The 57,426-nt window shown below is 68.0% G+C and carries 54 protein-coding genes and 1 pseudogene (2 of these 55 running past the window's edge); 14 read left to right on the plus strand and 41 right to left on the minus strand.

The features are described from left to right. From ABCS02_RS19155 to ABCS02_RS19240, 18 genes and pseudogenes are all read right to left on the minus strand, one after another. On the minus strand, window positions 1-75 hold the 5' portion of the coding sequence (locus tag ABCS02_RS19155; RefSeq protein ID WP_345837258.1) for an ATP-dependent DNA ligase. The gene continues 228 nt to the left of window position 1, outside the view; 75 of the gene's 303 nt are visible here — the first part of the coding sequence; the start codon lies at window positions 73-75; its stop codon lies off the left edge, out of view. Between the two features lie 85 nt (window positions 76-160). Then, window positions 161-1,015, minus strand: a complete 855-nt coding sequence (locus ABCS02_RS19160) for a serine/threonine-protein kinase (RefSeq protein WP_345837259.1) — start codon at window positions 1,013-1,015, stop codon at window positions 161-163. Between the two features lie 78 nt (window positions 1,016-1,093). After that, a complete protein-coding gene (locus tag ABCS02_RS19165) occupies window positions 1,094-2,383 on the minus strand; it encodes a sensor domain-containing diguanylate cyclase (protein ID WP_345837260.1) in 1,290 nt (429 codons plus the stop codon). A gap of 130 nt (window positions 2,384-2,513) precedes the next feature. Further along, window positions 2,514-3,305 (minus strand): EAL domain-containing protein, encoded by a 792-nt coding sequence (locus tag ABCS02_RS19170; protein ID WP_345837261.1) that lies wholly within the window; start codon window positions 3,303-3,305, stop codon window positions 2,514-2,516. A gap of 123 nt (window positions 3,306-3,428) precedes the next feature. Further along, window positions 3,429-3,701, minus strand: coding sequence for a hypothetical protein (locus ABCS02_RS19175; protein WP_345837262.1), 273 nt, complete (start codon window positions 3,699-3,701; stop codon window positions 3,429-3,431). 112 nt (window positions 3,702-3,813) lie between these two features. Next, window positions 3,814-3,957 carry a hypothetical protein gene (locus tag ABCS02_RS19180; RefSeq protein ID WP_345837263.1) on the minus strand — a complete coding sequence of 48 codons (144 nt, stop codon included), beginning with the start codon at window positions 3,955-3,957 and terminating at the stop codon, window positions 3,814-3,816. A 148-nt stretch (window positions 3,958-4,105) separates the two neighbouring features. Beyond that, window positions 4,106-5,044 carry a cysteine synthase A gene (gene cysK / locus ABCS02_RS19185; protein ID WP_345837264.1) on the minus strand — a complete coding sequence of 313 codons (939 nt, stop codon included), beginning with the start codon at window positions 5,042-5,044 and terminating at the stop codon, window positions 4,106-4,108. Window positions 5,045-5,082: 38 nt separating this feature from the next. Next, window positions 5,083-6,021, minus strand: a complete 939-nt coding sequence (locus ABCS02_RS19190) for an NAD(P)/FAD-dependent oxidoreductase (RefSeq protein WP_345837265.1) — start codon at window positions 6,019-6,021, stop codon at window positions 5,083-5,085. Next, on the minus strand, window positions 6,014-6,343 hold the full coding sequence (fdxA, locus tag ABCS02_RS19195; protein WP_345837266.1) for a ferredoxin: 330 nt from the start codon (window positions 6,341-6,343) through the stop codon (window positions 6,014-6,016). Before fdxA ends, ABCS02_RS19190 begins: the two co-directional genes overlap by 8 nt. Further along, a complete protein-coding gene (locus tag ABCS02_RS19200; protein WP_345837267.1) occupies window positions 6,340-7,722 on the minus strand; it encodes an FAD-dependent oxidoreductase in 1,383 nt (460 codons plus the stop codon). Before ABCS02_RS19200 ends, fdxA begins: the two co-directional genes overlap by 4 nt. Then, window positions 7,719-8,474: pseudogene (cobA, locus tag ABCS02_RS19205) on the minus strand (uroporphyrinogen-III C-methyltransferase); the annotation flags it as partial. The gene ABCS02_RS19200 and the pseudogene cobA, both read right to left, overlap by 4 nt. Before the next feature lie 14 nt (window positions 8,475-8,488). After that, entirely contained in the window at window positions 8,489-9,412 is a 924-nt protein-coding gene (locus ABCS02_RS19210; protein WP_345837268.1) for an ABC transporter permease, read from the minus strand. Continuing rightward, entirely contained in the window at window positions 9,402-10,124 is a 723-nt protein-coding gene (locus ABCS02_RS19215) for an ABC transporter ATP-binding protein (protein ID WP_345837342.1), read from the minus strand. The genes ABCS02_RS19210 and ABCS02_RS19215 overlap by 11 nt, the downstream gene beginning before the upstream one ends. 34 nt (window positions 10,125-10,158) lie before the next feature. Beyond that, entirely contained in the window at window positions 10,159-11,208 is a 1,050-nt protein-coding gene (locus ABCS02_RS19220; RefSeq protein ID WP_345837269.1) for an ABC transporter substrate-binding protein, read from the minus strand. A gap of 11 nt (window positions 11,209-11,219) precedes the next feature. Further along, window positions 11,220-12,557, minus strand: coding sequence for a GTP-binding protein (locus tag ABCS02_RS19225; RefSeq protein WP_345837270.1), 1,338 nt, complete (start codon window positions 12,555-12,557; stop codon window positions 11,220-11,222). Next, window positions 12,557-13,477: a sulfate adenylyltransferase subunit CysD gene (gene cysD / locus ABCS02_RS19230; RefSeq protein ID WP_345837271.1), complete on the minus strand. Its 921-nt coding sequence runs from the start codon at window positions 13,475-13,477 to the stop codon at window positions 12,557-12,559. The genes ABCS02_RS19225 and cysD overlap by 1 nt, the downstream gene beginning before the upstream one ends. Further along, on the minus strand, window positions 13,474-14,199 hold the full coding sequence (locus tag ABCS02_RS19235) for a phosphoadenylyl-sulfate reductase (RefSeq protein ID WP_345837343.1): 726 nt from the start codon (window positions 14,197-14,199) through the stop codon (window positions 13,474-13,476). Before ABCS02_RS19235 ends, cysD begins: the two co-directional genes overlap by 4 nt. Window positions 14,200-14,210: 11 nt before the next feature. Further along, window positions 14,211-15,926 (minus strand): nitrite/sulfite reductase, encoded by a 1,716-nt coding sequence (locus ABCS02_RS19240; protein ID WP_345837272.1) that lies wholly within the window; start codon window positions 15,924-15,926, stop codon window positions 14,211-14,213. Window positions 15,927-16,110: 184 nt separating this feature from the next. Between ABCS02_RS19240 and ABCS02_RS19245 the strand changes: the two genes are divergently transcribed. Beyond that, window positions 16,111-16,875, plus strand: a complete 765-nt coding sequence (locus ABCS02_RS19245) for a CbiX/SirB N-terminal domain-containing protein (protein WP_345837273.1) — start codon at window positions 16,111-16,113, stop codon at window positions 16,873-16,875. On the opposite strand, the gene ABCS02_RS19250 is transcribed toward ABCS02_RS19245, so the two are convergent. Then, window positions 16,782-17,033 (minus strand): hypothetical protein, encoded by a 252-nt coding sequence (locus ABCS02_RS19250; protein WP_345837274.1) that lies wholly within the window; start codon window positions 17,031-17,033, stop codon window positions 16,782-16,784. The genes ABCS02_RS19245 and ABCS02_RS19250 overlap by 94 nt on opposite strands. Window positions 17,034-17,200: 167 nt before the next feature. Between ABCS02_RS19250 and ABCS02_RS19255 the strand changes: the two genes are divergently transcribed. From ABCS02_RS19255 to ABCS02_RS19290, 8 genes are all read left to right on the plus strand, one after another. Continuing rightward, on the plus strand, window positions 17,201-17,839 hold the full coding sequence (locus ABCS02_RS19255) for a hypothetical protein (protein ID WP_345837275.1): 639 nt from the start codon (window positions 17,201-17,203) through the stop codon (window positions 17,837-17,839). A 399-nt stretch (window positions 17,840-18,238) separates the two neighbouring features. After that, complete coding sequence (locus ABCS02_RS19260) at window positions 18,239-18,628, plus strand: hypothetical protein (protein WP_345837276.1); 390 nt, start codon at window positions 18,239-18,241, stop codon at window positions 18,626-18,628. Window positions 18,629-19,155: 527 nt separating this feature from the next. Further along, entirely contained in the window at window positions 19,156-20,448 is a 1,293-nt protein-coding gene (locus ABCS02_RS19265; protein WP_345837277.1) for a ferredoxin reductase family protein, read from the plus strand. After that, window positions 20,445-20,948, plus strand: coding sequence for an FMN-binding protein (locus ABCS02_RS19270; RefSeq protein WP_345837278.1), 504 nt, complete (start codon window positions 20,445-20,447; stop codon window positions 20,946-20,948). The genes ABCS02_RS19265 and ABCS02_RS19270 overlap by 4 nt, the downstream gene beginning before the upstream one ends. Window positions 20,949-20,964: 16 nt before the next feature. Further along, a complete protein-coding gene (locus ABCS02_RS19275; RefSeq protein WP_345837279.1) occupies window positions 20,965-21,537 on the plus strand; it encodes a hypothetical protein in 573 nt (190 codons plus the stop codon). 443 nt (window positions 21,538-21,980) lie between these two features. Further along, window positions 21,981-23,234 carry a flavin-dependent oxidoreductase gene (locus tag ABCS02_RS19280; protein WP_345837280.1) on the plus strand — a complete coding sequence of 418 codons (1,254 nt, stop codon included), beginning with the start codon at window positions 21,981-21,983 and terminating at the stop codon, window positions 23,232-23,234. Beyond that, entirely contained in the window at window positions 23,231-23,701 is a 471-nt protein-coding gene (locus tag ABCS02_RS19285) for a MarR family transcriptional regulator (protein ID WP_345837281.1), read from the plus strand. Before ABCS02_RS19280 ends, ABCS02_RS19285 begins: the two co-directional genes overlap by 4 nt. Beyond that, entirely contained in the window at window positions 23,701-24,156 is a 456-nt protein-coding gene (locus tag ABCS02_RS19290; RefSeq protein ID WP_345837344.1) for a DUF3237 domain-containing protein, read from the plus strand. Before ABCS02_RS19285 ends, ABCS02_RS19290 begins: the two co-directional genes overlap by 1 nt. A 99-nt stretch (window positions 24,157-24,255) precedes the next feature. Here ABCS02_RS19290 and ABCS02_RS19295 read toward each other — a convergent pair whose 3' ends face one another. The 10 genes from ABCS02_RS19295 to ABCS02_RS19340 all read right to left on the minus strand — a co-directional run bounded on the left by ABCS02_RS19295 (window position 24,256) and on the right by ABCS02_RS19340 (window position 39,907). After that, window positions 24,256-25,554 carry a ferredoxin reductase family protein gene (locus tag ABCS02_RS19295; protein ID WP_345837282.1) on the minus strand — a complete coding sequence of 433 codons (1,299 nt, stop codon included), beginning with the start codon at window positions 25,552-25,554 and terminating at the stop codon, window positions 24,256-24,258. 884 nt (window positions 25,555-26,438) lie between these two features. Next, on the minus strand, window positions 26,439-27,701 hold the full coding sequence (locus tag ABCS02_RS19300) for a family 1 glycosylhydrolase (RefSeq protein WP_345837283.1): 1,263 nt from the start codon (window positions 27,699-27,701) through the stop codon (window positions 26,439-26,441). 99 nt (window positions 27,702-27,800) lie between these two features. Beyond that, the gene (locus ABCS02_RS19305; RefSeq protein WP_345837345.1) at window positions 27,801-29,240 is read right to left on the minus strand and encodes a rhamnulokinase family protein; all 1,440 of its coding nucleotides are present in this window, start codon (window positions 29,238-29,240) and stop codon (window positions 27,801-27,803) included. A 22-nt stretch (window positions 29,241-29,262) separates the two neighbouring features. Next, window positions 29,263-31,302, minus strand: a complete 2,040-nt coding sequence (locus ABCS02_RS19310) for a bifunctional aldolase/short-chain dehydrogenase (RefSeq protein ID WP_345837284.1) — start codon at window positions 31,300-31,302, stop codon at window positions 29,263-29,265. 414 nt (window positions 31,303-31,716) lie between these two features. Then, the gene (rhaI, locus tag ABCS02_RS19315) at window positions 31,717-32,880 is read right to left on the minus strand and encodes an L-rhamnose isomerase (protein ID WP_345837285.1); all 1,164 of its coding nucleotides are present in this window, start codon (window positions 32,878-32,880) and stop codon (window positions 31,717-31,719) included. 50 nt (window positions 32,881-32,930) lie between these two features. Further along, on the minus strand, window positions 32,931-33,971 hold the full coding sequence (locus ABCS02_RS19320; protein ID WP_345837286.1) for a family 43 glycosylhydrolase: 1,041 nt from the start codon (window positions 33,969-33,971) through the stop codon (window positions 32,931-32,933). Between the two features lie 61 nt (window positions 33,972-34,032). Continuing rightward, a complete protein-coding gene (locus ABCS02_RS19325) occupies window positions 34,033-36,696 on the minus strand; it encodes a family 78 glycoside hydrolase catalytic domain (protein WP_345837287.1) in 2,664 nt (887 codons plus the stop codon). Window positions 36,697-36,701: 5 nt separating this feature from the next. Then, window positions 36,702-37,607, minus strand: a complete 906-nt coding sequence (locus tag ABCS02_RS19330; protein ID WP_345837288.1) for a carbohydrate ABC transporter permease — start codon at window positions 37,605-37,607, stop codon at window positions 36,702-36,704. A gap of 5 nt (window positions 37,608-37,612) precedes the next feature. Beyond that, window positions 37,613-38,497, minus strand: a complete 885-nt coding sequence (locus ABCS02_RS19335) for a sugar ABC transporter permease (RefSeq protein ID WP_345837289.1) — start codon at window positions 38,495-38,497, stop codon at window positions 37,613-37,615. 93 nt (window positions 38,498-38,590) lie between these two features. Next, window positions 38,591-39,907 (minus strand): extracellular solute-binding protein, encoded by a 1,317-nt coding sequence (locus ABCS02_RS19340; RefSeq protein WP_345837290.1) that lies wholly within the window; start codon window positions 39,905-39,907, stop codon window positions 38,591-38,593. Window positions 39,908-40,302: 395 nt separating this feature from the next. Here ABCS02_RS19340 and ABCS02_RS19345 point away from each other — a divergent pair, with 395 nt between their 5' ends. Together ABCS02_RS19345 and ABCS02_RS19350 are read left to right on the plus strand one after the other, a co-directional pair. Next, window positions 40,303-41,283 (plus strand): LacI family DNA-binding transcriptional regulator, encoded by a 981-nt coding sequence (locus ABCS02_RS19345; protein WP_345837291.1) that lies wholly within the window; start codon window positions 40,303-40,305, stop codon window positions 41,281-41,283. Window positions 41,284-41,686: 403 nt separating this feature from the next. Further along, on the plus strand, window positions 41,687-43,090 hold the full coding sequence (locus ABCS02_RS19350; protein ID WP_345837292.1) for a ParB N-terminal domain-containing protein: 1,404 nt from the start codon (window positions 41,687-41,689) through the stop codon (window positions 43,088-43,090). Between the two features lie 49 nt (window positions 43,091-43,139). On the opposite strand, the gene ABCS02_RS19355 is transcribed toward ABCS02_RS19350, so the two are convergent. Together ABCS02_RS19355 and ABCS02_RS19360 are read right to left on the minus strand one after the other, a co-directional pair. Beyond that, window positions 43,140-43,442: a hypothetical protein gene (locus ABCS02_RS19355; RefSeq protein WP_345837293.1), complete on the minus strand. Its 303-nt coding sequence runs from the start codon at window positions 43,440-43,442 to the stop codon at window positions 43,140-43,142. A 303-nt stretch (window positions 43,443-43,745) separates the two neighbouring features. Then, entirely contained in the window at window positions 43,746-44,096 is a 351-nt protein-coding gene (locus tag ABCS02_RS19360; protein ID WP_345837294.1) for an RICIN domain-containing protein, read from the minus strand. Window positions 44,097-44,359: 263 nt separating this feature from the next. Between ABCS02_RS19360 and ABCS02_RS19365 the strand changes: the two genes are divergently transcribed. After that, window positions 44,360-44,995, plus strand: a complete 636-nt coding sequence (locus tag ABCS02_RS19365) for a substrate-binding domain-containing protein (RefSeq protein WP_345837295.1) — start codon at window positions 44,360-44,362, stop codon at window positions 44,993-44,995. A gap of 45 nt (window positions 44,996-45,040) precedes the next feature. Here the strand turns inward: ABCS02_RS19365 and ABCS02_RS19370 are convergent, their stop codons facing one another. The 6 genes from ABCS02_RS19370 to ABCS02_RS19395 are packed head-to-tail and all read right to left on the minus strand — an operon-like array spanning window position 45,041 to window position 52,403. Next, window positions 45,041-47,710 (minus strand): family 78 glycoside hydrolase catalytic domain, encoded by a 2,670-nt coding sequence (locus ABCS02_RS19370; RefSeq protein WP_345837296.1) that lies wholly within the window; start codon window positions 47,708-47,710, stop codon window positions 45,041-45,043. 26 nt (window positions 47,711-47,736) lie between these two features. Next, window positions 47,737-49,041: a family 1 glycosylhydrolase gene (locus ABCS02_RS19375; protein WP_345837297.1), complete on the minus strand. Its 1,305-nt coding sequence runs from the start codon at window positions 49,039-49,041 to the stop codon at window positions 47,737-47,739. Then, window positions 49,038-49,889, minus strand: coding sequence for a fumarylacetoacetate hydrolase family protein (locus ABCS02_RS19380; protein WP_345837298.1), 852 nt, complete (start codon window positions 49,887-49,889; stop codon window positions 49,038-49,040). Before ABCS02_RS19380 ends, ABCS02_RS19375 begins: the two co-directional genes overlap by 4 nt. Next, window positions 49,886-50,755 carry a fumarylacetoacetate hydrolase family protein gene (locus tag ABCS02_RS19385; protein ID WP_345837299.1) on the minus strand — a complete coding sequence of 290 codons (870 nt, stop codon included), beginning with the start codon at window positions 50,753-50,755 and terminating at the stop codon, window positions 49,886-49,888. Before ABCS02_RS19385 ends, ABCS02_RS19380 begins: the two co-directional genes overlap by 4 nt. Window positions 50,756-50,793: 38 nt before the next feature. Beyond that, complete coding sequence (locus ABCS02_RS19390) at window positions 50,794-51,576, minus strand: SDR family oxidoreductase (RefSeq protein WP_345837300.1); 783 nt, start codon at window positions 51,574-51,576, stop codon at window positions 50,794-50,796. Between the two features lie 26 nt (window positions 51,577-51,602). Then, on the minus strand, window positions 51,603-52,403 hold the full coding sequence (locus ABCS02_RS19395; RefSeq protein ID WP_345837301.1) for an SDR family NAD(P)-dependent oxidoreductase: 801 nt from the start codon (window positions 52,401-52,403) through the stop codon (window positions 51,603-51,605). A 75-nt stretch (window positions 52,404-52,478) separates the two neighbouring features. On the opposite strand from ABCS02_RS19395, the gene ABCS02_RS19400 reads away from it, so the two are divergent. Further along, window positions 52,479-53,027 carry a carboxymuconolactone decarboxylase family protein gene (locus tag ABCS02_RS19400; RefSeq protein ID WP_345837346.1) on the plus strand — a complete coding sequence of 183 codons (549 nt, stop codon included), beginning with the start codon at window positions 52,479-52,481 and terminating at the stop codon, window positions 53,025-53,027. Between the two features lie 51 nt (window positions 53,028-53,078). Then, the gene (locus tag ABCS02_RS19405; protein WP_345837302.1) at window positions 53,079-53,855 is read left to right on the plus strand and encodes an IclR family transcriptional regulator; all 777 of its coding nucleotides are present in this window, start codon (window positions 53,079-53,081) and stop codon (window positions 53,853-53,855) included. A gap of 26 nt (window positions 53,856-53,881) precedes the next feature. Here the strand turns inward: ABCS02_RS19405 and ABCS02_RS19410 are convergent, their stop codons facing one another. The 4 genes from ABCS02_RS19410 to ABCS02_RS19425 all read right to left on the minus strand — a co-directional run. Then, the gene (locus ABCS02_RS19410; RefSeq protein ID WP_345837303.1) at window positions 53,882-54,670 is read right to left on the minus strand and encodes an alpha/beta hydrolase; all 789 of its coding nucleotides are present in this window, start codon (window positions 54,668-54,670) and stop codon (window positions 53,882-53,884) included. Between the two features lie 3 nt (window positions 54,671-54,673). Continuing rightward, the gene (locus ABCS02_RS19415) at window positions 54,674-55,231 is read right to left on the minus strand and encodes a quercetin 2,3-dioxygenase (RefSeq protein ID WP_345837304.1); all 558 of its coding nucleotides are present in this window, start codon (window positions 55,229-55,231) and stop codon (window positions 54,674-54,676) included. Between the two features lie 131 nt (window positions 55,232-55,362). Then, window positions 55,363-56,262: a LysR family transcriptional regulator gene (locus ABCS02_RS19420; RefSeq protein WP_345837305.1), complete on the minus strand. Its 900-nt coding sequence runs from the start codon at window positions 56,260-56,262 to the stop codon at window positions 55,363-55,365. Window positions 56,263-56,403: 141 nt separating this feature from the next. After that, window positions 56,404-57,426, minus strand: the 3' portion of a protein-coding gene (locus ABCS02_RS19425; RefSeq protein WP_345837306.1) for a glycoside hydrolase family 2 TIM barrel-domain containing protein. It continues 1,413 nt past the right edge of the window; the window shows 1,023 of its 2,436 coding nt (coding positions 1,414-2,436); the start codon falls outside the window, past its right edge; the stop codon is at window positions 56,404-56,406.

Here is a 57,426-nt window from a genome sequence, read left to right on the forward strand (position 1 = left end):
GACGAGCTGGAGGTGGGCCAGCAGGCGGTCGTCGATGTCGATCTTCGCGCCGGTGCCGTAAATCAGAGTGCCCAACCGGTGGTCTCCTTCCGAGGGCGTGCGCCGGCGCGGGTCACGCCGGCCTGTCGATCATATGCTGCCCGGTCTGCCGATCCCGGGCTCACGCGGGCTCGTGTTCCCGCTGTGCCCGGAGGGCTCCCCGCGCGGCCTCCGCGACGTCCGCCGCGGTCGGGCGGTCGGCGGCGTGGGCCTGCGTCATCCAGGCGATGAGCTCCCGCCACGACTCGGGGACCGTGTCGGGCAGCTCGGGGTCGCGGTCCAGCCGGGCGAGCGCCGACTCGACCGCCGAGCCGGGGAAGGCGATGGATCCGGTGAAGCATTCGAGCAGGACGAGCCCGAGCGAGTAGATGTCGGAGGCCGGCGTCAGGTTCTGGCTGCGGACCTGCTCGGGACTGAGGTAGGCCGCGGTGCCGAAGGTCGCCTCGGCGGCCTCCTGAGGGCCGGTCGCGTGGATGGCGATGCCGAAGTCCGTCAGCCGCGCCCGCGGACGCGAGAACCGGGTGCCGTAGTCGACGATCATAATGTTCGCCGGGGTCACGTCGCGATGGATGACGCCGCGCGCGTGGACGTATTCGAGCGTCTCGGCCACCTCGAACGCGACCTCCCCGATCTGGCGCGTCGACAGGGTGCCCGCGTTCAGCAGCCCGCGGAGCGTGTCGCCCTCGACCAGCTCGATGACCAGGAACGGACGCGGGTCCTTCGGCGAGGAGTCGTCGACTCCGGCGTCGAGGATCGACACCACGCCGTGATGGTGGAGGCGGGCGAGCACACCCACCTCGGCCCGGAACCGTGCGAGGTCGCCCGGGCCTCCCGACGAGAACAGCTTGACGGCGACATCGCGGCCGAGGTTCTCGTCGCGCGCGCGGAAGACCATCGCCGAACCGCCGCGTGCGAGCAGCCGCTGCGGCCGGTACCGTCCGAGCAGGAGGGGGACCGGGGTGTCGGGTGCACTCACGTCCACATTCTCCGGCATTCCGGAATTCCCCGCGCCCCGGTAGACCCGGGCGTCCATCCCTGGTATTGCGTGCGTCCGCTAGCGCCCGGCCCCGTAGACGACGGCCTGGTCGCCGCCACCGCGCTTCGCCGCGTACATCGCCTGGTCCGCGAGCCGGATGAGGTGGTCGATCGACTGGCCCGCGACATCGTCCGTGATGGCGATGCCCACGCTGGCCGTGATGTTCAGCTCGCGAGGGATGCCGGCGAAGTCCTCCGCGATGGCGGCCCTGGCCCGGTCGGCGAGTTCGAGCGCGTCGGTCGTGTCGGCGACCTGCAGCGCGGCGATGAACTCGTCTCCGCCGTAGCGCGCGATCATGTCCTCCTGGCGGAAGACCCGGCTCAGCCGGTCCGCGACCTCCTTGAGCACGCGGTCGCCCGAGGCATGCCCCAGGGTGTCGTTGATGGCCTTGAAGCCGTCGAGGTCGACGAAGAGCACCGCGACCTGGTCCGCGTGGGCGCGCTCGGTGTGGTGCAGGTTCTCGTCGAACAGCCGCCGGTTCGGCAGGCCCGTGACCTCGTCCAGCATCGCCGCCCGGCGCAGTCGCGCCTCCAGGCGCAGTCGTACGAGGACCTGCCCGGCCAGCTGGGCCAGCGCCTCGGCCAGCGGCACGGCCTGGTCGTCGAAGGCGCGGGGCTGGTCGAAGTAGCAGGCGAACGCGCCGTAGAGGACGTCGTCCTCGATGATCGGCACACCGATGATCGCGGAGACGCCCGACCGTTCGAAGACGCCGCTCAACCCGAGGCCCGGTGCCACGACGTCGGCTTCGGCGGGCGATTGGATCGTCACCACGCTCCCGAGCTGCACGCTCTCATCCCTGGCGTCCTCCGGCCACTCCGCCTCCAGCAGGTTCTCCCCCGCCACGAGCGCGTAGTTGCCCGGTTCGCCGGTGTGCACGCTGCACGCCGTCGCGTTGAACGCCCGGCGGGCGGTCTCCGACAGCAGCTCGCCGAGCTCCTCCTCGGTCCGCGTCTTCGCGAACGCGACGGACGCCGCCAGCAGCAGCTGGAGCCGGTCGCTCTCGCGTCGTCCGAGCGCCACCGTGCGCTCGCCGACCGCGGCCAGCTCCGGGTCGAAGGCGACGATCGTGTGGCCGCCGGAGATGCGCACGGCGCGGATCACCACCGAGCTCCGCGTCTCCTGATACCCGTGGGCCGTCGACGCCAGGCGGATGCCGCCGGGGTTGCCGGTGGCCAGCGCCGCGGACAGCTCGTCGCCGTCGACGCCGAGCACCGTGGCGAGGGGCATGCCGACCAGGTTGTCGTGCTGGCGGCTGGCCCAGACCTCCAGCGCCTGGTTGGCGTCGACGATGGTGTGGGATCGGTCCACAAGGGCTCGAGGGAAGGGCTGCATGCGCGCGACCTCGTCGCGCACATCGGGCCTCAAATGCGTGACCGGTCGAAGTGCATGTGTTGAGAGTGACTGGTCGCGAGGCAAACGTCAAGTTGCCACACGTCAATCATTTGAGCGGGAGGCCTCCGGCGCCGACCAGGAGGCTGTCCACATCCGCTTTCGTCGTCGGCCGCGACAGCAGGTACCCCTGGCCGCGATCGCAGTGGAGCGCGCGGACCCGGGCGAGCTGCGCCTCCGTCTCGATGCCCTCCGCGACCAGGCGCATCCCCTGCGATTTGCCGAACTCGACGGCACGCGCCAGGTCCTCGCTGTGCGGGCCCTGGGTCTCCTGCACGAGGGACTGGTCCACTTTGAGCTCGATCGCCTGCAGCGCGATGACCTGCTCGCGCGACGCGTAGGCCGCGCCGAAATCATCGACGGAGATGTTCACGCCGAGTTCACTCAGCCGGTGGACGGTGTCGATCGCCTCCGGGACCTGGGTCACCGGAGTGGTCTCGGTCACCTCCAGCGTCAGCAGCCGGGGGCGGAGGGAGAACTCGTCGAGCAGTCCGGCGATCGTGTCGACGATCGCGGACGTCCGCAGCTGGAGGATCGAGACGTTGACGGCGACCTCGATCGGGTGGCCCTGGTCCTGCCAGTCGCGGGCGGCGTGGCAGCCGAGCCGCAGCATGACATCCCCGACCCCGCCGACGAGCCCCAGGCGCTCGGCCATCGGGATGAACTCGCCCGGAGCGATCAGACCGAACTGCGGGTGGATCCACCGGGCCAGCGCCTCCGCGCCGACGACCTCGCCGGTCTCCAGCGAGAACTGCGGCTGGAACAGGGCGATGATCTCGCCGCGGCTCGCGGCGTCCGGGAGGTCGCGCTCCAGCCGGGCGCGGCGGTCGTCAGCAGGCACGTCTCACCTCCCAGCTCCTGTTGTTCGCTTCAGTGTGTCGTATCGACGGCAAAACCCGGGACCATTGCTCGATCGCGGACAACGCCCTATAATCCGCGCCGGTCTCGCGCTGTGCCACCGGCTTCAGCGCTCGTCGCCTGCCACGGACCAGTGGCTGCACACCGCCGTCTGCGCGTCGGAGCGCGCCGCGAACACCCCCAGGTCGTGACCGTCGAAGCCGGTAGCGACGTACCCGTCGAGGTTGCGGTCCACCATCCCCACGTACTCGGTCGGCGTCCCGGCGACCCAGAGCCACCGGGCCGGCGTGCTCCACGACACGGTCTCGGTCGCTGTGCCCGGCGCGAGCGCGTCCCCGGCCATCCGATCGGCTTCGGGGCGGTCCATGGCGATCGTCATCACTGACTCCTTCTGTCGAGAGCGCGGCCGGAAGTGCCGTCCGCTGTGCTCGAAACTAAGTCAGATCGGAGCCGAGGCTCGGGGGATTGACGAGGGCGCGGGCGCGGTATAGCTACGCCGGGTACGGGCGCTTCTCGTCGCAGAACGCGCACACCAGGTGCCCGTTCGTGTACTCCCAGACGTGGGCGTGAGGGGCTGCGAAGTACGCGCAGCGGTCCGTGACGGTGGCTGTGTCGATGGTCTCTGTGGCAGGCATTTCGGGGTCGGCTTTCTGCGGCGGGGGTCGGCGCGTTGAGCGTCTTCGTTGGTGTTACATCGGAATCAGTATCCGGGCGGGCGCCTGACACCCGAAATACCTAGTACTGGTGCCGCCTGATGGGGGCACACGCGCCGGCCGCCACCCCTCAGTCGCCGAGCCCCTCCCACAGCGCGGTCGAGATGTACCGCTCGCCGGTGTCGGCGACGATCGCCACGACGGTCTTGCCCGCGTTCTCCGGCCGCTTGGCGACCTCCAAGGCGGCCCAGACGATCGCACCGGAGGAGATGCCCGCGAGGATGCCCTCCTCGGACGCCAGCCGCTTGGCGACGTCGAGGGAGTCCTCGAACGACACGTCGATGACCTCGTCGTAGACGGAGGTGTCCAGGATCTCCGGGACGAAGTTCGCCCCCATGCCCTGGATCTTGTGCGGGCCCGGCTTGCCGCCGTTGAGGATCGGGGAGTCGATCGGCTCGACCGCGATCACCTGCACGCCCGGGTTGCGCTCCTTCAGCACCTGCCCGACACCGGTGATGGTGCCGCCGGTGCCGATCCCGGAGACGAAGATGTCCACACCGCCGTCGGTGTCCGCCCAGATCTCCTCGGCCGTGGTGGCCCGGTGGACGGCCGGGTTGGCCTCGTTGGCGAACTGCTGCGCCCAGATCGCGTTGTCACTCTCGGCGACGATCTGCTTCGCCGCCTCGACCGCTCCGCGCATCCCATCCGGGCCGGGGGTGAGGACGATCTCGGCGCCGAACGCGCGCAGCAGCACCCGCCGCTCCTTCGACATCGTCTCCGGCATGGTCAGGATCACCTTGTACCCGCGGGCCGCGCCGACCATCGCCAGGGCGATGCCGGTGTTGCCGCTGGTGCCCTCCACGATCGTCCCACCCGGGCGCAGCGCCCCGGACTTCTCGGCCGCGTCGATGATCGCGACACCGATGCGGTCCTTCACGCTCCCCGCCGGGTTGAAGAACTCCAGCTTCGCCAGCACGGTCGCGCCGGCGTCGGCGGCGAGCCGGTTCAGCGTGACCAGCGGGGTGCGGCCGACAGCGGCGGTGATGTTGTCGTAGACGTTGGTGGGCATGGCTCTCTCTCGTGTTCGTGACGGGTGGAGGTGCGGGGTCAGGTGAGGATCCGGCTGAGCGCGGAGGCGGCCTGGACCTGGAGGTCGGCGACGATGGCGGCCGCGGTGCGCGCGCCGGTGCCGGCGGCGATGATCATTTGCTGCGGACCGGGAGCGGCGACGTCGCCGGCGGCGTACAGCCCCGGGACCGAGGTCCGGCCCTCGTCGTCCGTGAGGAGGAAGCCGTCGGCCGACTGCTCGGGGCGGAGGCCGTCGATGAAGCCGGTCGCGATCGTCCAGGTGGGCCGGATGAACCCCCCGTCGATCGGGATCGACCGGCCGTCCTCCAGCAGCACGGAGCGGACGGTTCCGCGCTCCCCGTCGAGGTCCGCGATCGTGGTCCGCTCGACCCGGAAGCCGAGTGCGTCGAGGGCGGTCTCCTCCTCGGCGGTGACGGCCGCGGACCCGTTCGTGAAGACGGTGAGGTCGGTCGTCCAGCGCGCCAGGTGCACCGCGCGGCGGGCGAGGTCCGGCGTCTCACCGATGAGGGCAAGCCGCTGGCCGCGCAGGTCCCAGGCGTCGCACGCGACGCAGCTGAACACGCTCATCCCGTAGAACGAGCGGATGCTCGGGAGCGCGGGGAGGGTTTCGGTCAGCCCGGTCGTGAGGAGGACCGTCCTGGCCGAGACCGAGTGGCTCTCGTCCGGCGTCCGGCCGGCGATCTCGACCACGAACCCGTCGCCGTCCGCGCGCACCGAGGCGACCGACCGCCGCTCCAGGTGCTCGACGTTCTCGTACGCCGCGAGTTCGGCCTTGGCGAGGGCGCGCAGCTCGGTCGGGCGGATGCCGTCGCGGGTGAGGAACCCGTGCGAGCGCAGCGTCGCGGCGTTCCGGGGCCGGCTGGCGTCCACCAGCACGACGTCGACCAGCGCCCGCGCGAGGTTGAGGGTGGCGGACAGCCCGGCCGGGCCGCCGCCGATGACGACGACCTCAGGCATGCACCGCCTCCTGCGGCGGCAGCGCGGCGATCAGCGGGTGGTCGAACGGCTGCGGGCCGACCTTGGAGGCGCCGCCCGGATTCCCGAGCTCGGTGAAGAACTCCACGTTCGCCGCGTGGTAGTCGGCCCACTCCTCCGGGAGGTCGTCCTCGTAGTAGATCGCCTCGACCGGGCAGACCGGCTCGCACGCGCCGCAGTCGACGCACTCCTCGACGTTGATGTAGAGCGAGCGCTCGCCCTCGTAGATGCAGTCGACGGGACACTCGTCGATGCAGGCGCGGTCCTTCACATCCACGCACGGCAGCGCGATCACGTAGGTCATCGGACGATCACCTCGCGGTTGGAGATCGCGACCTGCTCCTCGCGCGGCACGACCTTGACCCGCTCGCGGACCACGTCGCCGGCGAAGCCGTCGCCCAGCGCGCGCTCGTGCGCGTCGAGGGCGAGCCAGCCCTCCCACGTCGTGTAGCGGACGCCGCGCGACTCCAGGAAGGACAGCACGGTGTCCTCCCCCGGGCGCTCGGCGTCGGCCAAGGCGGGGTGGTCCTCCAGCAGCTTCTCGATGGTCTCGCCGGCGTCGCCCTTGGTGTGGCCGATCAGGCCGACCGGGCCGCGCTTGATCCAGCCGGTCGCGTAGAGGCCGCGCACCGGCTCGCCGCCGTCGAGGACGCGGCCGCCGTCGTTGGGGATGACCCCGGCGGCCTCGTCGAACGGGAGGTCGCGCACGGGGGTCCCGCGGTAGCCGATCGCCCGGTAGACGGCCTGCACGTCGTAGTCGGCGAACGCTCCGGTGCCGCGGATGCCGCCCTCGCCGTCCGGCTCGGTGCGCTCGAAGCGGATGCCGGTCACGGCCTCCTCGCCGAGCAGCTCGACCGGCCGGTGCCAGAAGTGCAGGTGCAGGCGGCGCGGGGCGCTGCCCGGCTCGCGGTCGCGCCACGACTGCAGGATGCGCGCCATGACCTTGGCCTGGTTGCCCGCAGCGCGGCGCTCCCCCGTCACGGCGTCCGCGCGGTCGAAGTCCTCGTCGTACAGGACGATGTCGACGCCGGGCACCTCGCCGAGCTCGCGCAGCTCGATCGGGGTGAACTTGATGTCCTCCGGGCCGCGGCGGCCGAAGACGTGCACGTCGGTGATCGGCGAGGCGGCCAGCCCCGCGTGCACGTTGTCCGGGATGTCGGTGGTCAGCAGGTCGGCCGGGTGCTTGGCCAGCACGCGCGCCACGTCCAGGGCGACGTTGCCGTTGCCCAGCACCGCGACCTCGGTGGCCTCCAGCGGCCAGTGCCGCGGCACGTCGGGGTGGCCGTCGTACCAGGAGACGAAGTCCGCGGCGCCGAAGCTGCCCGGGAGGTCGAGGCCGGGGAGGCCGACCACGGCGTCGCGCTGCGCGCCGGTCGCGAAGATCACCGCGTGATAGAGGGACTGGAGCTCGTCCACGGTGATGTCGGCGCCGACCTCCACGTTGCCGATCAGCCGCACGGACCCGTCGGCGAGCATGTCGTGCAGCGACGTGACGATCCCCTTGATGCGAGGGTGGTCGGGGGCGACGCCGTAGCGGATGAGGCCGTACGGCGCGGGCAGGGACTCGAACAGGTCGATCCGGGCGTCGATGCCGGCCTCGGCGGCGCGGGTGCGCAGGATGTTGCCGGCGTAGATGCCGGCGGGTCCGGCGCCGACGACGGCCACGCGGAACGGTCGGGTCATTGATGGGCCTCTCTGTACGGTGCAGTGCTGTGGGCTGCGGGGATGGGGAGGAGGTCGGGGTCGGCCAGCCGGACCACGTCGCCGACGATGATCACGGCCGGCGACTGCACGCCGCGCACGGCGGCCTCCGCGGCGATGGTGCCGAGGGTGCCGACCGTCACACGCTGGCCGTCGCCGTAGCCGTCCTCCACGATGGCGACCGGGCAGTCCGCGCCGCGGCGGCCGGCGGCGAGGGTCGCGGCGGTGCTCGCGAGCCCGGAGACGCCCATGAGCAGGATGACGGTGTGCTCCGGCCCGCCCGGCACCTGGTCGATGTCGGTGTGCGCCGACAGCACGGTGAACCCGGCGGCGACCCCGCGGTGAGTGACCGGGATGCCGGCGATGGACGGCACGGCGATGGCGCTGGTCACGCCGGGGACGACCTCCACCGGGACACCGGCGGCGCGGCAGAACTCGGCCTCCTCGCCGCCGCGTCCGAAGACGAACGGGTCGCCGCCCTTCAGCCGCACGACGCGCTTGCCCGCGCGGGCGTGCTCGACCAGGAGCTCGTTGATCTGCGACTGGGGCACCGGGTGGTGGTGCGGGCGCTTGCCGACGTCGATGACCTCCACGCCGGGCGCGAGGTCGTCCAGCAGGGCGCGCGGGCCGAGCCGGTCGGCGATCACGACATCGGCTGCGGTCAGCAGCTGACGCCCGCGGACGGTGATGAGGTCCGGATGGCCGGGGCCGCCCCCGACCAGGGCGACGGAGCCGCGGCGTTGTTCGTTCATCGGGTCGCTCCCGTCAGTCCGCGGCGGCGCAGCAGCGTGCGCTCGACCGGTGCGAAGAAGGCCAGCTCGATCACGATGCCGACGACGAGGATCGTCAGGGTGGTGGCGAGCACACTGGGCAGGTCAGCGAGCACGCGGCTCTGCTCCAGCATCGAGCCCAGGCCGAAGCCGAGCGAGCCCGCGATGATCTCGGCCGCCATCAGCGACCGCCACGCGAACGCCCAGCCCTGGCGGAGCCCCGCGACGTAGCCGGGCAGCGCGGCCGGGAAGAGGATGCGGGTCTGCAGCTGCCGCCGGTTCGCGCCGAGGACGACGCCGACCCGGCGCAGCTGCGGCGGCACCTGGTCGATCCCGGCGAGGAGCCCGTTGACGATCGAGGGGACGGCGCCGAGCAGCACGACGAAGTACACGGCAGCGTCGGTCAGCCCGAACCAGAGGATCGCCGCGGGCACCCACGCCACCGAGGGCAGCACCTGGAGGCCGGAGAGGATCGGCCCGACCGCCCGGCGCAGCCAGCGCACCTCGGCCAGCAGCAGCCCGAGCGGCGTCGCGATCAGGATCGCGAGCAGGAAGCCGAAACCGCCGCGGCCGAGGCTGGTCGCGATCGCCGTTGCGAGGTGGCCGGAGGCCGCGGCGCTGCCGAGCGCGCCGAGCACGTCCGCCGGGCCCGGGTAGAGGTCCGGGCGCGGGTGGGCGATGACGATGTAGAGCTGCCAGGCGAGGACGGCGGCGAGCACGAAGACGATGGGCGGGACGACGGACCGCGCGAGGCGGCGCGCGCGGCTCGGCCCGGCATCCCGGACGGTCTGCAGCGAGTCCAGGCCGGACTCCAGTGCGCGGAGCTCGGAGGTCCCGGCCTCCACGCGGGCGGGCGAAGGCGCGGACGCGATCGTCGGGGTTGCGGTGGCTTCAGGCGGCATTGCGGATCAGCTCCTCTCGCAGCCGGCGGGTGATCTGGTCGTCCAGCCGGGCGGTCTCCACCGGGTCGGCCCCGGCCCGGACGTCGGCCGGCACCTCCCATTCGACGGCGACCCGGCCGGGACGCGAGCTGAGCAGTACGATCCGCTTGCCGAGGCGCAGCGCCTCCCGGACGTTGTGGGTGACGAAGACGATGGTGCGGCCGGTCTGCCGCCAGATCCGCTCCAGCTCGACGTGCAGGAGGTCGCGGGTGATCGCGTCGACCGCCGCGAACGGCTCGTCCATCAGGAGCACGTGGCGGTCCTGCGCGAGCGCGCGGGCGAGGGCGACGCGCTGCCGCATCCCCCCGGAGAGCTCGTGCGGCCGGCGGTCGGCGGCGTGCGAGAGCGAGACGAGCTCCAGGAGCTCGTCGACGCGGGCCCGGCGCTCGTCGCGCGGCGCTCCGCCGAGGTCCAGGGCGAGCTCGACGTTGCGGCGGGCGGTCAGCCAGGGCAGCAGCGCGGCATCCTGGAACATCATCGCGACCGCGCCGCTGGGCACCGCGACCTCGCCGGTGGTCGGCTGTTCGAGTCCCGCGATCAGGTTCAGGATGGTGGACTTGCCGCACCCGGACGCCCCGAGCAGACAGACGAACTCGCCGTCGCCCACCCGGAGGTCCACGTCGTCGAGCACGACGGGTGCGTGTGCGCCGAAGCGCTTGCTCACTCCCGTCAGCGTGACGGCGGTGCGGTCGAGGTCGCTCACGGTGTCACCCCAGGCTCCCGGCGGAGGCCTTGGGCTGCCCGGCGGCCGTGCGGACGGCGTTCAGGGCGGTCAGGTCGAACAGCCCCTTCAGCGAGCCCTTGGTGCCGAGGCCGACCGCGGTGGCGTGCTGGACGAGGGTCGGGAACGCTGCAGCATCCGGGTCGGTGTCGAAGGCGACGTGGTCGAGCGCCCGCGCGAGCACGCCGGTCGCCAGGGTCTTGCCGGTGTCGGCCTTCAGCTGCGCGTTGATGTCGCTCGCGGCCTTCGCCGGGTTCTTCAGGGCGGCGACCGCGTCGGCGTTGCCCTTCACGAGCGCCTTCACCGTCTGCGGGTGCGCCTTCAGGAACGACGCGGAGACGGCGAGGACGGTGGTCGGGAACTTTCCGCCCGGCCACAGGGACGCCTCGTCCACGAGCACCTTCGCGTTGCCGTCGAGCACGAACCGGGACACCCACGGCTCCGGCACCCAGGCGCCGTCGATCTTGCCCGCCTGGAACGCCGTCAACGCCTGCGCGTTGTCGGTCGGGGCGATCGTGAGGTCTCCCCCTCCGGTGGTGGACGTGTGCAGGCCCTGCTTGCTGAGCCAGTAGCGGAGTGCGACGTCCTGCGTGTTGCCGAGCTGCGGGGTGGCGATGGTCTTGCCCTTCAACTGCTCGGGCGAGGTGATGTCGCTCTTCACGACGAGGGCAGCGCCGCCGACGGCGACGCCGGAGACGATCTTCAGCGACTGGCCTGCGCTCTTCAGGTAGGAGTTGATCGCGGGGCTCGGGCCGATGTAGGCGGCGTCGATCGCGCCGGCGCTGAGCGCCTCGACCTCGGCGGGACCGGCGTTGAACTGGGTGGTCTTCAGCGCGGTCTTGCCGAGCGCCTTCTGCAGCAGCCCGTCGTGGATGCCGACCAGCGCGGGCGCGTGGGTCACGTTGTCGAAGTAGCCGACGCGGATGGCCGCGGCCGGGGTGGGTTCGGCGCTGACGGCGGAGGCCGCGCAGCCGGTGAGTGCGGCGGTGGCCGCGGCGAGCGCGAGGACGGCGACGGTGCGGAGCGGGGTGCGCATGCGGGGTCCTTTCAGGAGACGATGCCGGCGGCGAGGGTCGCGCCGGATTGCGGGTCGATGAGGAGGAAGGCTCCGGTCTGCCGGTTGACCGCGTACGGTTCGACCGGCAGCGCCTCGGCGAGCTGGAGGGTGACGTGACCGATGTCGTTGACCTCCAGCGCCCCCGCGGGGACGACCTGGAGCGTTGTGAGGTCCCGGCGGCCCTCGATCGCGGTGAGCCGCGCCTGGACGGTCGCGGTTCCCCACTTGAGCAGCACCCGGGCGCCGGGGAGGCCGCGGGAGGCGTCCAGCCAGAACACCTCGGCGGTCAGCGTCGAGCGCGGGTCGGGCAGCGTGCCGGCCGCGCCGATCAGCGCGCCGCGGGCGAGGTCGAGGTCGTCCGCGAGACTCACGGCGACGGACTGCGGCGCGACCGCGGACTCCACGCTGCGCCCGGCGACGTCGATGCGGGTCACGACCGTGGTCGTGCCCGCGGGGTGGACGCTGACCCGGTCGCCGACCGCGATGCCGCCCGAGGCGATGCGCCCGGCGGCCGAGCGGTAGTCCCGGTACGCGGTCGCGTCGAGCCCGGGAGCGAGCGCTCCCTGCGGGCGGAGCACGAGCTGCACCGGGAGGCGAAGGTCCTCGGTGGGCGTCTCGAGCTGGTCGGCGCTCGGCAGCGCCTCCAGCAGTTCGAGCAGCGCCGGCCCGTCGTACCAGGGCGTGCGGGCCGACCGATCGGCGACGTTGTCCCCGTCGACGGCGCACACCGGCACGATGTGGAGGTCGCGGATGCCGAGCTCCTCGGTCACCGCGACCAGTTCCTCCGTCACCTGGCGCACCCGCTCGGCGTCGAACCCGATCAGGTCGATCTTGTTGATCGCCACGATCACGTGCGGCACCCGCAGCAGGCTGATGACCGCGAGGTGGCGGCGGGTCTGCTCCGGCACGCCGTTGCGAGCGTCGACCAGCAGCACGACCGCGTCGGCGGTGGTGGCGCCGGTGACCATGTTGCGCGTGTACTGCACGTGCCCCGGGCAGTCGGCGAGGATGAACGAGCGCGCGTCCGTCGCGAAGTAGCGGTAGGCGACGTCGATGGTGATGCCCTGCTCGCGCTCGGCGCGGAGTCCGTCGGTCAGCAGCGCGAGGTCGAGGCCGCCGGCCTCGCCGCCGAAGCCGCGCTCCCGGGAGGTGCGCTCGACCGCGGCGAGGTGGTCGGCAAGGATCGCCTTGGAGTCGTGCAGCAGCCGACCGACCAGGGTCGACTTGCCGTCGTCCACCGAGCCGGCGGTCGCGAAGCGGAACAGCGTCCCGCGGGTCGGCGCGGAGGCCGCGGCCGCCGGTCGGGTCGTGTCGTCGAGGAGCGTCATCAGAAGTATCCCTGTCGTTTCCGGTCTTCCATCGCGGCCTCGGAGATGCGGTCGTCCGCCCGGGTCGCGCCGCGCTCGCTGAGCGTGGAGGCCGCGACCTCCCGCACCACCGCGGTCACGTCGCGCGCGTCGGACTCGACCGCGCCCGTGCAGCTCATGTCGCCGACCGTGCGGTAGCGCACCAGCCGGCGCTCGACGGTCTCGCCGCGGTCGGCGGGCGAGACCGGGCCGACCGCCCGCCACATCCCGTCGCGGGCGAACACGTCGCGCTCATGTGCGTAATAGAGAGGAGGCAGCTCGATGCCCTCGCGCTCGATGTAGCGCCAGACGTCGAGCTCGGTCCAGTTGCTGATCGGGAACGCGCGCACGTGCTGACCGGGCGTGTGCCGGCCGTTGTACAGACTCCACAGCTCGGGCCGCTGGTTGCGCGGGTCCCACTGGCCGAAGCCGTCGCGCAGCGAGAGGATGCGCTCCTTCGCCCGGGCTTTGTCCTCGTCGCGGCGCGCGCCGCCGAAGACCGCGTCGTGCCGTCCCGCCTCGATCGCGTCCAGCAGCGGCACGGTCTGCAGCGGGTTGCGCGTGCCGTCCGCGCGCTCGGTGAGCCGGCCGTCGTCGATGTAGTCCTGCACCCGGGCCACGGCCAGCGGGATGCCGAACCGCTCGGCGGTCGCGTCGCGGAAGTCGAGGACCTCCGGGAAGTTGTGCCCGGTGTCCACGTGCAGCAGCGAGAACGGGATGCGCGCCGGCCAGAACGCCTTCGCCGCCAGGTGGAGGACGACCACGGAGTCCTTGCCGCCCGAGAACAGCAGCACGGGCCGCTCGAACTCGGCGACGACCTCCCGGATGATGTGGATGGACTCGCTCTCCAGCTGGTCGATGAGGTCGAGCGCCGGCGCGGCCGTCAGAGTCGTGTCGGTCATTCGTGCAACCCGCATTCCGTCTTGGCGAGCCCGGCCCACCGGCCCGAGCGCGGGTCCTCCCCCTCCGCCACCGGCTTGGTGCACGGCTCGCAGCCGATCGAGGGATACCCGTTGGACAGCAGCAGGTTCAGCGGCACCGCGTTCGCCGTGGCGTAGTCGAGCAGCTCGTCGAACGTCCACGCCGCCAGCGGGTTGACCTTCACCAGCCCGTTCTTCTCGTCCCAGCTGATGAACGGCGTCGCGGTGCGCGTGGGAGCCTCCTCGCGGCGGACCCCGGTGAACCAGAGCTCGTAGCCGGTCAGCGACCGCTGTAGCGGCTCGACCTTGCGGCGGGCGCAGCACAGGTTGGGGTCGCGGGCGAACAGCTCCGCGCCGAACTCGGCGTCCTGCTCGGCGACGGTCTGCTTCGGCTTCACATCCACCACCCGCACGTCCAGCGCCCTGGCGACCTCGTCGCGGGTCACGTAGGTCTCCACGAAGTGGTAGCCGGTGTCGAGGAACAGCACGTCCACTCCCGGCAGCGCGGCCGCGACGACGTGCGGGAGGACGGCGTCGGCCATCGAGCAGGCGACGGCCGTGCGCTCCACGGCGAAGTTGTCGGCCACCCAGCGGACGATCTGCTCCGCGGTCGCGTCCTCCAGCTCCCGCGCGCCGCGCTCGGCCAGCGCGCGAAGTTCGTCCACCGGCCGCAGCTCGGCGGGTCGCACGGGCAGGCTGCCCAGGTTGGTCGCGCTCACTGAAGGGCCTCCTCGTCGGCTCGGTGCGCCCATTCGGCGAACGTCTCGGTGTCGGTGCGGTCGGCCAGGAACCGGGTCACGACGCGCTCGACGTAGTCCGCGATCCCGTCGGCGGTCACCTTCAGGCCGCGCACGGTGCGGCCGAGCCCGGCCTCGTCGCGGTCGCGGGAGGCGAGGCCACCGCCGAGGTGCACCTGGAAGCCGGGCACCTGGCCGCCGTTCCCGTCCGGGAGCAGCTGACCCTTCAAGCCGATGTCGGCGGTCTGGATGCGCGCGCACGAGTTCGGACAGCCGTTGACGTGGAGGCTCAGCGGCGCCGGGAGGTCGAGCCCCGCCAGCCGCTCCTCCAGCTGCTGCACGGCGGCGGTCGCGGTGACCTTGGTCTCCACGATCGCGAGCTTGCAGAACTCGATGCCGGTGCAGGCGATCGTCCCGCGGCGGAAGACGCTCGGCTTGGCGCTCAGCCCGATGTCGTCCAGTTCGGCGACGACCTGCTCGACGTCCGCCTCGGGGATGTCGAGGGCGAGGATCTTCTGGTGCGGGGTCGTCCGCAGGCGGGTCGAGCCGTGCCGCTCCAGGAGGTCGGCGAGGGCGCCGAGCGTCGTGCCGGAGACCCGGCCCACGAACGGGGTGACGCCGATGAAGTAGCGGCCGTCCTTCTGCTTGTGGACGCCCACGTGGTCGCCGGTCGTCGTGGGCGCGGCCGGGGCCGGGCCGTCCGCGAGCGGCTCGTCCAGGTACTCGTCCTCCAGCACCTGGCGGAACTTCTCCACACCCCAGTCGGCGAGCAGGAACTTCAGCCGGGCCTTGTTGCGGAGGCGGCGGTAGCCGTAGTCGCGGAAGATCTGCACGACCCCGTGCCACACCTCCGGCACCCGCTCGGCCGGCACGAACGCGCCCAGCCGCTCGGCCAGCCGCGGCGTCGTCGAAAGCCCGCCGCCGACCCACAGGTCGAAGCCGACGCCGAGTTCGGGATGCTCGACCACGACGAACGACACGTCGTTGATCTCGTGGACGACATCCTGGCTCGGGTGCCCGCTGATCGCGGTCTTGAACTTGCGCGGGAGGTTGGCGAGCTCCGGGTCGCCGAGGAACCGGTCGGCGATCTCCTGGATCAGCGGCGTCGGGTCGATCAGCTCGTCCGCGGCGATCCCCGCGACCGGCGAGCCGAGGAACACGCGCGGCACGTCGCCGCAGGCCTCCGTCGTGGACAGGCCCACGGCCTCCAGCCGCCGCCAGATCTCCGGCACGTCCTCCACGCGGATCCAGTGCAGCTGGATGTTCTGCCGGTCGGTCAGGTCGGCGGTGTCGCGGCCGAACTCGGTCGAGATGCCCGCGATCGTCCGCAGCTGCTCGGTGGTCAGCTGACCGCCGTCGATGCGGACCCGCAGCATGAAGAACTCGTCCTCCAGCTCGTGCGGCTCCAGCGTCGCGGTCTTGCCGCCGTCGATGCCGGGCTTGCGCTGCGTGTAGAGGCCCCACCAGCGGAACCGCCCGTGCAGGTCGGTCGGGTCGATGGAGGCGAACCCGCCGTCGGCGTAGACGCGCTCGATGCGCTCCCGGACGGCGAGACCGCCGTCCTCCTGCTTCCACGCCTCGTTCGCGTTCAGCGGCGCCTTCCCGTCGACCGCCCACTGGCCGTTCGGCCGGGCGTCGGTGCGGCGTGGCCGGGCGGCCGCCGTCCGTGCGGTGTGCTGTTCCGAGATCGTCACAGGAATTCCCTCCTCCGCTGCGGGGCGGATCGAGTAGGGAACCTAGGCCGGATGCGGAGCGCGACGGAAGGGCGACGGTAATAAACAGACGCAATCCACAAAGGCTGTACGGCTGCTCAGGCATCCTGGACCGACCGGCTGCACGCGGTCGACCGACCCCATCCCGACCCTCATCGAGAGCCCCATGATCGCCATCCTCACCGTCTCGCACGGCACCTCCGACCCGCTGGGCCAGCAGGCCATCGGGGCCTACGCCGAGGCGATCCACGCCGCCGTGGATGCGGACGTGGCGGCCCACGCCTTCGTGGACGTCCAGCAGCCCGATGTGCCGACCGCACTCGCGGCGCTCCCGCCGGAGGCGACGATCGTCATCGTGCCGCTGCTGCTCTCCCGCGGCTACCACCTCGGCCACGACCTCCCCCTCGCGGCGGCGCCGCTCGGCAAGCGCGCGATCGTCGCGGACGCGCTCGGCCCCGACCACCGCATCGCGCAGGTGCTCCGCCGCCGCCTCACCGAGGCCGGCGCCGACCCGGACGATCGGCTCATCCTCGCGGCCGCCGGCTCCAGCGATCATGCCGGCGTCGAGGACGCGCTCCAGACCGGGCTCCTCCTGGAGGCCGTGACCCGGCGCCCCGTCACCGTCGGCTTCCTCAGCGCCGCCGCCCCCCGGCTCCACGAGGCCATCGCCCGGCACCGCTCGAACGACGGCGCCCGCGTCGCCGTGGCGAGCTACCTGCTCGCCCCCGGCTTCTTCCACGACCGCACCCGCACCTGCGCGGCCGACATCGTCACCGCCCCGCTGCTGACCCCCGACGCGCCTCCCGCCCCCGAACTGGTCGCCGTCGCGCGCGACCGCTACTCGACCGCGCTGTCCGCGTCCGCCGGCTCGGCGTCGGCCGCGACCCGCGGACCGCGCACGAAGGCCACCGACGACGCCACCACCCCGTAGGCCGCCCCGATCAGGAGCAGGTAAGCCGTCACCGTGACGCCCGCGTTGGCCTGCGGCTGGGGCAGCACCAGGCTGACGACGGCCACGACGCCGAGCAGCACGCTCACGACCCCGAGGAAGACGAGCGCACGCCTGCGCTCCCTCACGCTCTCGGACATCCGGACCTCGTCTCCTGCCGCCGGCCGTCCGGGAGTGGACGAGCCGATCCGGGGAAGGATAGGCGCGACCGGGAGGGCACGGCCAGCGACCGTTACGGAGTGTGAACCGCGCGACGCGGGAACCCACCCCTTCCGGAGCCGACTGCCGGTGGCGTTGAATGTCGCCTGTGTTCGATTGGGTTCTCATCGCCGACCTCGGCACCGCTGTGGGGACCACCGCGCTGGCGGTCGCGACCTTCTCCTCGACGCGCTCCGCCAACCGGTCCGCCCGCGTCGCCGAACGGGCGCTCCTGGAGGGCATCCGCCCCATCCTGCTCCCCTCCAACTGGTCCGACCCACCCCAGAAGGTGCGGTTCGCCGACGGCAGATGGCTGACGGCGCAGGGCGGCCGGGCGGCCCTGGAGATCACCGCTGAGGCCGTCTACCTGGTGATGTCCGTGCGCAACGCCGGGGCCGGCGTCGCGATCCTGCACGGCTGGCGCCTCACAGCGGACGCCCGGGCGCCCCTTCCTCCCGTCGACGGGTTCCACCGGCTCACCCGCGACATCTACGTGCCGACGAACGACCCGGGTTTCTGCCAGGTGGCCATCCGCGAACCCGGCTCGACGGACTTCGAGGTTGCCCGCTCCGGGGCTTCAGGCGAGGGCTTCTGCGTCGACGTGCTCTACGGGGATGCCGAGGGCTCGCAGCGCGTGGTGTCCCGCTTCTTCATCTCGCACGGGCCGCCGGGGCATGGTGAGCGCGACGAGGAATGGATCATCGTCGTCTCCCGCCACTGGAACCTCGACCTTCCCGACCCCCGCTAGGCGGAGCGGTCGGCCGATCGCCCTCGCCGCGATGTGAGCCTTCACCTCCTCGGAGAGCCCCGCCAGGTCCGAGTGCTGGAAGGAGTGCACACCCCGTCGCCCAATGGGGTCGGTCGTGAGGCGTAGCTAAGCTCGGCGGCAACGAGAGATAGGGAGGCCGTCGCTAACCCGTCGAGGATGCCTTCCCGACGAGCGGGCCGGTCAAGGACGGGGAGGGTACCTGATATTTCCGGGGGTACCGATTAGCTGCCGTGAACAGTGGATCAGATGCATCGACGCTGCGATCTCGACTCCCTCCCGAGGCCGGACTGAGTTGCTGGCTTCTCGCGGGCGAGGCGCTAGGTTCACATCATGCCAAGTCCTCGTCAACCGACTACCCCGCGAACCCGTCTCAAGCTCGTGGTGGTCGCCGTCGCCGTTGTGATTGGTCTCGCCTGCGTCCCTGCGCTGGCAAATGCGCTGTTCAACACCCCGCCGCGGGGCGTCGTACCCGGCAAGAACGCATCGCTGTCCGCGGTAGCCCACACGTACATGGAGGCCGCGAAAAGCCAGGACTGCGGCATGACGCGCGCGCTCACGTCGGCGAACACCTGGGCGTGGTGCGACGACCCGCGATTACTTTCCTACCAGGGGGGTGGCCCGACCCCCAGCGACGACAAATGCATCGCATATATGGTCACGATCACGGCCAGCAGTGACGGTTCGATGCACGCAGGAACCGAGCCGTGGTCGTTGTGCTTCCGCCAGACGGATTCTGGCTGGCGGCTGTGGGACCAGGGTCAGGGTTAGCAGCCCTAAAGCTTCAGCTCGCCACCCCCGGATGCGGGTCATTTGGCCCCGGAATAAGTGGTGATCAAGTGGTGACTGACGCACGAGAACCCGGACCGAAATGGCCCGGGTTCCCAGCGTTTCAACGATTTTGTAGCGAGGGCGGGACTCGAACCCGCGACACCACGATTATGAGCCGTGTGCTCTAGTTGGCACAGCCAAAGGGCTGGTAGCGCAGTCAAATTCCGCGGAATTCCAGGAGATTCCGCGCAATCGTCATCACGGTCATCACCTGCTTTGCGAACCAGTTGTGGGCAAAATGTGGGCAAAGACGATTGATCCGTTGTCAGCACGGCAGCGGTTCCGAGCGTCGCGAACATGGCATAGACAAGTCATAGGTGGCGTGCAGAACTCCTTCAGCCCACGTAAGAATGCACCAAGATTCCACAAAGATCGTGGAACACATGCAGCAAACCATGACCGTGCCACTACCCGCGGTGAAGCCGGGTCCTCGACCTCACCTCGCACGTCGCCCCGGATCCGCAACAGTGCGCCTCGCGATCGCGGGAAGCATCATCGCCGTGCTGATGATGTGGTGGTTCGCCGTCCCTACTGCATTCGCGTCGACCCCAGCCAACGCGTTCACCTCCCTCGGCGAGCTGAGCGGCATGGTCGGGGGTCTCCTGGTCTGCGCGCAGCTGCTGCTGATCGCCCGCGTGCCGTGGTTCGAGAATGCGGTCGGGCTCGACAAGCTGGTGTCCTGGCACCGGTCGCTGGGCACATCCGTGATCTTCCTGATCGTCGCCCACGTCGTGCTGCTGGTCATCGGGGGCGAGCTGGTCGACAAGAACCCGCCGTGGACGGAGTTCCTGTCCGAGCTGCAGAACTACCCCGACATGATCACGGCGCTGATCGGCACGATCGTCTTCCTCGCCGTCGGGCTGTCCAGCGCCAAGCTGATCCGGGCGAAGCTGTCCTACGAGGTCTGGTACTGGCTTCACGTGACCACCTACGTGGCGATCTTCCTCACGTTCTTCCACCAGCTCAGCGGCGGAGCCCACTTCGTCTCCGACCCGCTCAACCGCATCCTCTGGATCACGCTCTACCTCGGCACCGCTGCCGCCGTGCTGACCTGGCGGTTCATCCTGCCGACCGCGGCAGCGTGGCGGGGCCGGATGCGGGTCGCCGCGGTGATCCGCGAGAGCGACGGGGTCCACAGCGTCTGGATGAGCGGACGACACATCGACCAGCTCGGCGTCCGTGCAGGCAACTTCCTGCTCTTCCGCTTCCTGGCGCGCGGCCACCTGGGCACCGCCCACCCGTACTCGGTTTCGGCCGTACCGAAGGACGGTCATCTGCGCATCACCGTCGGCGCACTCGGCGAGCACTCCCGCCGCCTCGCGCGACTAAAGCGCGGAACCCTCGTGTTCGCCGAGGGACCGTTCGGGCACTTCACCGCCGACAAAGCCAGCCGCAGCAAAATCCTTCTCGTCGCCGGCGGCGCCGGCATCGGCCCGATCCGCGCACTCGCGGAGGAGCTTGTCGCCCGCGGCGCCCGACCCGTCGTCCTCTGCCGGGTCAGCTCGGCCGACCAGCTCGCACTGTTGGACGAGCTGAAGGCGATGCGGACCGTGACTGTGATCCCGCTGGTTGGACGCCGGGCGGATCTCGGCTACGACCCCCTCTCCCCCGCCGCCCTCAGCCGGACCATCCCGGACCTCCACGACTGGGAGGCGTTCATCTGCGACCCGGAAGGGATGGCCGAGCAGGTCGAATCCTCGCTCTGCGAACTGCGCACCCCCAAGCGATTCATCCACCGAGAAGAACTGAGCATGTCATGAGCACCAAATCCTGGCGCGGAACCGTCCTCTTCACCGTGATCCTCGTGGTCATGGGCGCGACTGTCGGCCTCAAACTCTACGGAGTCGGCGAGACGGCCACAGCGGCGACCTCCATCCACGCGACCACCGCGACCGGATCATCCACGTCGACCAGCACGCCGAGCGCGACCGCGACTCCCACGCCGACGAGCTCTGCGACGGCATCGGCATCCGCCTCCGCTGCGTCCACGACCAAGACCGTCGCCGGTACCCCCGTCGACACCCGCTACGGCGTCGTCCAGGTGAAGGTCACCTTCCAGGGCACCACGATCACCGCCGTGGACACCATCCAGTCGCCGAACAGCAACGGCCGCGACATCGAGATCAACCAGCAGGCGTTGCCGATCCTCCAGCAGGAAGCCCTCGCCTCCCAGTCGGCGAAGATCGACTCCGTTTCCGGTGCCAGCTACACCTCCGCCGGATATATCCAGTCGTTGCAGTCCGCCATCGACCAGCGCTGAGCGAAGGAGAACACCCATGCGGAAGTTCCTGATCGGACTCGTCGTCTCCGGACTCGTGGCGTTGGGCGGCTGGTACTCGCTCGGTCTCATCAAGACCGTGCCGACCGCGGCCGCATCGACTGCAACCGCCGTCACCTGTCCGGCCGCTGCCCCCGTCACGGTGGGAACCATCGTCGTCCCCGCCGGACCGGTCGCCGGCTTCTGCCAGGCCGAACTCGTCAACGCCGCCCACATCATGAACGCCGCCCGCGACCTCGGTCTCGGCACCCACACCCAAGCTGTCGGCGTCATGACAGCCATCGGCGAATCCGGACTCCAGAACCTCGACCACGGCGACGCCGCCGGCACCGACAGCCGCGGCCTCTTCCAGCAGCGCGACAACGGAGCCTGGGGAACCCTCGCCGACCGCATGGACCCCTACACCGCAGCCACGAACTTCTTCGACAAGCTCACCACCATCGACGGCTGGCAGACGATGACGCCCACCGACCTCGCCCACGCCGTCCAGGTCAACGCCGACGCGAACTACTACGCGCAGTATTGGGGCCAGGCACAGACGGTCGTGCGCGCCTTGCACAACACAGGGTGAGCTCTGACGTGGAGTCGGCCGCGGGGCATCCGCGGAGCGCCTGGATTCGAACTCCATCTGGGGCCCGTTACCACCTCAATGCTGGCGAACATCCCCGGAAAATCAACGATCTGCGCACTTGCCCGAGCCACTACGACCGCACCCGACCTCAGCGAGGTGCGCGCAAAATCTGCCACGGCTGGCCGCGACTGGAGTTTCGGACGCCTCGTATGCGTTCCTAACACTCGCGCTCGCAACACCGTGATGAGCAACCTCGACGAAGCTGCGGACTACGACCCCATCGCCAAGGCCTCCGCCGTCGATCTGCTGACCCGGCTCGCACAAAGGAGGCGGCGCTCACCGCTAATGGTTGGTCGATTCGGACCATAAACTTCGCCCGCGCTCTTGACAGTGTTTAATTTTGTCTTCGTACAATGTGGACAAATCACTGACGAGGAGGTCGGATGAAGATCGTCATCGTGGGCGCCGGTATCGGCGGCCTCGCCACAGCCCTTAGCCTGAAACGAGCGGGGTTCGAAGACATCAAAGTGTACGAGCGCGCGCCGGAGCTCCGTCCGCTTGGGGTCGGCATCAACCTCCTCCCGCACGCTGTACGCGAGCTCACGGAGCTGGGGCTTCGTGACCGCTTGAGCGCACTCGGCACCGCACCCCAAGCGCTGCAGTACTACAACCGTTTCGGTCAGCTCATCTGGTCAGAACCTCGCGGGACGGCTGCCGGTTATCGCTGGCCGCAGTTCTCCGTCCACCGCGGGCGACTGCAGATGATGCTCGCGGAAGCGGTAATCGAGTCGTGCGGATCTGACGTCCTCCGGCTGGGCCATCATCTGGACGCTGTGAAGTTCGGAGACGGACGCGCCCAGGCCGTGTTCGACTGTGACGGCGAGACGGTCACCGAAGACGCCGACGTGCTGATCGGCGCCGACGGCATCCACTCGGCCGTGCGCCGCACTTTCCATCCGAACGAAGGCGCGCCGATCTGGAACGGCCTGACACTGTGGCGCGGCACGGCGAGGGTTCCTGCATTCTTGAACGGACGCACCATGATCATGGCCGGCGACGACCAGCTCAAGTTCGTGGCATATCCTCTCAGCGAAATCGGCGACGACGGAGCCATGACGGTCAACTTCATCGCCGAGCAGCGGACAGACGGTTCTCGGAAAGAGACAGTCGACTGGAACCGTGCGGTCGCTATCCCGCCGCTGGCAGATCTGTTTCGCGAGTGGAACTTCAGTTGGCTCGATGTGCCGAGTGTCATCGCCTCCGCCGACGAGATCCTCGAGTACCCGATGGTGGACCGCGACCCGCTCGATCACTGGACTCACGGGCGGATCACCCTCCTCGGCGATGCCGCCCACGCCATGTACCCCAACGGGTCTAACGGGGCGTCACAGGCCATACTTGATGCTCGGACACTCGCCTACCACGTCGCTACCGCCGAGTCGCCCGACGACGCACTCGCCCGCTTTGAGGCAGATCGTCGCCCACCGACGACCGCCCTTGTCGCGGCGAACCGACGGCAGGGGCCGGAACAGGTGATGGCCATCGCCCGGGAACGAGCCCCGCATGGATTCGATAAGGTGCACGACGTGATCCCGGAAACCGAGCTTCGCGCGATCGCCTCCGAATACAAGAAGGCCGCAGGATTCGACCCGGAGATCCTGAACACACGGGACTCGCTCACCCCGGCGGCGCGATGACCGAGTCCGAGGGCCGCCGACTGGCTGCGGTCATCTCGCCGCTGCGACGCATCCTCCTCCGCAGGTCACGTGCCACAGAACACCTCCCGGATCTTCCGGACTCGCACATTGAGGTACTGCGCGCCCTTCCCCGGGGGACCGTGCTGACGGCCTCGGACCTCGCTCGTCGCATCGACCTCCGGCCGTCGACCCTGAGCAACCTCCTCGTCGCCATGGAGTCGGCCGGCCTGGTCGCCCGACGCCAGGACGAGACGGATCGCCGCCGCGTCCTGATCCTCGCCACTCCATGGGCCCTCACCCTGTTCGAACGCTACGACACGGCGAGCGCAGCGCTCATCGAGACCGCGACGCACACCCTCACAGAACAGCATCAGCGAGCTCTGTCCGCGGCGATTCCTGCGCTGGAGAAGCTCGAAGTCGCCCTACGTGATCAGAAACCACCATCGATCGACAGAAACCCCGAGTGATGCACCCTCTGCCTATCCCTGAGCTAATCCCAGCCCTCCGCGTGATCGTCGAACTCGGAGAGCTCGAGGACCACGGCCGAACCGTCACCGGGCACAGGCGCGTCGTGCCCATAACCGGCGGGAGTGTCGAAGGCGACTTCACCGGCCGCATCCTCACTGGTGGCGCGGACTGGCAGATCGTTCGGGACGACGGAACGATCGAGATCGACTCGCGGTATTCGGCGGTCAGCTCCGACGGCGACCTGCTGCACATCAGAGCAGCTGGCATCCGAACCGGCGAGCCTGGCGTACTCGCAGCACTGGGACGTGGCGAGGAACTCGACCCCTCGTCGTACTACTTCCGCACCAACATCCAACTCGAGTCATCCGATCCGGAATTGGCGAATCGGCTGTACATCGGCGCCTGCGCCCGCCATCGAAGCCGCGTGGTCTATACGGCCTACCGCGTCACCTGACGCATTGGACACCAGTCGCGAGAGTGTCGCCAGGATGTCCGATCATTCGACTCTGTGCGCGGCTCCGGTGCGTGGCCAATTATGTATGCGCGCGCTGGCTCAGAAGGCGAAGTCCTCTTGGTGGATGCGGTTGCGCGGTACTCCGGCTGCGTCGAGGGCAGTCCTGACGGCCGCGGAGAATCGTTGCGAAGCACAGATGTATACGTCGCGGTTGCTGAGCCCGGGAACGGCGACGGAGAGTCGCTCGGCGGTGATGCGGGTCGACGGGTCACTGGAGCGACCGACCACGTAGAGCAGGTGCGCCCCGCGTTCGGCTGCGATGTGCTCAAGCTCGTCCTTGAAGAGGATTTCCGCAGGTGTCGATGCACGGTAGAGCAGCGTGAGCTGTCTGCCCTCGACGGGTAGGGTTTCAAACAGCGCTCGCATCGGCGTTATCCCGACACCGCCGGCGATCAGCAGGACGCCCCGGCCGGCGCGCCGGCGGTCGGTCATCGCGCCGTAAGGACCCTGTGCGAACACGCGCGTGCCCGGCTTGAGACGGCGCAGCGCAGTCGTGGTGTCGCCGGCTGCCTTAACCGTGAGCCGGAGGTAGGTGTCCGTCGGCGGCGCCGAGAGCGAGAACGGGTTGGCGCTGCGCCAGGTGCTCCGGGTGAGGAATCGCCACCGGAAGAACTGTCCCGATTCGGCGCGGAGCTCGTCGAGATGACGGCCGCGGATCACGATGCTCACGACATCGGGGCCCTCGGCGATGACTGCATCGACGTGCATTCGATGGCGCAGTGTCCGCAGCAGCGGGTCGAGCACGCGGTATCGAAGGAGCAACCCGAATGCGGCGGCGTACAGGAGGCTCCAGGCCACCTGAACGACTGGCAAGCCGGCGAGATCGGGACCGCCGAGTTCATGGGCGAAGCTCAGCCCCACCGCGACGTACGTCATCAGGTGAGCGAGATGCCAGGTCTCGTAGGAGAACCGCCGACGCGCCGCCCTGGCCGAGAGAATCCCAACTGCGACGAACAGCGCCGTGGCGACAGTCGCCGCCACCAAACCGGGAAACTGCAGCACCTGCCACGTCGCGGCGACGGCATCGACCTTCTGCACCTGCATCCAGGCAGCGGTCGCCGCGACCCCATGCACCAGCATCAGCGTCACGACCAGCCGCCCGCCGCGGCCGTGCCAGCGGGCCAGCCGGTCCGCGCCGACGTCGCGCTCTAGCACGGGTACCCGCGCCATCAGGATGAGCATCACCGCAACGCCGTATCCGGCCAGAAGTCCGGTGGTGTGCGCGAGAAGGGCGACATCTGCGATGACCGGCTGTGGGGCGCTCACGAGCGCGAGCGCAGCCGCGACCGCGGCGCCCAGCACGATCAGGAACACCGTCGTCGACGCCGTGCGCCTCACCGATCGCCCCGATCGTCGTTGTGCTCGTGATGCCCGCCATGGGGAGCCGAGACCATCTGAACAGCCGAGTCCTGCGTCGCGGTCGAGGGTGCGGCCGTGGCCGCCGGAGCCGGCGCTGCAACCGGAGAGACCGCTGGCCCGGCGCCACCGACGTTGACTCCCACGACGATGGCGACGACCGCCACGCCGGCAGAAACGCTGCCGTACAGGGCTCGCCATCGTCGATGCGAACTGTCGCGCGCTGACGAACTTTTCTCCCGGTTCCTCCTTCCGGTTTCGCGCCCATGCTGATCCATTCTTCGACCTCCCCTGGCCGTGCTGGCCCATCGACTAGACAGTTAGCGAACCGCTCGCGGCTGGACAACGACTTTCTCGCCGCTGACACCGAACCTGAGATCAGCTATGCGCTTTCTGGTTGAAGACGGCGCAAATGCTTTCGACACCTTGTGAGATTCGAAGAGGCCTCCGCGGGACGAAACGGTTCGGAACCTCGAGAAAGTCGGACACCGGCGAGCCGGTTGTACGCGAGCGTTCGCCCAATGGCCCGGCGCATCCCCGGGGACTTGATGTCGTGCTCGGTCTCGTACTCGTCGGCGACGGCGCCACTGCGCGGGTGCGCCCGCGTCAGCTGACCGTGATCAAGACGACGGCTCGGCCGTACAGAACGCCAACCAACCGAGGGCGCCCCGTCGAGGTCTACACCGGAGCCCGATGGTCGCAGCGGCCCGGCAGACCAGCGCGAGCAGCATGGACGGGACGCCGGCGGCAGCCGGTCACAGCGAGCACGCCTCTGAGCTGCGCTTGTGGCAGCCGAGCGGCAGGCGGTGCCAGGACCAGCATCTGGATCTCGGTCGGCGCCCAGAGCCGCCACGCCAACTGGACACTTACTCTTCGCGTTTCGGCGCGCCTACGTCAGCCTGCGTGCGACTCTTAACCGCGTCGGCGAATGCCCGGGCACTTGGCTTCGCGGTTCGCACGAAGGTCTCCCGATCGACGGAGTGAAGGCCAAGTTTGGCAGAGTAGCCGGAGATCCATTCGAAGTTGTCCACAAGCGACCAGTGGCAATATCCAAGCACGGGCACTCCCCCGGACATTGCCCTCTCCAACCCGTCGAGCGCAGGCTCGAGTAGCGCGACGCGCTGCGAGTCGTCGTGCGTACTGATCCCATGCTCGCTCACGAGGATCGGCACACCGGCGACGGAGTACGCGTACTCGACCGCACCACGTAGGGAGTCCGGGTCAACATTTGGTTCAAACCCGTCGATCGGTCCTGCTGGCGGCGCTACGCGCCCGTCTGCGTCATAGTAGAAGCGCTCGTAGTTCTGCACCCCGACGAAGTCGTCGGCACGCGCAAGTTTCAGCCAGTGCTCGTAGACCTCGCGCCGCTTGAGATCGCGAAGACGCTCGCCTCCTGCGACTGCAATGTCATCGATGACAGCGAGGGAGAGACCTACGGGTAGGTCCGGCCTACGCGATTTGATAGCGTTCTTGGCTGCCAGGTGCGCCCGGCTGAGTCCATCGCGCATGCCGTCGTAATCCTCGGGAAGTACGACGTTGCCGGCGCGGTACGCCGGCACTCCCGACGCTCGACTCGCCGCTTCGAGCGTCGAGCGTTCGAGCTCGGCGACAAAAGGCGGAAGGTCCGACCAGCTGAGCATCCTTGGCAGGTTCGGTTCGTTGAAGGTTAGTGCGACGGCGATCAGATCGCCGAGCCGGTCCATTACGACGCCGCAGTAGCGCGCGAACAAATCAGCGCTGTCATCACACAACCAGGCTCCGCCCTTGGCGAACCAATGTGGCGCCGTGAAGTGGCTGAACGTCACGATGGGGACAATCTCCCTTTTGAGACAGCCAAGCAGCAGATTTTCGTAGTGTGCCAGGGCGCTCTCAGAGAACTGGCCTTCGTCGGGTTCGACGCGCGCCCATTCAATCGAGAAACGGTAGGCGTTGAGCCCCATGGCCGTGACCAGCTCGAGATCCTCCTCCCAGAGCTCCCAGGAGTTGCACGCCCGGCCAGATGGCTCGGCGAAGATAGTGGGGTTCACCGACTCCAGAAACCATGTGTCGGAGGCGGTGTTGTCACCTTCGATCTGATGGCCGGCGGTTGCGGTTCCCCACAAAAACTGGGTCGGAAAGTTATGAGTCATTTGTCTCCCCTTGAGGCATCAATATAGGCTGCGCGCCGTTGGTTTGCTGGCGGCGGTACAGGCGGGCGTGCGCCCCGTAGGCGTCGTCCCAGCGGCACGTCAGCGCACGCTCACGCGCGACGGCTCGTACCGCACCGGCGCGTAGTTGCGCGCCACCAGCGCGCGCAGCGTCTCGAGGTCGCCCGAGACGAGCCCGACGGCGCGGGCCTGGACGAGCGCGTTGCCGAGCGCCGTGGCCTCCACCGGGCCGGCCAGCACGGGCACGCCCACCCGGTCGGCCGTCGCCTGGCAGAGCAGGGCGTTGCGCGCTCCCCCGCCGACGATGTGCACCGTCTCGACGGGGACACCGGACAGTTCGGAGGCGGCGCGAACGGAGGCCGCGAACGCCTCCGCAAGGCTCTCCACGATGACCCGCACCATCCCGGCCGGGCTCGCCGGGGGACGGAGGCCGCGCTCGGCGAACCAGTCCGCGATGCGCGACGGGAGGTCGCCCGGCGCCATGAAGCGCGGGTCGTCCGCGTCGAACAGGTCGGCCGGCCGCGGCAGTTCCGCGGCTTCGGCGAGCAGGCTCTCCAGGGTCACCGGGAGGCCGCGCCGCTGCCATTCGCGGATGGACTCGCTCAGCAGCCACAGCCCCATGACGTTGTGGAGATAGCGGACGCGCCCGTCCACGCCGCCCTCGTTGGTGAAGTTGGCGGCGCGGCCCGCGTCGCTGACGACCCGGCCCTCCAGTTCGACGCCGACCAGGCCCCAGGTCCCGCAGGAGATGTAGGCGGCGCGGGTGGCGTCCATCGGCACGGCGACGACGGCGGACGCGGTGTCGTGCGAGCCGACTGCCGTGACCGCGGGACCGGCCCCGGCGAACGGGAGGCCGAGCGACGGCAGCAGGGAGCCCACGGCCGTGCCTGCGTCCACCAGCGCCGGGAACAGCGAGCGCCGCAGGCCCAGCCGCTCGATGAGCGCATCGTTCCACGACCCATCGGCGGTGAGCAGCCCGGTGGTGGAGGCGTTGGTGCGCTCGACGACGGACTGCCCGCTCAGCCAGTACGTGATCAGGTCCGGAACCAGCAGGAGCCGGTCAGCGGCCTCCAGCGCCCCCGACTCCTGGTCGACCGCGAGCTGGTAGAGCGAGTTGAACGGCAGGAACTGGAGGCCGCCCTCGCGGTACAGCTCCTCGGGCGCGACGCGCGCGTGCACGAGCTCGACGCCCGCCGCGGTGCGCTCGTCGCGGTAGTGGTACGGCTCGCCGAGCAGGCGGCCGGCGCGCAGCAGGCCGTAGTCGACGGCCCACGCGTCCACGCCGACGCTCCGGAGACCGGGATCGGCGTGTGCGACCGCGCGGAGGCCGTCGAGCACGTGGGCGTAGAGCCCGGTCAGGTCCCAGTGCAGCGCCTCGCGGCCGTCCTCCTGGACCCGCACGGGCGTGTTCGGGAAGCGCGCCGCCTCGGTCAGCTCGAGCGTGTTCGCGCCGACGCGGGCGTGCATCACCCGGCCGCTGGTCGCGCCGAGGTCGACCGCGGCGACCGCGCCCGCCCGCATCGTGCTCATCGCAGGGCCCCGTTCATCGCAGGAAGGCCGCCGCGACGCCCGCGTCGACGGGGATGTGGAGTCCGGTGGTGTGGTCGAGGTCGCTGGAGGTGAGCACCGCGACCGCGTTGGCGACGTTCTCCGGCAGCACCTCGCGCTTGAGCAGGGTGCGCTGCGCGTAGTACTTGCCCAGCTCCTCCTCCGGCACGCCGTAGACCGCGGCGCGCTTGGCGCCCCAGCCGCCGGCGAAGATGCCGGAGCCGCGGACTACGCCGTCGGGGTTGATGCCGTTGACCTTCACTCCGTAGTCGCCGAGTTCCGCGGCCAGCAGCCGCACCTGGTGGGCCTGGTCGGCCTTGGTCGCCGAGTACGCGATGTTGTTCGGCCCCGCGAACACCGAGTTCTTGGAGGAGATGTAGACGATGTCGCCGCCGAGGCCCTGCTCGATGAGGACCTTCGCTGCCGCCTTGGAGACCAGGAACGACCCCTTGGCCATGACGTCGTGCTGCAGGTCCCAGTCGGCCTCGGTGGTCTCCAGCAGCGGCTTCGAGATGGACAGGCCGGCGTTGTTGACGATCAGATCGAGGCCGCCGAACTGCAGCAGCGCCTCCTGGATGCCCGCCTGGATGTCGGCCTCGCTGGTGACGTTCGCGGCCACCCCGATCGCGACGTCCGTGCCGCCGAGCTCCGCCGCGGCGGCCTGCGCCTTCGCGAGGTCGAGGTCGGCGATGACGACGCACGCGCCCTCTGCCGCCAGCCGGGTGGCGATCGCCTTCCCGATGCCGGAGGCCGCGCCCGTGACGAGCGCGATGCGGCCGGCGTGCGACTTGGGCTTCGGGAGGCGCTGGAGCTTGGCCTCCTCCAGCGACCAGTACTCGATGTTGAACTTCTCCGCGTCGGAAATCGGCGCGTAGGTCGAGAGGGCCTCGGCGCCACGCATCACGTTGATCGCATTGATGTAGAACTCGCCCGCGACCCTCGCGGTCTGCTTGTCCTTGCCGTAGGAGAACATCCCGACGCCGGGGATGAGCACGATCGCCGGGTCCGCGCCGCGCATGGCCGGGGACTCGGGCGTCGCGTACCGCTCGTAGTACGCGGTGTACTCCGCCCGGTACTGCTCGTGCAGCTCCTTCAGGCGGGCGATCGAGTCCTCGATGGAGGCGTCCGCCGGGAGGTCGAGGATGAGCGGCTTGACCTTCGTGCGCAGGAAATGGTCGGGGCAGGAGGTGCCGAGCGCGCCGAGCCGGGTGTGCTCGGAGGACGCGAGGAAGTCGAGCACCACGTCGTCATCGGTGAACGAGCCGACCTGCGGCTTGTCCGTCGACGCCAGCCCGCGGATCGTCGGCGCCAGCGCCGCCGCCTTCGCCCGGCGCTCGGCCGAGGCCAGCGGCTCGTTCGCCGCGATGCGCGCGCCGAACGGCTCCGGACGGCCGTTGGCCTCGATGTAGTCGGCGGCGGTCTGGATGATCCACAGCGAGTTGGCCTCGGCCTCCTCGCTGGTGTCGCCCCACGCCGTGATGCCGTGCCCGCCGAGGACCGTGCCGATCGCATCCGGGTTCGCCGCCTTGATCGCGGCGATGTCGAGCCCGAGCTGGAAGCCGGGACGACGCCACGGCACCCACACCACGCGACCGCCGAAGATGGTCGACGTCAGCGCCTCCCCGTCCGCCGCGGTCGCGATAGCGATCCCGGAGTCCGGGTGCAGGTGGTCCACGTGCGCCGCATCCACGAGGCCGTGCATGGCCGTGTCGATCGAGGGGGCCGCGCCACCCTTGCCGTGCAGCGTGTAGTCGAACGCGGCGACCATCTCATCCTCGCGGTCCACACCGGGGTAGACGTTCTGAAGGGCGCGCAGCCGGTCGAGCCGCAGCACCGCCAGGCCCGACTCCTTCAGCGTGCCGAGGTCGCCGCCGGAGCCCTTGACCCACAGCAGCTCGACCGGCTCCCCGGTCACCGGGTCGGTCTCCGTGCCCTTGGCGGACGTGTTGCCCCCGGCGTAGTTCGTGTTCTTCGGGTCGGCGCCGAGGCGGTTCGACCGGGCCAGGAGGGCCGCGACGGTCTCGTTATTTTGCATGTCTAGATCTCTTTCACCGGGGAGGATTCCTCGCACAGTCACCTGCACGTAGAGGTCGGAATTCACGTCGCTAAGTGCACGCTGAATGACTGTGGACGCTTCTCGACAGAGGAGAAGCGATCTCACATCTCGGCACGCCAAGTCGAGACGCAATGCCGAAGTGAGATCACCAACTGCCCATGCGAGTATTGCGCTTAGGGCAGGTAACGCCTTCGAACGGTCCAGGACTGCAATCGACTGAAGATTGCCCAGGTCCATATCCGCTCGACTATCGGCGTGTTCGGGTCGAATCGAGAAGTCATCCCAAAAGACCGAGACAACAAGTTGCTCAGGCAGCTGTCCCGCAGGCCGATTGACCCGCAACTTGAGCGGGTCGATTGCACCGGCAGCGACATACTGAAGCATGGCGGACGCTCAGGCGCCCCAGCCGGCCTGGGTGCCGCCGACGCGCTCGGTCTCGATCTTCTGCTGGTAGCCGGAGGCCTTGTAGGCGGCCATCGGGTCGGCGGGGAGGCCGCGCGACTCCCGCCAGGCGGCGAGGTCGGCGCGGACGTCCGTGTTGAAGGCGTCCATGAACACCGTGTTGGCGGCGAGCACGTCCCCCGCGGCCTGCGCGGCGGCGAGCGCCTCGGTGTCGACCAGCAGCGCCTTGGCCGTGGCCTCCTGGACGTTCAGCACCGAGCGGATCTGGCCCGGGATCTTCGCCTCCAGGTTGTGGCACTGGTCGAGCATGAACGCGACGTCCGGGTTGGCGTACCCGCCGCCGCGGATCACCTCGAACACGATCCGGAACAGCTGGAACGGGTCGGCGGCGCCCACGATCAGGTCGTCGTCGGCGTAGAACCGGCTGTTGAAGTCGAACGACCCGAGCTTCCCGAGGCGCAGCAGCTGCATCACGATGAACTCGATGTTCGTGCCCGGCGCGTGGTGGCCCGTGTCCAGGCATACCATCGCCCGCTCGCCGAGCGCCGCGGTCTGCACGTAGCTCGTGCCCCAGTCCGGAACGTCCGTGTGGTAGAACGCCGGCTCGAAGAACTTGTACTCCAGCACCAGGCGCTGGCCCTCGCCGATCCGCTCATAGATCTTCTGGAGGCTGTCCGCCAGCCGGTCCTGCCGCGCCCGCATCGAGTCCTGACCCGGGTAGTTGGTGCCGTCCGCGAGCCAGATCTTCAGGTCGCGCGACCCGGTCTCGTTCATGATGTCGATGCACTCGAAGTGGTGGTCGATCGCCTTCTGGCGGATCCGGTCGTCCCAATGGGTGACCGACCCGAACTTGTAGTCGTCGTCCTGGAACGTGTTCGAGTTGACCGTGCCGAGCTCGACGCCGTTGTCCTCCGCGTGCTTCTTGAGGTCGGCGTAGGAGTCCACCTTGTCCCACGGGATGTGCAGGGCGACCGAGGGCGCGAGACCGGTGTGCTTGTTCACCTGCGCCGCGTCCGAGATCTTCTCGAACGGGTCGCGCGCAGTGCCCGGCGTGCCGAACACCCGGAAGCGCGTGCCCGAGTTGCCGAACGCCCAGGAGGGCAGCTCGATCGCCTGCAGCGCGAGCTGCAAACGGATGTCGTCGGTGAGGGTCATCAAGAATCTCTCTGTGGTTGGCGGTCGTCCTGCACCTGGTGCAGGCCAGGTCAGTCGTGGTCTTCGATGCGCCACTCGTCATGCCAGTCGATGATTACGTCGTCGCCATCGAACCGAATAGGAAGCCACACGTAGTCTGCAATCGACGTGTCAGGGTCGGTGATCGGAACCGTGCCCCAGTCGTGATGCTCCGCTCCTGGCGCGAAGACGCGCTCGAAAAGCGCTGGGATGTCGGGCAGGTCGGCAGGCGGATTCACGACCCAGCGATCGCCGAGCGCGATGTAGAGGTCCTTCTTGTGGGGATGTTTGAAGATCGATGACAGCTGTGACCGATAGGACGTGTTGGTTTCGTCACCGGGATGGGGGTTGCCGATCACACGCCACGGGCCGTGGTAGCTATCGGCGACAGCAGATTCCGACTGATTGGGGAAATAGCCTGTAGTGCCGGAGGTGATCAGATAGTGCTTACCATTTCGCCGGAAATACGCCGGTGCCTCGCGAACAAAGGGAGGCTGCAACCGCGGAAAGTGGGTCGAGTAGTAGCCGGTTACATCCGTGTAGTCGTCGGTGAGGTCGGCGCAGATGAGCTCGCTGTGCACCCGCTCAAAGTAGTAATAGGCCTTACCGTCCGAAGGGTCGACGACGAGATCGAAATCGCCCGCGTTCATCCCGAGGGGGCGAACGCCGCTTCGCACAAGTTCGTACGGGCCGAGGATGTCGTCAGCGGTGTAGACGCTGGACAGCTGACCCCCGTCGCGCTGCATCACCTTGATCCAGCACACGTACTTCCCTGTCCGGCTGTTGTAAATGATGTGCGGGCGGTCGGCGAACTGGGCGGGATGCATCGGATCGCTGGTGTCTTCGGCGACAGGAGGGATGATCAAGCCCCTGTCCTCCCAGTTGTAGAGATCGGTGGATGAATAGCAGCGCATCCCCCAGTGCCAAATACCGTTGCCTGGAGAGGTGCGCTCCTTGTTCTCGCCGTACCAGTAGAAGACCCCGTCGACGTAGAGGATTGATCCTCCATGGGCCTGAATGCGCTTCCCGTTCGTGTCGAGCCAGGGTTGTCCGGGGATGATGGACTGCTGCACGGAGTGGTTTCCTTTCGTCAAATGGATGGTGCGTTTGCGAGAATCGCCGAACGAGGGCCGCTCACCAGCGACGTGGCGACGGCTTTCGCGGATCGTCGGAAGCGTCTCGGAACGTGGACTGGAATGTGTGGCTTCCCGCCCCGACCGTGAACGTGCCGCCCCCCTCCGGAAGTACGACCGTCGCGGTCGCACCGGGCGGAACCAGCACGTTTGCAGTGAAGTGGCGACCCACGCGATTCCAGGAGGAGGAAGCTGGGCCCAGCGGCGTGAGATGGGATGCGGAAGCATGGGTAAGGCCGCCGCCGGGCCTGGGCTCGATACGCAGCGTCCGCCAGCCCGGTTCGGCTGAATCAAGACCCGCAACTACCCGGTGCAAGAAGCCGGCAACGGCCCCAAGTGCGTAATGGTTGAACGACGTCATGTCTCCGGGGTTGATGGTTCCATCCGGCAGCATGCTGTCCCACCGCTCCCAAATGGTCGTCGCGCCCATCGACACGGGGTACAACCACGACGGCAACTCCTCCTGGAGAAGCAGATGATAGGCGGCATCCAGCTCACCAACCCTGACCAGCGCATCGCAGATGATCGGCGTACCGACGAAGCCTGTGCTGATTCGAAAGTCGCTTGCCTCGACGAGCTGCCCCAAGCGTCGACCGGCCACTCGGAGCTGATCTTCGTTTGCGAATAGATCGAAGGCGATGGCGAGTGCGATCGAGGTGACTGTGTCGCTGACCACGCGACCGTGAGGAGAGATGAATTCCGCCTGAAAGGCCACGACGGCCCGATCGGCGATTGAGCGATAGCGTGCCGCGTCGACGGTTTTGCCGAGCAGTTCAGCTGTAGCGGCGAGGATCTGTGACGTGCGCACGTGGTACGCGGTTGCTACCAAACTCTTGTCAGTATGAGACTCGCCCGGGTTGTCCGGCGGCGCTGCGGGATCGAGCCAATCTCCGAGCTGAAAACCTGTATTCCACAATCCGGTGTGACCGGATAGACGGTCGACGAGGTCCACCCACCCACGCATGCTGTCGTACTGGTCTCTGAGAACACGAAGGTCGCCATCATGTTGATACATCTCCCAAGGCACGATGACGGCCGCGTCTCCCCACGCCGCCGTCGGGTGGTTGGGAAAACCGCATTCAATCCACGGCACGAAGTTGGGCACATGCCCCTGATCACCCTGTTCGTATGCGACGTCCCGCAACCACCCCTTGAGCGTTCCATGAGCGCCGAACAGGCGCAGCGCTGTGGGTGCGAACACTTGGATGTCACCGGTCCAACCGAGACGCTCATCTCGTTGCGGGCAGTCGGTCGGGAGATCTACGAAGTTGTCGCGCATACTCCACACGACATTCTCGTGGAGCCGATTCAGACCGGGGTGGGAGCTTTCGAACCAGCCCGTCCGTTGCATATCCGTGTGCACGACCAGAGCCTCGACGTCAAGAGTCTCAATGGCTCCCGGCCAGTTCTCGATCTCGGCAAAGCGGAACCCGTGCACCGTAAATCGTGGAGTCCACTCCTCGACTCCGTTACCCGACAGCGTGTATCGATCGATGGAGACAGCGGATCGAAGCGGCCTGACCCCGAGCGCACCATCCTCTAGGACCTCCGCGTGATGGAGGGTTACGGTGTGCCCGGCCGGCCCGTTTACACGGATTCGAAGTTTTCCGGCGATATTCTGCCCGAAGTCGAGCCGGATCCGGGAACCGGCGATTGCCTCCACATTGATCGGTTTCAGCACCTCAGTGACACGAACGGGCGGTCCCGTCGGCGCCTCCAGCTTCGCCGAAAAGTCGGACAGGTCGAGGAGCGTCGGCGTCTGCCAGGTTGAATCATCGAAGCCAGGGGCGCTGAAGCCCTCGGGCAGCAGCCGGCTGTCGTAGCTCTCGCCCTCGTAGAGGGCAGCGGCAGTAACAGGTGAGGCGTGTGAACGCCACCCGTCGGTCAACGGAACGTCAACGACCGACCCATCCTCCAGCGTCAGCTCCAATTGGAGAAGCACGGCAACGTCGTTGCCATAGACGTCCCAGAGGCCACCGTCGAAACCGATTCGACCCCGGTACCAGCCATCGGCCAGCCAGACACCGATGGCGTTGCGGCCAGACTGCAGGATGTCTGTTACGTCATGCGTCTGGTATCGCAGTCGGTGCGAATAGCTGGTCCAGCCTGGCGAAAGGAGGTCATCTGAGACGCTGCGACCGTTGAGTTCGAGCTCGTAGACACCGTGTGCTGTCGAATAGATCCGTGCGCGTTGGACCTTTGTCACATCGACGCCCAAATCGACGTTGTCCCATTCAGCGCGTAACAGGTGGCCGGGGCGGACCGCGCCCTGCGGGGCGCTTGCCGACGGTGATACGAACGGTACCGCCCAGTCCTCGCGGTCAAGCAGGCCGGCCTCTATCGCGAGGGGTGCGCTCCAATCGCTTGGTCCGGCGAAACCTTCCTCGTCGTTGAAGCGAAGCCTCAGCGTCACGGCTTCACGCGACGTCAAGGGTGCGAATGGCCAGTCGATGAGCCGCTGGGCGCCCCCATGACTTATGTGGCGCTCGACCGTCCCCTTGTCACGCGTGAGTTCCAGCTCCACCGCGTCATCTGGGGAGGGCGAATCCGCGGTCCATGCAATTCGCGGAGCGGATTCGTCGATACCAAGCGCACTCCCCGCCCTCCGGTTTTCGAGCCACACAGAATCGACAGTGGCGCGTGAGTCGGCCGAGGTGGTCTTCATTCGCATTACCCCTTGACCGATCCGGCCGTGAGGCCCTTCATCACCTGTTGGTTGAGGAACAGGTAAATCGCCAGTGTTCCGAAGACATTGACCGCGATCGCTGCGAACGTCGGGCCGTATTGCACGGCCCCGTATTGACCTGTGAAATTCAGCAGTCCGACCTGGATAGTTCGGAGCGAGTCGTTGTTGGTGAACGTGAGCGCGATGAGCAGGTCGTTCCAGAAGAAGAAGAACTGGACCAGTCCGACGGTGAAGATCGCGTTTTTGACCAGCGGCAGGCCAACGGCCCAGAAGGAGCGCAGGATGCTTGCACCGTCGAGTGTGGACGCCTCGAAGATCTCTCGGGGCACGTTGCGGAAGAAGGTTGCCATCATGAAGACCGTCAACGGAAGGCCTGTAGCGATATAGGTGAGAATCATCGGCCAGTACGTGCCGGTGAGACCGGTGCGGAAATAGATCGTAAAGAGCGGCAGCAGGATCATCTGCGTCGGCACCATGATCCCAGCGAGGAAGAGAAGAAGGACGGGCCCCCGGCCCTTCCAAACGAGCACCTCCAGAGCAAATCCGGCCGCGACTCCCACGATCAACACGACGGCGAGCGAGGGGAACACCACGATGATGCTGTTCACGATGTAGTGACCGAAGCCGCTCTCGAAGACCGACACGTAGTTGGTGAACGACCACGACTGGGGCAACGTCCAGAACGGCTCGTTCAGAAACTCCGACTGCGTTTTGAACGACCCGAGCAGCATCCAGAACATCGGGTAGATCTCGACGATCAACAGGATGGTGATGAGAATCCGAACCGGCAGGCGGCGGAAGAATCGCGTCGGAGTATGACGTGGACGGCGAGGAACTCGCGTCTTGGACGTGCTGGTCGAACGTGCGTTCGTGAGAGTTGAGGTGGACATCGTTGTCAGCCCTTCGTGAGGTCGCGGCGCGTTGACCGGAAGATGAAGACCGTGAACAACAAGCAGAGGATCGCGAGCATCAGCGCGATCGTCGACCCATAGCCGTATTCGCCGTAGGTGAAGGAGGTCTGGAACATGTACAGCGTCAGCGGAGTGGTTGCATTGCCAGGACCGCCGTTCGTCAGTGCGATAACGCTGTCGAAGACTTTCAGGGTGCCGTTGATGCTGAAGATCAGCGACGACAGCAGCACGGGAAGAGACAGCGGAAGCACGATCGTCCGCGTGAGCTTCCAACCGCTTGCGCCGTCAAGTCGAGCTGACTCGAGCAGTTCCTCCGGGATCTCGATCACGCCTGCATAGAGCAGAACGCCGTAGAACCCCATCGACTGCCACAACCCCATGAGGATGATGACCCAAAACGATGCCTCTGGAGTACCGAACCAATCGATCGAGTGGATGCCGAATGCGTTCAACACCGCATTGACCGGGCCGGTAGTCGGCGCGGCCTCGAAAAGCCGTTGAAAGAGCAGGGCCACAGCAACTGTAGGCAGAACCAACGGGAAGAAGACGATGGTTCGAACGGTCGACGAGGCCTTCTTGAGCCAGAAGACGTACAGGAGCGCCAGCAGGTAGCCGAACCCAACCTGCAGAATCGTCATGACCACCGCGAACCGGAGACTGAACCAGACCGCGCTCCACGCCGCCGGGTCGTTGAAGAACTTCACAAAGTTGCTGAAACCGGTGAATGTGAAGCCCGTGACCGCGTTGCCGTCGAAGAGCGTGTATCCGAGCGACCACACGATCGGGATGAGCATGATCGCCGAATACAGTACGAGGGCGGGTCCGAGAAGGATGAAGATGGCGCGCTTGTCGCCGAGCACTCTGTCCATGGTTCAACTTACTGTCGGCTGCAAATGAATGCAGCGGTGATGCACGGGGTCGCGGCGCACACGGCCGCGACCCCGTGTCTCGGTGGTTGAAGGTCAGCCCGCCGCGTTGGCGTCCTGAACGAGCTTCATGAAGTCAGCGCCGGAAAGGGTTCCGCTGCCGAGGCCGCCGCCGTTGGTCTGGCTGACGCTGGTGCCCTTCGAGCTGAAGAGGGCCTCAAACCAGAGGATGCTTGACGAGGACTTCTTGATGGTGTCCTGGACCACCTGCGTGGTCGCGGGCAGGTTGGCCGGGGGCGACGTCAGCTTGAATCCAGAAACGACGCCGCCGTTGTTCATGACCTGATCGCCGTAGTTGTTGACGATGCACTTCAGCCACGCGGCCTGCTTGTCGCCGAAGTCCTTCTTGGCGAACATGACCGGGACGCCGACGTTGGCGGGCACCTGATCGATGCTGCCCTTGCCGCCCGACACGGCGGGGAAGGGAGCGAACCCGATGTTGTCAGCGCCGATCTGGTTCTGGGTAGCGTCGTTGAAGTTGGCGAGTGCCCAGCTGCCCATGTAGAAGAAGGCGGACTTGCCCGTGAGGAACTGGTTGATCGCCGCGTTGTAGTCGACCGAACCGACTGCCTCGCCGAAGTAGCCGGCCTTGCCGAGAGCGGAGACTGCGTCTGCAGCCTTCACGTACTTCGAATCGGTCAGTTTGGCTTTGCCGTCGGCGACGTCTTTGAGAGCTGTCGGTCCGAGGTCACGCAGGATGTAATCCCCGACGAGGCGAGTGATGGGCCAGCCGTCCTTGCCGTCCGCGGAGAAGGGCTGGACTCCGGCACTCTTCAGCTTGCCTGCCGCGGTGACAAGCTCGTCCCACGTCTTCGGCGCAGTGATGCCATTCTCGGAGAGGATCTTCTTGTTGTACCAGAAGCCTTCGATGTTGAACTCGGTCGGGAGGGAGTACAGGTCGGACTGGCCGTACAGCGCCTTGATCGTTGAGGCAGCCGCGGGGAGGATCTTGTCAGCGACGCCGAGCTTGTTCAGCTCGGTGCTCAAATCCACCACCTGACCTGCCTTGATGAACTGCTTCATGAGGGACGGGGTGCCAGCCGCCATCGACATGTTCGGAAGCGCGTCTTGTCCTGCGAGAAGCTGAAGCTTCTGGTCGAACTGTGCGCCAGCAGACTTATCGGTGCTGAGAGGTGCAGCCTTGTCCTCTGCCGTGCACTGGTTCTTCGACATCGCGGTCAGGGCGCCCACGATCGTGGTGTTCTCGGTCTGGCCGAGGTAGTTGAACTTGGCGCTACCTGCCCCACTGCTGCTGTTTGCCGGGCCGCAGCCAGTGAGTGCGAGGGCTCCCGCCCCCAGGACGGCCACAAGCGGCATTAGACGCCGCATGTGGAATTTACGTGCTGTGGTCACTATTCCTCCTTGAATGGCGAAGCCTCGATTTGAAGCGTTTCATTTGCAAGTTACACGCTTCACTTGGGCAATGTCAACCGCACACTGCACATACGTGACGCGCTTCATCAAATCGTTGCATAAGCTCTTTCCTAGGAAGCGATCAGGCTCGAAGCGGGGACAGTCTCGGCGGCCGCAACTGCGGGGGCTTCACCGCCGATGCCGAGGTCCGCTTTATGCCGGCGCAACCAAGTTGGGAAACGATTCGGACAGTCGGCGATTGACCGCCCGGGACGGCGGGTAAGGGCCATACGCAGCACCGATATCGGCCCAATTGAGGCGGCCAAATCTCACGCCCGGCCACCCATTAAACGCAGGAACGAGTGTCCTGCGATACTGACCCTGGAGGACAGCAGATGCCCGAGGAAACGCAACGACGAGTAACCGCGGAGGACGTGGCCAGGGAAGCGGGCGTCTCGCGAGCTGCCGTAAGCTACGCCCTCAATGGTGATCCAAACGGGCGTCTTCGTGCAGCCACGAGGCAAAGAGTTCTCGATGCCGCCCGACGTCTCGAATATCACCCCACTGCCGCTGCACGGCATCTGAGTGGAGCCAAGAGCCGCAGCGTCCTCTTTCTTACCCCCCCCGAAGATGGTTTCGAACCTCTACTGACCCAATACATCGTGCAACTGGCCCACGAGCTGGGTTCACTCGGATTGGGGCTACTTTGGCAAATGGGCGTCTCGGGTGCACCCAGACCGGTTGGCGAGTTGTCACCCGCCCTGGTCTTGACCTCGCCGACTCAAGAGGACTCTGAATTCTCATCACTCGCACTCGGATTTAGCGTTCCGGTGATCACAGCGTTCCCAGGTCGCGACGAGTTCATAGCCTCCGCAGGACGCACGCAGGTCGAGTTCCTGGTCAGCCGCGGCTATCAAGAGCTCGTCTTCATTCGGTCGACGGGCGAACACGACGCGCGGATGAACGCGCTGCGAGAGCACGCCGCGACGCAAACGGCCGCGCGATCCGGTGTGCTGATATCGACAGTCACGTGGCCAGACGATCCGAAACTTGCAACGAGACTCGTGGCCTCCCTAGGGGCCCGTTCCGGGGGAGGCATTGGCGTCTGCGCATACAACGACACGATCGCGGTTCAAGTCATCGCGGCGGCAGCAGCAGCCGGTGTATCGATCCCTGAAAACCTCGGGGTAATCGGAGTCGACGACACGTTCGCGGGCCAATTTCTCCAACCGCCGCTCACCAGCGTCTCCTCGGATCTCTCGACCTTCATTCCCGAGTTTGCCAACTACGTCGCCGCCCTCGTCGATGGCAAGAAAGTCGAGGAAGCGAAGATTCCGGTAGACCGAAAAGTTACTGTACGCAACAGCACCGCATAGGACCGCGAAGACAAGGGTTGGCGACGGCGGTATCAGTCTCAACCCCACAGGGCTGTCTGTGATTGGCCGTTCAGCGTGGTGGAGATGCGGAGCCAATTCGTGCCCTCCCGCTCACGCACGTGCTGAATGTGGGCTCTAAGGCAGCCCGGCAGAGCGTGGGCGCGATCCTGACGGGCACAGACCTGGTGGAGCTGCACGCGCCTTGCGGCTCATTTGGGTTGTGCGTCTGCCTGGCCGTTGATCGTAGTTCGCTCCCGCGGGCTGCGTTCCGGGCTTTCGCGGCATATCCTCACTCGCTGCGCTCCCTGCGGTATTCCACGACCCGGCACTCCGCACCGCCCCCGCTCACCCTCGATCCCCTTGCCAGACAGGCGAACAAGAACAGTTGAAGGGAAACAGAGCAATGAGCGACACCACCACTGGTCCGGGCACCATCGAACACCTCGACCCGCACACCCTGGCCGTCGAAACCAACGTGCGACCCTCCGCACCCATCACCCCTGCGTTCATACAGAGCATCAAGGAGAACGGGGTCCTCACGCCTGTACTCGGACATTGCAGCGACGACGGCCAGGTGAGGGTCCGTGCTGGACAGCGTCGGGTCTTCGCTGCTCGGGAAGCAGGGCTCGCCACTATCCCCGTCTACCTGGTGACGGCGGACGAAGTGACGGCGGAACGGATCGTGCAGCAGATGGTCGAGAACGACCAGCGCGAAGCACTCACCGACGGCGACCGTGCCGCCGCGTTCCAGCAACTCGCGTTCGAAGGACTCTCCGTGACCGCGATCGCCCGCCGCACCGGCACCAAGGCGAAGGAGGTCAAGACCGCACTTGCGGTGGTCGAGAACGAGGTGGCGTCGTCCGCGATCCAGAAGCACCAGCTGACGCTAGATCAGGCGGCCGTACTGATCGAGTTCGACGGTGACGACGAGGTCCGTGTCGACCTGATCCAGGTCGCCACTAACGACCCCACCCAGTTCGCGCACGCGGCCCAGCGGGCACGCGACGAGAAAGCGCGGGCCAAGACCAAGGCGGACACCGAAGCCGACCTGGCGGGACGCGGCTACCTGACCCTCGACAGCGATCCCGGCTACTACGACACGGAGTACACGCGCATCGGCGACCTCCTCACGCCAGACGACCAGCGGGTCACCGTCGAGCACATCGAGAACATCGACGGACGCGCAGTCCACGTGCGCGTCTACGCCGACGGCGACGCGAACGTGACGTACTTCGTGCGCGACGCGAAAGCGGCCGGGTTCCACCCCTACGGCGGAAGTCAGTCCAAATCCGGGCCGATGACCGAGGAGGAGAAGGCCGAACGGCGCACTCTGATCGCCAACAACAAGGCGTGGGCGTCCGACGAGATCGTCCGTCGCGAATGGCTCACCGAACTGCTCTCCCGCAAGAGCCTGCCCAAGGACGCGGGCGCCGTGATCGCCAAGGGCCTCACCATCCATCGGCAGGCAATCAGCACCGCCACCAGGGAGGGCAACGAACTCGCCCACCGGCTGCTCGGACTCGAACCCTCGGGATACTTCGAGAGCGACAAGCTCGCCGCTCTCATCGATCAGACCCCCGGCAAGTCGCAGCACATTGCGCTCGCGATCGTGCTCGGAGCGTGCGAGTCCGTCACCAGCAAGCAGACCTGGCGGTATCCCTCCCCCACCGACACCGCCTACTTCACCCAGCTCGCCGCCTGGGGCTACAACCTCAGCGACGTCGAACAAATCGTCACCGCCTCGAGGATCACAGGGGCAGAAGCAACCAATCCCCAATCCACCGCTGAGCAGGGCGCAAAAGGTTGAGCCATAAGGGAAGCGGACCCGTACACCTGGGTCCGCTTCCCTTACGGATTCAGGACAGTTCGCGAGCCGCAGCTCCAAGCCTCAACGCCCCGATCACCGGGCCACCCCGCTGGTCCACGCGGTGAAAGGCGAGGAATGGCACGCATGCCGTCTCTGCTGTGAGCGCCGCGAGCTGCCCGATCGGAGTTAGCGGGTCCGCCGCGATCGCCCACCCGTCAACCGCGTACCGGCTCACCATTTCCACGCACTCCCTCTTCTCCTCTGCTGTCGGGTTGGGCGAGCCGACCACCCCGATGAGTCCGCCCTGCAGTTCCGGGCCCATGTTTCTGGTGTCGATGATGAATACCCGCATCCTGATCACTCCCCTGCGTCAACAGTTTTTGTTGCCTTTCCGGCGGAGAGATCGATGGCGAGTGGGAGGGGCGCAGTGCCGGGACCGTGGAATACCGCAGCGAGCGCAGCGAGCGCAGCGAGCGAGGATATGCCGCGAAAGCCCGGCACGAAGCACCGGGAACGAGCTACGATCGGCCCGCGGAAAGACAACAAAACCAAGAAGTCAGCGCCGCCCGCGGCGGCTCCGCTATGGACCTCCCGTTGCACGAGAGAGGACGCCTGCCCGTGTCAGGGCAGGCGTCCTCGAGGGTGGCGTGAACTCCTACTTTGCCACGAGCTGCCAGTCCTGCGAGCCGACACCGTTGTCAGAAGGCTTAAGCGTGAGTGTTGCCCCGGCCGACGAGCCGGTGAGATAGAGCGACGGGTTCTGCACACTCTGGAAGTACACGTAGCCGTTGCTCTTCGTCACCATTTTGAAGAGACCGTTGGTGGCGTTGTCGACCCACTGACCGATCTGCTGGCCTTGTGTCGCGTTGCCGGTCCAGATCTCAGCCGCGCGGCCTCCTGACTTGTTCAGCGTGACGTTTCCATCGGGCTTGGTCGTGATGTGCCACAGCTGTGTCCGGATTACCTGCCGATCCTGCAGTCTCCAAGCGGACGTCCAGGAGGTCACCATTCCCGATGTTGGCATCGGTGGTGTTGTTCGTCGTCCCGATCACCTGCCCAGTGAGCTTGTTCACGATCTGGTAATACGTGCCGGCAGAGTGGCCGAAGTCGATGTCGGCATTGATGATCGTTGACGTGCCCTGATCGGCGAGGATGACTACGTGACCAGTCGTTGCGTCGTAGGTGAGGTTGCGGCTGTACGTGCCAGGAACCGTAGTCTGATACGCGGTCCAGGTTCCAACGCTGCTGCCCGTCGAGTTCATCCAGACGTTGCCGCTCGCCTTTGCCTCAACCGATAGTGCCCGGAGCGTTTTTGAGCGGACCGACTTCGGGGTCCCCGTCTTGATTGCTAGCGAGGCCGAAGACCTCGAGCCTGGGGAACATCTCGACGAGCCTGGCATGGGAGCAGTGGTCTCCCACCTCGTACCGCTTGGCCACAAGCGACTACTGCATATCGCTGGACCGGCGACTTGGTCGGCCGCTCGCAACCGGCAACGAGTATTCGCGGCGGCGGTGGCACGCCACGGCCTCCATCCCGCGGGAATCCTTCACGGCGACTGGTCTGCGCGATCTGGGCATGACGCCGTGGTGTCGCTGTCTGCAGATTCGCTTCCCACGGCAATCGTCGCTGCCAACGATCAGATGGCGCTTGGTGCAATCCACGCCCTTGTGGCGCGCGGGCTGAAGGTCCCGGACGACATCAGCGTCACGGGTGTCGACGACACCCCGGAAGCGCCGTACTTCACGCCGTCGCTGACGACGATCCGACTCGACTTCAGGCCTCAAGGACGAGATGCGGTCGCATCGCTTCTTGCTCAGCTCGAACAGACCGATGGCACTCGGCCGACCCGCCCAGAACCGCAGTTGATCGTGCGTGAATCCACCGCCGTTCCATCGCGGGCGTGACCCCGAGCATCGAGTCGGACGCTAACGGGTCGAGTGGCGCAGCGCTCAATCGCCCAGCGAAGGCGATTGCCCCAGAAGCAGCGGGTGAGCGGACGGGAGCGCAAACGTGTGGGTGGAGATCCCGGAGTCGAGCGGGATGCGACGTCCGGCGACGGCGAGCTCGGCGGTGATGCCATACGGCACCTCGACCCTGATCTGCGCGGCGCCCGGGGCGTCTTCCGAGCGAGCCCAGTGAACCGCGAGCCGGCCGTATGGCGTCGTCACATGGGCCGAGACGACATCGACTCCGGCCTCCAGGTCGGGCTGAATCGCGGCGCGACGATACCCGGGCGCTGTGGCTGTCAGCCCGGCGACACGCCGGTACAGCCAGTCGTCAACGCAGCCGAACGCATAGTGGTTGAGGGAGGTCGCACGGGTGGTGCCGTCCGGCGTCACTGCGTCCCAGTTCTCCCAGATCGTCGTGGCGCCGTGATCGACCTCGTACAGCCAGGACGGCTGCGCGGGCTGCCAGAGCACGCGGCGGGCGAGCTCCGGATAGCCGTGGTCCCATAAGACATCGAGCAGGTAGGGCACCGAGAGGAACCCGGTGTCGAGGCGGTAGCCGCGCTCCTCCACCAGCCCCGCGAGGCGGGCGGCAGCGCTCGGGATGCGGTCGTTCGGCACCATGTCGAAGGCAAGCGCCAGCGTGTACACGCCTTGCAGCTCAACAGGGAGGCCTCCGTCTGAGGCCACGTTCTCGGCTGCGAACCTCGCTCTCACGGCGGCGGCGCGCGATGCGAGGTCGCGCGCCTCCGCCGGCCGCCCGAGCACGTCGGCGATCACGGCGGCGATGGTGAGTGTCTTCGCCTGGAACATCGGCGCGATCAAGGCGCCGGTCAGAGCGGGGGCGATGCCAATCGCCTCGTGGAACGGTTTTCCCTCCAGGGTGCTCGGTGCGAGCCAGTCACCGAAATGGTCACCGCCGGAGTAGGCGCTGGTCGCCTGATAGTCGATCCAATGCAGGATCGCCGGGAACGCATCTTCCAGCACGCGCGCGTCGCCATAGCGCTGGTACAGGGTCCACGGCACGAACGCTATCGCGTCGCCCCAGCCGGCGGCGGCGACGATCGCGCCGATCCCCTGGGCGGCCGCGGCCGACTCTTCGTCGAAGTGCGAGCGCGGCGACACGATCGGCACTCGGCCGTCGGCGAGCTGGTCGGCGCGCAGGTTCTGCAGCCAGCGGCCGAGGAATGGCGCGATCATCGCATTGTTCGTCGCGGCCGGTGCGAAGACCTGGATGTCGCCGGTCCAGCCGGCGCGCTCCCGCTGCGGGCAGTCGGTGGGGATGGAGACGAAATTTCCGCGTTGGCTCCATACGACGTTCTCATGGAGCCGGTTCAGCCGCGCATCGGAGGTGACGAACGACCCGGTCTGCTCCAGATCGCTCGCGAGCACAACGGCGACGACGTCGTCCGCACCCGGGGCTTCACGCAACCCGCGCAGGCGCGCGTACCGGAAGCCGTGGAAGGTGAAGGTCGGCTCCCAAGTGTCCTCCTCCGGGCCGGCTGCGACATAGACGTCGGTCTGCTCGGTGTTGATCCCCAGAATGTTGACGAACCAGGAGCCGTCCGCGGCGAGCGCCTCGGTGTGTTCGATCACGACCTCGGTGCCGGCCTCCAGTCCGCGGACGGTCATGCGCACGCGGCCGGCGATCACTTGGCCGAAGTCGACGATCCAGCCGTCCCCGTCGGGATCGGCGGCCACCGAGGCCGCCGCCAAGGTACACACGCGGCGCACGGGCTCCCCCTCGAACGGCACCAGCACCGTCGGGTCGGCTGGTTTGGCCTCTACCGGTGTCCATGAGGTGTCATCGAAGGCGACGGCTGTCCAACCGGTGTCGAGGAGGCGGCGGTCGTAGCGCTCACCGACGAACAGGTCGGCGTACACCCACGGCCCCGTCGCGCTCACCACGTCGGCGTCGCTGGCGACGACCGTTCGGCTGCCGTCGGCGTGGTCGAGGTGCAGCTGCCAAAGTGCCGAGATGGTGTCACCGTATTGGGCGCTCGACCCGGTGATTCCGATGCGCCCTGCCCACCAGCCGTCGGCGAGCGCGAGTGAGAGGACGTTCTCGCCGGGATGGATCAGATCCGTCACGTCGTAGGCTTGGACCGAGATCCGGTGACGGTAGGAGTCCGACCCCGGCGCCAGCACCTGGTCGCCGACGACGACGCCGTTGAGGTGCGGGACATAGACGCCGCGGGCTGTGGCGTGAAGACGGGCGCGCACGACGTCATCGCCCGCGGTAAAACGCTGGCGCAGTAGCTGAGCGGGCTGCAACCGCTCCGTCGGGCCGCCCTCGGGCTGCGCGCCGCGGATCCAGTCCAACAAGGTCCAGCGCTCGATCGCGGTTGGCCGCTGGCGTGGAGTGACCCACGAGGTCGTCCAGGTGACGGGGTCGAGGAGAGCGGTCTCGAAACGGGACTCGGCGAATCGTTCCGACCCGTCGGCGGCGCGGCTCAGGACCGTCCAGATGTAGGCGGCGTCGGAGCCGAGGGAGGCGCCCGCGTATGCCACCAACGCGGTCTCGGCACTTTCGACCATCCCGGAGTCCCAGGCCGTGCCACCATCGGCCACCGCGACGACCACCAGGCGGTAGGCGGTCTGGTCGTGGTCGGCAATCCAGGAGAATCGCGGGCGTGCGGTGGCGACTGCGGTGGGTTCGTGGAGGTACTCCACCCGCAGGTCACGGCATCGTCCCTCATTCACTGCGTCGGTGCGCCGTCGGTAGCTGCACGAACAGGCGCCTCCGCGGCAGTCGCGGTATCTCCGTGCGAGCGCGCCACCTCGCCGAGCCAGTAGGCGCTCGGTTTTGGGGTGCGTTCCTGGGTCGCGCGGTCGACCGCGATCAGCCCGAACTTGGGCCCGTAGCCGAAGACCCACTCGAAGTTGTCGAACGCCGTCCAGGCGATGTAGCCGCGCACGTCGATCCCGTCTGCAAGGCAGGCGCGGACACCGGCGATGGCGGCGCGCAGGTAGTCGATCCGCAGGGCGTCGTCGTCGGTCGCGAGACCGTTCTCCGTCACGTAGACCGGGATGCCCGCGATCGCGGCAGCCTGCCGGATGGTGGCCTCCAGCGCCTGCGGGTAGATCTCCTCGCCCATGTGGTTCACGATTGCGCCGGCCGGCGCGGGGGCCAGCCCGTCCTCGTCGAACACCGTGCGCCCGTAGGTCTGGATGCCGACGAAGTCGTCGCCGCGGGAGGCCTCCAGGAAGCGCTCGTTCACCTCGCGGCGCACCCGGTCGGCCCGCTCCTCGCCCCCGGGGGCCGCCTGGATGTCGGAGTTCGCGAGCGTCCAGCCGACCGGGATGCCGGGCTTGGCCGCCCGGATCGCGTCCCGGCCGAGCCGGTGTGCGGCGAGCTTCACCTCGAAACCGGCGTCCGACACCGTGAACTGGGAGGGCGCGACGCGCGCCGGCTCGATGCCCAGCCGCTCGGCCGCCGCCGCCCAGAGCGGGACGGCCGCGCGCTGCTCCGGCTCCTCGCCGCCGAACCCGAAGGAGCGCAGCAGCCAGGGCAGGTTCGGCTCGTTGAGCGTGCAGGCGACGTCGATCAGGTCGCCGAGGTGAGCCATGACGCGCTCGCAGTACCGGGCGAACCGGGCGGGCGTCTCCGCGTCCTCCCAGCCGCCGGCGGCGAGCAGCCAGCGCGGGCTGACGAAGTGGTTGAAGGTCACCACGGTGGCGAGCCCGTGCTCGCGGCACGCCTCCAGCATCCGCCGGTAGTGGTCGAGCTCCGCGGTCGAGAACCGGCCCTCCTCCGGCTCGATGCGCGCCCACTCCAGCGAGAAGCGGTACGCGCCGAAGCCGAGCTCGGCGATCAGCCGGATGTCGTCGCGGTAGCGGTGGTAGTGGTCGATCGCGTCGCCGGAGGGCTCGGCGAAGATGGTGCCGGGCAGGTGCTCGAGGAACCAGACGTCGCTGTTGACGTTGTTGCCCTCGACCTGGTGCCCGGCGGTGGCGACTCCCCACAGGAAGCCGTCGGGGAAGTCCGTGGTGTCCGCGCTCATGCGTTGCTCCGTTCCGTGAATCGTGTGGTGATGCTGCCGACGCCTTCGATGGTCGAGACGAGGGTCTCCCCCGCGCGCAGGAAGCGCTTCGGGGTCCGTGCGTTGCCGATGCCCGAGGGCGTGCCGGTGAAGATCAGGTCGCCGGGCAGCAGGGTCACCACGGCGGACAGCCGGGCGACGAGCTCCGGGAGGTCGTAGATCATCCGGGAGGTGCGGGAGTCCTGCAGCACCTCCCCGTCGAGTGCGCACGAGATGGCGAGGTCGGCCGGGTCGGCGAGTTCGTCGGGCGTCACCAGCCACGGTCCCGTCGGCGAGAACCCGGGGTGCGACTTCGCCAGGGAGAACTGCGGCCGGGTGCCTTCCAGCTGCGCGGCGCGCTCGGACAGGTCCTGGCCGACGGTGACGCCGGCGATGCGCGGCCAGGCCTCGTCGCGCGGGATGCGGTGGCCGCCGACGCCGATCGCGACCACCAGCTCGACCTCCCAGTCGACGTCGCCGTCCGGCAGCTCGACGGTCGCGTCCGCGCCGGTGAGGCTGCTCGGGAACTTGGTGAACGTCACCGGGAGGCTGTCCGGCGGGTAGCCGGCCTCGTCGGCGTGCTCGCGGTAGTTGACGCCGATCGCGAAGACCTGGGGAGGGCGCGGCACGGGTGGGCCGAGACGGGCCGGGTCGACGGCGACCGGGCCCACCCCGTCGAGCGTCGACGCCCACGACCGGAAGGCCTCCCACTCGGAGAAGGCCGCCATCGGGTCCGGCCCGAACCGCCCTTCCGACGCCGTCGCGACGTCCGTCGCCGTTCCGTCGGCGTGGACGACCGTCGACCGCCCGTCGAGATTCGCCAGCCTCACCAGTCGACCTTCGCCGGCGCGGGCACGCCGTGGGCGTCCTGCCAGCTCACGACCGGGTTGCGCAGTGTCCCGACGCCCTGGATCTCGGCCTCCACCACGTCGCCGGGGCGCAGGTAGAAGTCGAACGGGTTCTGCTGGATGGCCGCCACCCCGGAGATGGTGCCCGTCGTGATGAGGTCGCCCGCGCTGAAGATCTGCGGCGAGTGATAGGCGACCAGGTGCGGCAGGGTGACCAGCATCTGATCGGTGTTGCCGCGCTGGCGGACCTCCCCGTTGACGCGCAGCTCCATCGCGAGCTTCTGCGGGTCGTCGATCTCGTCCTTGGTGACGATCCACGGGCCGATCGGGCAGAAGGTGTCGATGCCCTTGCTGAACGAGAAGACGCCGGACTTCATCTCGCGGCGCTGGATGTCGCGCGCGGTGATGTCGTTGAACACGGTGAAGCCGGCGATGTGGTCCCAGGCCTCCTCCGGGCTGAAGAACTTGCCCGGCTTGCCGAGGACGACGGCGAGCTCCAGCTCGTAGTCCAGCTCCGAGGTGAGGTGCTCCGGGTAGACGATCGGGTCGTCCGGGCCGATGATCGCGTCCACGTTCTGGAAGAACACGATGCCCTTGTGCACCGGGTGCGACCAGTTGACCTTCTGCAGCTCCTCGTGGTGCGCGGCGAAGTTGCCGGCGGTGTGGAAGAACTTCTTGGGGACGATGGGCGCGCGCAGCCGCACGTCCGCCAGCGGGAGGACCGCGCCGGTCTCGCCGACGCGGCCCTCGGCCTCGAAGAACGCCTTGGTGGAGGGGATGTCGAGCTCGACGACGTCGTCGCCGTCGATGCGGCCGACCCGCCCCTCGTCGAAGGTGATGAGCTTCATGGGAACTGTTCCTTATCTCTGAAGGGAGTGCCGGCGGGTCAGGCGCCGACCATGTTGAAGCCGCCGTCGGCGAGCATGTACGCGCCCGTGATGTGGGACGCGTCGTCGCTGGCGAGGAAGAGCGCGGTGCCGGCCACGACCTCCGGGGCCGGGATGGTGCCGAGCGGGGTCTGCGAGATGAGCTTCTCGCGGCGGCCGCCCTGCCAGTCCGGCCGGGCGAGCGTGGCCTCCGTCTCCATGAAGCCGGGCGCGAAGATGTTCACCCGCACCGCGGGCGCGAGCGCGGCCGCATAGGACTTGGTGATGCCCAGGAGGGCGTACTTCCCGGCGGCGTACACCGGGGCGCGGGCGCTGCCGCGCACGATGACCGTCGAGCCGATGTTGACGATGGCGCCGTGGCCTTGCTCGACCATGCGGCCGCCGAACTCGTGGACCATCGTGAGCGTGCCCTTGACGTCCACGTCGACGACCCGGTCGAGCGTCTCCGGGGTGAGGTCGCGCCACGACATCAGGTCGGTGGCGACGTCGCCGACGTTGTTGACGAGCACGTCGAGCGTGCCGACCGTCTCGAACACCTCGTCGCGCAGTCGCTTGACCTCCTCCCAGTCGGAGATGTCGGCCTGGACGACGAACGCCTCCCCGCCCAGGGCCGCGATGCGCTCGGCGGTCCTCCGCGCGCCGGCCTCCGACCGGTTGTAGTGCACGCCGACGCGCGCGCCCTCCTGGGCGGCCCGGACGGCGATCTCGGCGCCGAAGCCGGTGCCGGCGCCGGTGACCAGGACGGTCTGCCCGGCGAAGCGGGGGAAGATCTGTGCGTTCATGCGATGTCCTTTCCGTGGGCGCCGGCTCAGACGAGCGTGCGGCCGCCGTCGATGTAGAGCACGTGGCCGGTGATGAAGCCGGCCTGGCGGGAGGCGAGGAAGAGCACGGGACCGGCGATCTCGTCGGGAGTGCCGAGCCGGCCCGCGGGAACCTGGAGCTCGAGCTTCTCCCGGTTGCCGCCCTCGGCGAGGTGGCCGCTCGTGAGCGGCGTCTCGACGTAACCGGGTGCGACGGCGTTGACGGTCACGCCGTCCTTCGCCCACTCCCGCGCCATCACCCGGATCAGCTGGTTGATGCCGCCCTTGGAGGCCGCGTACGGCCCGTGGTTCTCGTGCGCCAGCAGGCCGGAGACGCTGGAGAGCGCGACGATGCGGCCGTGGCCCTGCTCCGTCATCCAGCGCCCCGCCGCCTGGCCGAGCGCGAAGAGCGTCGTCAGGTTGACGTCGATGATGCGCTGCCACTCGTCGTCGCTGAAGTCGAGCAGCGGGCGGCGGTCGTTGATCCCGACGCTGTGCAGCACGATGTCGAGGCCGCCGAGGGTCTCGACCGCGTCGGCGACGACGCCGGCCGCGGCGCCGTGCGCGGTCAGGTCGGCGGCGAGGGTGCGGCCGCCGCGACCGCCGAAGGCAGGGTCGCCGGCGAGCTCGGCGAGCCGGCGCTCGTCGCGGTCCACGACGATCACGCGCGCCCCGGCGTCGAGGAACCGCAACGCGCAGGTGGTCCCGATTCCGCCGGCGCCCGCGACGACGACTCGCGCGCCGTCGAGCCCGAGCCAGTCGGACGCGGTGTCGTGCAGTTCGCGGACGGTGGTGCTCTGAAGAGACATCATCGCCTCCCTCACTTCATTGTATAAAAGTTACTTTCGTGGAATGAATGTAGACGCTAGCATCAGATCGTGTCAATGCGCATCCCTCTCCTCCATCCGGTCGACCTCGACGCCGAGCAGCGCGCCCTCTACGAGCGCATCGCGGGAGGTCCTCGCGCGTCGGGTCCGCAGCACTTCGCGCTCACGACTCCGGAGGGCGCCCTGCGCGGGCCCTTCAACGCGTTCCTCCTCGCCCCAGAGCTCGGCGACGCCGTGCAGAACCTCGGGTCGACCCTCCGCTACTCCGGAGCCCTCCACGACCGCGCACGGGAGATCCTGATCCTGTTGGTGGCCCAGCACTGGGACAGCGCGTTCGAGCAAGAGGCCCATGAGCGCGTCGGCCGGGCCGCCGGGCTCGGCGACGACGAGCTGACCGCACTGCGCGACGGCCGGATCGACGGGTTCGAGGGGGCGGAAGGCGTGGTCGCGCGGGTGACCGTTGCACTGCTCGCCGGCGATCTCGACGACGTCGGCTGGCAAGAGGCCGAGGCCACAATCGGTGCGGCCAGGGTCTTCGAGGTCAGCGCGCTCGTCGGCTACTACGCGATGCTGGCACTGCAGCTGCGGGCCTTCCGGGTCGACTGATCGAAGCGTCCGGCTTGCGCTAGCCAACCCCCTGAGATACGGTTTCGCTCCATGAAAGCCCCGGACGGCAACCGCTATCGCATTGAGGCCCTCGCTAAGGGCCTCGACGTGCTCAGCCTCTTCGACGAGACCACGACGTCGCTCAAGCTGCGCGACATCTGCGAGCGCACCGGCATCCCGATGCCGACCGCGTTCCGCGTCGTGGCGACGCTGGAAGAGGGCGGTTATCTGGAGCGATCGGCCGACGGCGTGATTCAGCCCGGCGTCGCGGTGCTCACGCTCGGCTCGGCGGCGCTGCGCGGCTCGAGCCTGGTGCAGCTGAGCGAGCAGCCGTTGCGGCAGCTGGCCGAAGCCACCGGCGAGACGGTGAACCTGGGCGTGCTGCTGCGCGACCAGGTGCTCTACCTGGCGCGCATCCGCAACACCGACCTGGTGACTGCGAACATCCAGGTCGGCTCGACGCTGCCAGCGGCCTTCACCTCGATGGGCAAGCTGCTGCTCTCGTACCTCGATGCCGGCGAGCTGCGCGACCTGTACGCCAACGCCGAGCTCGCGGGCGGCGGCCCCAACGCCGCGCACTCGGTGGGCGAGCTGGAAGCCCGGCTCGCTACCATCCGCCAACAGGGCTATGCGCTGCAGGACGAGGAGGTCGCGCCCGGGCTCCGCTCGGTATCCGTACCAGTATTCGGCAGGGACGCCCGCCCGGCCGCCGCGATCAACATCGCCGTCAACACGACCCGTCACGACCTGCCCGCCCTGCGCGGCACCCTCCTGGAGCGCGCCCGCGCGACTGCCGCCGACATCTCGCTCCGGCTTCGCTCGGCCTGATCCGATCGCGCTCACAGCGGCAGCCGTCAGCCGAGCACGCGCGTGCAAAAGGCGATCGCCGCGCTCAACAGCGCTCCTCGATCCACGTCGCCCTGCCAGAGGTGCCCGGCGCCCGGGACGAGCGTCAACTCCACAGATGCGCCCACCCCGGTCAGCGTCGCCGCGAACAGCTCGCTCTGCGAGTGCGGGACCGCCTCATCGGCGAGGCCGTGCGCGATGAGCGTCGGCAGCGCCCCGGGCCGCACCTGGTGGCGGGGACTCGCCGCACGCGCGCGCTCCGGGTCGGCGGAGACCGCGTGGCCGAGCCAGCCGGCCTCCCTCGTCGCTGGATCGTCGCTCTGCCCGAGGGAAGCGGCGAGCGCCTCCAGATCGGATGGTCCGTACCAGTCGATCAGCCCGCGGACGGCGGAGCCCGGTTCAAGCGCGACAAGGGCCGCGACCGTCGCCCCGGCCGATTCGCCCCAGAGCACGACGCGGGAGGCGTCGACACCGAGCTCGCCCGCGCCCGCGCGCAACCAGGTCAGCGCGGCCCGCACATCCTTCACCTGCGCTGGGAAGACCGCCTCGCCGCTCAGCCGGTAGTCGACAGAGGCGACGGCGATGCCCGCCTCCGCAATCCGCTGGAACGGACTCGGCTCCGGCGCCTCAGAGTTGAGGCCCATTGTCGGCACGAACGTTCCGCGGTCGCCGGCCCGCCAGCCGCCGCCGTGCACGAAGACGACCAGCGGAGGCGGCGATCCAAGCTCGCTCACCGCCTCTGGCAGATGCAGGTCGAGCCTCAGCCCGTGGTCGTCGTAGACGTACTCGTGAACCACGGCTCAGTCGTCGAGGAACTTGTAGTCCGGCCGGAACACCGTGCCGTACAACTCGCCCGCCGCCCGCATCTGGTCGAACGACGGAGCGTAGAACTCCGACGGCTGCGGGATGCCCGGCTTAGTCGTCGGCGTGCCCATCGCGTGGAAGAATCGCGCGAAGCCTCCGGTGCTCACCCCGAGCACACGAGCGGTGGACTCGATCCGGAACGCGTGGATGGTCCCCTTCGGCACAAAGCCGAACGCGCCGGCCCGCAGCACGCTGTCGTCCTTGAAGCCCTTCTCGTCGTCCATCCAGAGGTGCACGGCGCCGTCGATCACAAAGAAGATCTCGTGCGTGTACGGGTGGATATGGGCCGGGATGATGTCCCCCGCGTTCCCCTCAGTGGTGAAGACGTCGAACTGCCCGTCGGTCTCGTTGCCCGTGAGCAGGACCGTAAAGAGCGTGTCGAATACGACGCTCTTCTCGCCCTCCCCCCTGTTGAGGAAGAACGGTTCGGAGGCGCCGGGGAGAATCCCAGCGTGGGGGTGGGAATCGGGCCATGTGGTTTCGTCCAGTGACATAGGTCAACCTCCTCGTTGAGTTGCGTCGTGAACAGCCTCAGCGTTAGCGGAGCGGAAAGCCAGTACGTCTTCCCTACCCTGCGATAGGCCCAACCTCATCCACTATCACTTCACAGGGGCTACACCCGCTGTCAGGCACGAGCCGCCCGGGCCTCGGCCTGCACAACCTCCACGAACGCGGCGACGACCGGCTCGCGGCGGCGGCGCGTGCAGAGCAAGATGGTTGCGGGCTCGATGTCGGCGATCGGCACGAATGCGAGTTCAGAGCGACGATAGTGGGTCGCCGCCGACGCCGCTGCGATGTTAACACCCATCCCCGCCCCGACCAGCGCAAGGATACCGTCGATGTCCTGGGCCACCGGCCCCACCCGCGGGTGGCTGCCATCCGGACGGGGGTCGACAAGCCACCATGCCACCGCGCGGGGATCGCCGCCCGAAACAGCCACGAAGATCTCATCGCGCGTCTCGTCGATCCCGATGGACTCCCGTCGCGCAAGCCGATGATCAGCTGGCGTGACCAGCACTCGCTGCTCGGTCCAGAGCGGCGCTGCGGTCACGACCTTCTCATCAACATGCAGCGGAGCGGGCGCAAACACGGCGTCCACACGTCCTGCGGACAACTCGGCCTGAGGGTCGAAGAAGCCGACCTTACGCATCTCCAACCGAAGGCCGGGAATCCGCTGTACGGCGCTCGCGATCGCCCGGGACGTCAGCGGGCCGGCGCCCGCGGCGACGATGCCGATTCGTAGCACAGGGGCGGCCGCGCGGTTCCGCTCGGTGATCCAGTCAACGACATCCTGGTGCGCCTCCACCGCGCGGCGAGCGTGCGGAAGCAACTGCTCACCCGCCTCGGTCAGCTCCACCGCACGGGATGTGCGTTCAAACAGTGCCTCCCCCACAGCCGTCTCAAGGCGAGCGATCTGCTGACTAAGCGACGGCGGCGCGATATTGAGCCGCGCCGCCGCAGCAGCGAAATGCAGCTCCTCTGCGAGGACGCAGAAGTAGCGAAGGGTATGAATTGCTACGTCCATGAGGGCCCTCCGCGGCTGTGAATCGGTTTACGACCATCTTCCCGCGGTTTGCAGACCCCAGCGTGCATACGGTATCTGCACCGATCCCGCCGGAGAGAGCAGAGCATGATGTGTTCGAGATGGGAGCCTAAAGGGCACCTCTCATCGCTGTGGAGATTCGACCTCAAGCCTCACGGAATCGACCTCCATGTCGGAACGGACGGTCACGACGATCTGTCCGGGACCGGTGGGCCGTATGACAGCGAGTGCCCGGCCATCGAAGGTGTGGCCCGTTCCCGACCGGTAGCGATCCATCGTTGCGGGATCGGCGCCGCCGAATCCTTGCAGCTCGCCGGCACCGGCGACCTCGACCGTCACCTCGCGTCGCAGTTGAGTCGCCACCACACCTGCGTCGTCTTCGAGTGTCACGTGGATGAACGCCAAGTCACCGTCGTCGTCCTCCAGCAACGCGCGCTCGGCGCGCGCCCGCAAGCGCACGGAATCCCCAGCGGTTCTCAATGACGACGCTGTGCGTCTTCCGTCGGCCCCGATACCTGTCGCGACGATCTCTCCGGGCTCCCAACTGGCTTCGAAGTGAGCGCGAAAGTCGTTGTCCGGTCCACTTGGTTGCACGCCAACGGACTCTCCATTGATGAAGAGCTCCACCGCGGGGTCCGAGCTGTAGACCTCGATCGTCAGCGGCGAGCCCACTGGCATGGCCCAATTCCAGGTCGACACGGAGTCAGTCCACGACCACGGTGTGCCATGGTGCGCTAATCCGTGGTGCTCAGGGCGTTGAACAGCTATGTAGGGTTCATCGCGGATACCGAAGACGATCTCCCGGTAGTAGGACGCCGGGCGCCGATACCCAGTGATGTCGATGTCCCCACACCATGCAAGCAGCCACGGGTAGCCCGCAGCGAAGCCGCCATCGTTGCCGTCGCCGTGTTGGACCCGCCCAATGCCCGCTTCGCCGAGGTAGTCCCATCCCGTCCACGTGAAATCGCCGATGACATGGTCTTGGGCAAGCACCAGCCGCCAGTTGTCCGCAATCTTGGTTGGAAATGTCTCGCTTCCAACGATGACCCGGTTTGGGAAGACCTCGCGGTCACGTTCGTACCGGCTGTCGCCGTAGTTGATTCCCGCAACATCGACAACGGCGAACGACTCTGCGGTGCGTTGCGC

The organism is Microbacterium sp. X-17 (assembly GCF_039615055.1).

Bases quoted from the DNA above. Each gene is read 5' to 3' on its own strand.
- ABCS02_RS19175 (WP_345837262.1), bottom strand. From the start codon at position 3,701: ATGACGATCGCCATGGACCGCCCCGAAGCCGATCGGATGGCCGGGGAC.
- ABCS02_RS19180 (WP_345837263.1), bottom strand. From the start codon at position 3,957: ATGCCTGCCACAGAGACCATCGACACAGCCACCGTCACGGACCGCTGC.
- cysK (WP_345837264.1), bottom strand. From the start codon at position 5,044: ATGCCCACCAACGTCTACGACAACATCACCGCCGCTGTCGGCCGCACC.
- ABCS02_RS19190 (WP_345837265.1), bottom strand. From the start codon at position 6,021: ATGCCTGAGGTCGTCGTCATCGGCGGCGGCCCGGCCGGGCTGTCCGCC.
- fdxA (WP_345837266.1), bottom strand. From the start codon at position 6,343: ATGACCTACGTGATCGCGCTGCCGTGCGTGGATGTGAAGGACCGCGCC.
- ABCS02_RS19200 (WP_345837267.1), bottom strand. From the start codon at position 7,722: ATGACCCGACCGTTCCGCGTGGCCGTCGTCGGCGCCGGACCCGCCGGC.
- ABCS02_RS19210 (WP_345837268.1), bottom strand. From the start codon at position 9,412: ATGCCGCCTGAAGCCACCGCAACCCCGACGATCGCGTCCGCGCCTTCG.
- ABCS02_RS19220 (WP_345837269.1), bottom strand. From the start codon at position 11,208: ATGCGCACCCCGCTCCGCACCGTCGCCGTCCTCGCGCTCGCCGCGGCC.
- ABCS02_RS19225 (WP_345837270.1), bottom strand. From the start codon at position 12,557: ATGACGCTCCTCGACGACACGACCCGACCGGCGGCCGCGGCCTCCGCG.
- cysD (WP_345837271.1), bottom strand. From the start codon at position 13,477: ATGACCGACACGACTCTGACGGCCGCGCCGGCGCTCGACCTCATCGAC.
- ABCS02_RS19245 (WP_345837273.1), top strand. From the start codon at position 16,111: ATGATCGCCATCCTCACCGTCTCGCACGGCACCTCCGACCCGCTGGGC.
- ABCS02_RS19250 (WP_345837274.1), bottom strand. From the start codon at position 17,033: ATGTCCGAGAGCGTGAGGGAGCGCAGGCGTGCGCTCGTCTTCCTCGGG.
- ABCS02_RS19270 (WP_345837278.1), top strand. From the start codon at position 20,445: ATGAGCACCAAATCCTGGCGCGGAACCGTCCTCTTCACCGTGATCCTC.
- ABCS02_RS19275 (WP_345837279.1), top strand. From the start codon at position 20,965: ATGCGGAAGTTCCTGATCGGACTCGTCGTCTCCGGACTCGTGGCGTTG.
- ABCS02_RS19280 (WP_345837280.1), top strand. From the start codon at position 21,981: ATGAAGATCGTCATCGTGGGCGCCGGTATCGGCGGCCTCGCCACAGCC.
- ABCS02_RS19285 (WP_345837281.1), top strand. From the start codon at position 23,231: ATGACCGAGTCCGAGGGCCGCCGACTGGCTGCGGTCATCTCGCCGCTG.
- ABCS02_RS19290 (WP_345837344.1), top strand. From the start codon at position 23,701: ATGCACCCTCTGCCTATCCCTGAGCTAATCCCAGCCCTCCGCGTGATC.
- ABCS02_RS19300 (WP_345837283.1), bottom strand. From the start codon at position 27,701: ATGACTCATAACTTTCCGACCCAGTTTTTGTGGGGAACCGCAACCGCC.
- ABCS02_RS19305 (WP_345837345.1), bottom strand. From the start codon at position 29,240: ATGCGGGCGGGCGCGGTCGCCGCGGTCGACCTCGGCGCGACCAGCGGC.
- ABCS02_RS19310 (WP_345837284.1), bottom strand. From the start codon at position 31,302: ATGCAAAATAACGAGACCGTCGCGGCCCTCCTGGCCCGGTCGAACCGC.
- rhaI (WP_345837285.1), bottom strand. From the start codon at position 32,880: ATGACCCTCACCGACGACATCCGTTTGCAGCTCGCGCTGCAGGCGATC.
- ABCS02_RS19325 (WP_345837287.1), bottom strand. From the start codon at position 36,696: ATGAAGACCACCTCGGCCGACTCACGCGCCACTGTCGATTCTGTGTGG.
- ABCS02_RS19330 (WP_345837288.1), bottom strand. From the start codon at position 37,607: ATGTCCACCTCAACTCTCACGAACGCACGTTCGACCAGCACGTCCAAG.
- ABCS02_RS19335 (WP_345837289.1), bottom strand. From the start codon at position 38,497: ATGGACAGAGTGCTCGGCGACAAGCGCGCCATCTTCATCCTTCTCGGA.
- ABCS02_RS19345 (WP_345837291.1), top strand. From the start codon at position 40,303: ATGCCCGAGGAAACGCAACGACGAGTAACCGCGGAGGACGTGGCCAGG.
- ABCS02_RS19350 (WP_345837292.1), top strand. From the start codon at position 41,687: ATGAGCGACACCACCACTGGTCCGGGCACCATCGAACACCTCGACCCG.
- ABCS02_RS19355 (WP_345837293.1), bottom strand. From the start codon at position 43,442: ATGCGGGTATTCATCATCGACACCAGAAACATGGGCCCGGAACTGCAG.
- ABCS02_RS19375 (WP_345837297.1), bottom strand. From the start codon at position 49,041: ATGAGCGCGGACACCACGGACTTCCCCGACGGCTTCCTGTGGGGAGTC.
- ABCS02_RS19385 (WP_345837299.1), bottom strand. From the start codon at position 50,755: ATGAAGCTCATCACCTTCGACGAGGGGCGGGTCGGCCGCATCGACGGC.
- ABCS02_RS19390 (WP_345837300.1), bottom strand. From the start codon at position 51,576: ATGAACGCACAGATCTTCCCCCGCTTCGCCGGGCAGACCGTCCTGGTC.
- ABCS02_RS19395 (WP_345837301.1), bottom strand. From the start codon at position 52,403: ATGTCTCTTCAGAGCACCACCGTCCGCGAACTGCACGACACCGCGTCC.
- ABCS02_RS19400 (WP_345837346.1), top strand. From the start codon at position 52,479: ATGCGCATCCCTCTCCTCCATCCGGTCGACCTCGACGCCGAGCAGCGC.
- ABCS02_RS19405 (WP_345837302.1), top strand. From the start codon at position 53,079: ATGAAAGCCCCGGACGGCAACCGCTATCGCATTGAGGCCCTCGCTAAG.
- ABCS02_RS19415 (WP_345837304.1), bottom strand. From the start codon at position 55,231: ATGTCACTGGACGAAACCACATGGCCCGATTCCCACCCCCACGCTGGG.
- ABCS02_RS19420 (WP_345837305.1), bottom strand. From the start codon at position 56,262: ATGGACGTAGCAATTCATACCCTTCGCTACTTCTGCGTCCTCGCAGAG.